Genomic DNA, 57671 nt, shown 5'->3' on the forward strand with positions numbered 1-57671 from the left:
CTTTGACTTTAAGCCTTTGACGTTGACGTTAAGCAGTTGCAGTTGAAGTTGAAGTTGAAGCACCCATCAAAAATGCGCCAAATACCCCCCATCCACCGCCAACACATGCCCCGTAACATAAGAAGCCGCCGGCGAAGCCAAAAACACCGCCGCCCCCGCCACCTCCTCCGGCTGCCCCCACCTCCCCAACGCAGTCCTCTGCCGCAACCACTCCGCAACGCTAGCGTCATCGACCATAGGCTGATTAGGTTCGGTAGCAAAATACCCCGGCGCAATGGCATTGACAGTCACACCATCCCGCCCGAGATCCGCCGCCATCGCCCGGGTAAGCGCATCCAGCCCCCCCTTGGTAGCGGGATAGAGCACGTCATTGGCACGCGCCACCTGCCCCGCGATGGAGCTGACATTGACGATGCGTCCATAGCCGCCGCGCCGCATCAGTTGCGCGGCGTGCCGGCACAAGGCATACGGCGCCACCAGGTTGGTCTCCAGCATCTCGCGCAGATCCGCCGCGTCCAGATGCGCCATATTGCTGCGCTTGCGCGCGCCGGCGTTGTTGACCAGGATATCGAGGCGGCCGTGCACGGCGTCGACGTGGGCAAAGGCAGCGTCGACCGCCGCTTCGTCGGTAATGTCGAGCACCAGTGGCTCGGCGCTGCCGCCGTGCCGGGCGAGTTCGGCCGCGGCGGCATGCACGCGCTCGGCATTGCGCGCCGCAACGATCACGTGCGCGCCGGCTTGAGCAAGGGCGGCGGCGATCGCCAGGCCCAGGCCTTGCGCGCCGCCGGTGACCAGCGCCACGCGGCCTTGCAGGGAAAAAGGTGAGGTAGCCATCCGGCGACTATACCGCAGCGCGCCGTCGGGACGCTGCGGCCGGACCCTTCGCTCAGCGGATCAGCTTGCCCGTCGACGACACGATCGACATCTCCACGAACGACGACCCGGTATGCCGCGTCGGGCTATAGCTGATCAGGATCCCGCCCAGGTCATAGTCGCGCAGGCTCTCCAGCGCGCCGACCAGCCGCTCGCGGGTCAGGTCCGGCCCGGCGCGGCGCAAGCCCTCCACCAGCACCTTGGCCGACATAAAGCCCTCCATGCCGGCATTGCTGGGCTCCACGCCTTGCTGCCGGGCCTGGTTGCGATACTCGCTGGCAATGCTCATCTGGCTGGAATTGGTGCCCGGCACCACCTGCGTGATGATCAGCCCGCGCGCGTCCTCGCCCAGCTCCTTGATGAAGGAATCGGCCGCGTTGTTGGACAGCGTGACGAACTGCGCCTGGCTGCCGCCGCGGCGCAGTTCCTTGATCAGGCGCGCGGCCTCGGAGCCCGAGCCGATCACCAGCACGGCCTGCGGATCAGACTTGTTGATGGCCGTGACGCCAGCCTGGATATCCCCCATCGGCCGGGCAAACGAAGCGCTTGCGGCAGGCTGTACGCCGCGCGCCTGCAGCGCGGTGCTGAAGCCCTCGAACACGTCCTGGCCAAAGCCGTCATTGGCGTAGAAGATGGCGATGCGGGTCATGCCGGTCGTGGCAAGATGGTTGATCGCGCGGGCGACTTCATCCTGGTATTTGGCGCGCACGTTGAATACGTAGCGGCTGACCGGACGATGCAGCGTGATGGCGCCGGTGAGCGGCGCCACCAGCGGCACCTTCTCGGCCTGGATGATGGGCAGGATGCTTTCGTTCTGCGGCGTGCCGCGCACCATGAACAGCGCGAACACCTTGTCTTCCTGGACCAGCTTGCGCACATTGTCGGGGGTGCGCTTGGCATCGAAGCCGTCGTCGTAGGTCACCAGCTCGATCCGGCGGCCTCCCACGCCGCCGTTGGCGTTGACCGTCTTCAGGTAAACCTGCGCCCCGGCGATCTGCTCCTTGACCGAGCCCGCCACCGGCCCTGTCACGCCGGCCGACTGCCCGATCCGGATCGCGGTCTTGCTGACCCCCGGCTCCGCCTGCGCCACCGGCGCGCCCAATCCCAGCGCAGCGGCCAGCAGGCCGCACGCGATCCATTTTGTTTTCATCTCCGACCCCTCGTTCGCTTACGAATCTTTTGCTTTGTCATGCGCGCCACGAATGGGCGCGGCGACAAGCAAATTACCTCAAAGCGGCGCCATTCGGCAAATCGCTGTTGCAAAAGGCATCACAGCGGCATCTGACGGCAGCTCGGGGAGGAGTCAGGTATGGCAGGGAAAGGCAGGGCCGGAGCGCACAAGGGCAGGCGGCCCGCAGGCCGCCATGCCCCCGCATTGGCCGGTCTCCGTTCAGGGGAAGGCGGGTATGGCCGGGTCCATCCCGGCGAAGCGGGCTTCCGGATGGGACTGTTGCAGCAGCGCTTCGATTTCCTCGACGCGGCCACGCGGTACGTCCACCATCAGCAGGATCTTGCCTTCTTCGATGTCCTTCTCGAAGGTCTTGTGCCGGCTATTGGGCGCGGAGCAGCCGATCATGCTGGACGCCCAGGCGCCGAACGCCGCGCCGAGCACGGCCAGCACACCGACCAGGCCCCATTGCGGAGTCTCGCTGACGATGGGGAACAGGGCGACCAGTGCCCCCGCCACGATGCCGATGCCGCCGCCAACCATCAGCCCCATTTCCGCAGCATGCACGATATCGGAAGTCTGGAACAGGTTGGCTTCATGCAGGCCAGTCATATCGGCGCCATCGCGCGCGATGAAGTGGATATGACTGTTCTCGACGCGAGCCAGCAGCAGATCGTCCATGGTGCGGCGGGCGCTCGCCAGATCGGGCAACAACCAGAAGATGCGTTTGCGCATGACTCTCTCCTCGCTTCAGGCCGTTTCGCGGCCATTTCGGGTCATCCCGGCAGCGGTGTGCATGCGGAGTCGCCTTCACGCAGTCACGGAAAACATGGAGGTGGAGGTGCATCCGTATCCGCCCAGGGGACGGGGTAACTCATTTGTACGCCAGTCGCGCGGCAAGCGCAAGGCGATGACGGCGCCATGCCGACCACGCATCACGTTACGTTCAGCCGTCGAACTCGCGCATGTTGCCTGCCCTCAGAATGTGATTGGCAGGCGCACCGTGACCTGCAGATCTGGCGTATCCCGCGTCAGCCCCGCGCCGACCGACACGTTCAGCGTATAGCGGCTGTTGAAGCGATACGAATAGCCCACCAGCAGGGTACCTTGCGTGATGCGCACCGAGCCGGGCACGGTCTGGCCATTCTGCTTGGTCGGCCAGATGATGCTCTGGTCGTAGCCGATACTGAACGACGCGTGCTCGTTGAGCGAGAGGCCCATGCCGAAGTTAAAGCCAAAGATATCGCCCGGCGCGATCTTGCCGAGATTCTCCTGCTGTCCGTTGAGCACGGTGCGGCTGACATTGTCCCGCGCAAAATTGTGCAGGTAGCTGAAGGTACCGAAGAACACCGCGGGATCGGTCGGCAGCAGCCACGTAATGCCTGGCTGTATCGCCTGGAAGCCGGTGCCGGTGGGCAGCCCGAGTGGCAGGCCGGTGCCGGTGGTATTACCCACGCAACGTGTCACGCAGTCGGTCACGACGTCGAAGGGGCTCTTGCCGGTAGCAGACTTGTAGCGCAGCCAGCCGATGAAGTACGGCATTTTCTCGTTGCCATAATTGAGCTGGTAGCGCACGGTGGCTTCCACGTCGCCCAGGCCCTGGCCACTGGCATTAAAGACGTTGTCGACCGCTGTGCCGGTAAAGACTTCGCGGCTGATGGTGGAGCCGGAGGTCTGCACGTAGGGCACCTTGACCTCGAGTTCGAGCCGCTTGGTCACGCCATAGCGCAGCGCAGCCTGCTCGATGTAAGTCGAGGTCTTGACCTCGCGGACATCGATCAGCCCGATCAGGATGGCGGGAATGATCGTGTAGCCGACCAGCGCCACGCGGTTGTTGGACGAATAGCCATACTGGAAGCTGGGCTCGAGCACGAACTTGCCCGCGGGCGTGAGTACGCCAGGCTGGTCGAAGATCGGTGCAATCGCAGGTGGCGCGGTGTCGGCCTCGGGCGGTTTGCCCACCGGCTGCTCGTCGCCGGCTTGAGCGACCTGGGCGTCGCCCGCCTGCTGCGCCGGCGTTGCGCCTTGCTGCGCCTGCGCGGCGCCTTCCTGCGGCACATTGGCGGTATTGGGCAGGGCTTGCGTGCCTGCCGCGCCGGCGGCTGCCGCCGCGGCATTGGTGGCGGTGTCACCGGGTGTCACGCCGCCGGTGCCCGGCGCGCGCTGGCCGCCGCGCTTTCTCGCCAGCACTTCAGGACCCAGCACACTGCGCAACTCGCGGATGGTGGCCTCTTGCTCCGCCATTGCCCGCTTCATCTGCTCCAGGGTGGCGGCCTGCTCGGTCACCTCCCGCTTGAGCGCATCCAGCTTCGCCGCCGTTGGTCCCTCGTCAGGCGGGGTCTGGCCGTGTGCCATCCCGCCCAGCAACAGCAATGTCGAGCACCCTGCCTGCCGGATGCCGCGCAGCGACTTTTTATTCATTTCGCCTTCCTCCCCCGGACGGCGGACTGCTTCGTACAGGAGTCCGCAACCTGCTTAACGCATACTGCCCCTCTCGTTGCACGTACTACCAATCGCCTGCAGGTATTCAGTGCCGGCTCGCGGCACTCTGCAATGCGCTGTTCAATGCTGAATTAGCCACCTGTGCGCGGAATGCCTGCAGGGTGTTAACGCCTGCATTGATGGTCACCAGATTCTGGATCGACTGGTTGTTCAGCGAGTTTTGAATCACCGTGGCAGGTGTGCCTGCCATCATGCTGGAGGCAACGCTATTGCCCGGCCCGTTTTGTATCAGGCTTAGTGCGCCGTTGGTTGTCACCACGGCACCACCCGCCGCTATCGCCGTGGCAGGCAGGCTGGTCACCGACGCGCCCGGACTCCCGGTCGCGCTGGCGCTGGTGCCTGTACTGCTACTGCTGCTTCCCGTGCTGCTGCTGCCATTCGCGCCGTTCGCGGTTACCGGGTTGCCGGCCAGCGCGTTGTTCACGGCTGCGCTGGCCATGGCCGCCGCACCTGCAGCCCCACCGAGCGCCGTGGCCAGGCGGCTGGCCTGGTCGGCGGTGATGCGGCTCACATCGGGAATAGTAAGGCTGGTTGCCACCACCAGGGCACCGTTGATGTACACGGCGCGTTCGATACCGAACGAAACTTGCAAGCCGGCGCCCACGTCGAACCCGCCACGCAAATCGTCAAGCCGCTCTTGCGCGACCGGCTTCCAGCTCGCCATGGTGCTGCGCGCGGCATGTGTGGGCGATGTTCCGGCAGTCGCCAGCGTCACGGCAGGCGTTGCCCGGGCAGCGGCGCCGGCTGCATCCGGCGACTGGCTCGCAGCGGCGAAACCGCCCCGCAGGTCTTCCAGCCGTTCCGGCGCTACCGGCTTCGGCGCGCCCGCGCTGCTGCGTACCGCAAGCCGGCGAGGCGCGCTGGCGGCAGCCGGCAGGCCGGCGGCAGGGAGCGTCTGGCGGGAAGCGGCATCGAAGCCCCCGCTCGACGCTTCGAGGCGATCTGGCGCGGCTGGCGCCAGGTCCGAGGCGGCCAGGACGGGATTGACGGTTTCGGTCTGCCGCTCTACCGGCGGCGCCAGGTCGGCAGCATCGGGGGCATCGGCCGCGCCGAGGGTGGCGCCGCCATCTGCCGGACGGTCAGCCGGCTCCGCCACGGCGAGGGGTTCTTGCGAGACCGGCGTCCGGCCGGCCATGCTGCCAAGTGCCGCAGCCAGGTAAGGGTTGTTGGTTTCCGCCTGCATTGCGGGCGGTGCCGTGAGGCCGGCAGGGTCGGTCGCACCGAGCGTGCCGAGCGCCTCGATCCCCGTGCCTTCGTCGGCCCGCACCGGCCCGGCGCAGGCAAGGCCCGCGCCGAGCAACATGACGGCAGTGGCCGAACCAGCGCCACTGCGGCGATGCTGCGCGGACTTTGAGGATATCTGGAACATGGTACGTTCCTTAGAAGTCGCTACCGCCATGCGAAGGCATGACGGTGAAGAACAGACTATCCCGGTTGATACCCATCGAATAAGGGCCGCTCGGCGCTACACGCCAGTCGGCCGCCAGGTTGAAGCGAGCGGATTCCTCGCGGTTGTGGATGACGAACAGCAGCTGGCTGTCCCAGATCCGCTCAAAGTGCTCACGCGACAGCGCGCGCGTGCCAAGCGCCGGGTCGCCGACCAGCACGCGGTCGCCGTGCACGCCCTTTACCACGACAAAATGGTGATACCCGTTCTCCACCACCAGTACGATGGCGGGGATCTGGGTTTCCTCCAGCTTTGACAAGGGCAATTCATAGCCATCGGCGAGAAAGCCGCGCGACTCCAGGAAGCGCTTCATGTCCAGCAGCGAGAACCCCTCCTGCCGGATCTTGGCCTGGTCGCCGTTGACATACATGTTCTGGAACACCGTCTGCTCACTGACCGGAAAGCCGTACTGGTAAGTGAGCAGGGTAGCTACCGCGGCAGAGCCGCAACTGAAGTCGTATTGCTGGCGGATGGTGGTCTTGTACCGTGCTTCCTTGAGGCTGGTCACCCGCACGTTGTAGTAGTTTCCGCCATCGCCCGGCACGTATATGTAGTCGGCCCACGCCACGGGCACGCCGGCCGAAGCCAGCAAGAGCGTAGCCTGCAGAAGCAGCTTGCGCAGCATCATGGCTTGAACTGGATATTGACGATGGTGGCGTTCTGGATCAGCACGTTGGCGCCCGAGTTCTGGATGACAGTGGGCAAACCCGCGGCGCTGGCGAAAGAGCCTTCGGCAATGCTGTTTGAGCCGCTGATCATGCGGTTCACGCTGTTATCCGCCACGGTGCCGCCGAGGCGCATGTCGTTGACCACCAGTTCGGATCCGCCGCGGATACCTTCGAGCTTGTCGCTGGCGACAGGTTTGCCGAGACCGGCAAAGATGCCGCGCTGAGCGCCACCCGCCACGGCAGCGGGAGTCTGATCCGGCGCCGCCGCGCTGGTGTACATGGCGGTTCCGGTGTTGGCCGCAGGCACTGCGGCTGATGGCCCGGCGGGCTGCGGCCCAGCAAAGGCTTGCAGGCCAGGCCAGACCAGGATTGCTGTCGTGACCAGGGTGACAGCGGAGCGGACCGATCGCATGTTGGTGTCTCCTTCAGCCTCTTGCGTGCCGTCCCCATCCAGACGATCACACCGGAAGCGAGTGGACGCTTCGTCGAATGGGCACCCCGGCAGCGCACGATGCGCCGGGATGCCCTGAGTTGCCGGAGTCAAGCTGTGCCGGCGGGACGTGCGCGCGGGCCATCCACCCGCAGCGCACGCCACCACCACGCACGCGCCTTACTTGCCGACCGCCAGGTTGGCCTGGACGTTGACGCTTTGTTGCACCAGCGAAGCGAAGCCGCTGTTTTGGTTGGCGATCATGATGCCCGCTGCCGACTGACCAACGCTGGTCATGGTGTTGGACATATTGAAGGTGCCCGCATCGACGTAGTTGGTGCCGCCGGCGCCGCCAGCTCCACCCACTGCGCCATTACCCACACCGCCCGTGCCGCCATTGCCCACGCCGCCAGCGCCACCGGCGCCGGAAGCCGCGCCAACCGCGCCAGCGCCTGCCGTTGCGCTGCCGTTGCTGGCCTGGGTGGAAGCACTGCCGTTGGTTGCGCTGCCGCCGCCGCCGCCATTACCGGCCACGCTGGTTTGGGTACCACCCGCGCCACCCGTGCCGGTGCCTGCGCCGCCGGAAGCCGTTGCCGCGCCGCCTGTGCCCGCGCCACCTGCACCGCCAGTCCCGGTACCGCCACCACCGGTCGGGCTGGATGCGCCGGATGTCGCGGCACCGCCTGCGCCGCCGACCGCGGTACCGGTGCCTGCCGTGGTCGTAGTCGCGCCGCCAGAGCCGGCACCGCCAGCCCCTGCCGTGCTGCTACCACCGGCGCCGCCGGCACCGGAGCTGCCGCCGTTGCCGCCGTTCCCGGAAGCCGATCCGCTGCTGCCGCCCTTGCCAGCGCTCAGGCCGCCGGCGCTACCGCCGCCGGCACCTGCACTGCCGCCCTTGCCGGCGCCGGCGAGGCTGGCACCCAGCGCGTCGCCGCCTGAGCCCTTGGCACTGCCGCCGTGCGCACCCACGCCGACGCTGGCGCTAAGCGCGCCACCGCCAGAGCCCTTGGCGTTGCCGCCGTCTCCGGCCCAGCCGATGGCCTTGCCGCCATTGCCGCCGTCGCCGGCATTGGCGCCGCCGTTGCTGGCAGCACCCGCGGTGGCGCTACCGTTGGTAGCCGAACCGCCGCTACCGCCGTTGCCGCCATTGCCACTGTTGCCACCGTTGCCGCCCGTGCCACCGTGGCCGGCGCCGCCATAGCCGGTACCGCCCTTGCCGCCGGAGCCGCCATTGGCGTTACCGTTGTTGGTGGCGACATTGCCAATGTTGCCGACCGAAATGCCGCTCACCGAGCCCGAAAGCTTGCTGATGGCAATCGCCTTGCTGGTATTGAAGGAATTGGTAAAGTTGGCGGTGGCCGTGCTGCCGTTGTTCGCGCCGGCATTGCCATAGCCACCATCGAAAGTGACCTTGCCCTTGTTATCGGCGTTGGTCTTGGTGGTTGTGGTGGTCTTGGTCTTGTTTGAAGTCCAGGTGCTGGTCTTCGTATCCGTAGCAACCTTCGTGCTGGAGTGAGTGCTGTTGTCCTGCGTGGCGTTCGAGTTTTCGTTCGCCGCCGCGCCGCTGCCGGATTGGGTTGAAGTTGCAGTGGCGGTCTGCGTGTTGGCGCCGCTGTCCTTGACGTCGTTGTTGTTGGTCGGATTGGCCATGGCCTGACCGCCTGCCCCAAGGGCTAAAGCAATCGCCGACGCTAGTAAGGTCTTTTTCATACAAAGCTCCCAGGAGGATTTCACAGCGGCTCAGCCTCTCGCCAGCGCTCGGGAGAACGATGGCTGGAGGCCCAGGTCCGGCACTCAGCCAAACCAGCCCCTCCTTCCGCATAATCGGTGCCAGGCGAATGTCTCAAACTTGTAATCCCTTGCAATACAAGGGCTACATAGGCATCGCCTCAACCTTTATCTCGCTTGTAGAGGACGCGCGATGGCGCCGCCGCTGTGAACCGCACACACCATGTCACACGGCTGTGACAAGGCCCGACGCGCTACATGGCGGGTAGTTCCCCAAACCAGCGAAAACTCCCCCTGCTATCAGGCCTTTAGCGCGGTTCCCAAGGAAAACCCTAGGTTGCCCACGGTGTATCAAGAGTGAAACACACGTCCTGCCGGTGCACTGGTCGTCGCTCGTCACCACTCTCCCTGCTTCGGATGAGACGTTGCATGACAGCCCGACGCGTCCGCCCCGGCCCGGTTGAAAGCAGACATTGCGCGGGATTATTGCGACGGATACTGCCCGTGCGCGGCATGCACGCAACGCTCCCGGGCCGTTCGAACGGCGAATAACGCACAACTGGCGACATGACTAGGCTCTATGTCTGATTTAAAGTACATTAAGGCTATTTGAGACTTGTCACCTATTCGCAAGGGAAACCATGAGTGAAGCCGTCGTTCCCCTGTATCACCAGATTTACGTGGTACTACGCCAACAGATTGTGGAAGGCCGTTTCGGTCAAGGCCCCTTGCCGGGCGAAATCGACCTCGCCAAGCAGTTTCACGCATCGCGCGTGACCATGCGCCGCGTCTTCGACCGTCTGGTGCAGGAGGGGCTGGTACGCCGCCATCGCGGCCTTGGCACCTTCGTCAATCCGCACCCGATTAAGCCTGTTACGGTCAGCGACCGCCCCGGCAGCCTGCTCGACAACATCATCGACATGGGGCAGAAAACCTCGGTCAAGGTGATATCGATCGACGACGTCCACGCCACCCCGGAAGTCGCCGAAGCGCTCGGGCTGCAACCGGGCGACCCGGTGGTCAAGGTGGTGCGCGTGCGCCACTATGGCAGCCGCCCGCTATCGCATATCACCACTTATCTTCCGGCCGACCTGGGGCGCGGCCTCAATCGCAAGGATCTCGAAAGCACGCCGATGCTGCGCCTGCTCGAGGGCTCGGGCGTGCAACTCGGGCGCGCCAGCCAGACGCTGTCGGCCCGGCTGGCCGACGTGGTGGTAGCGCCTTTGCTGGACGTGCCCGTGGGCGGCGCGCTGCTGGCGGTGCGCCGCGTGGTGCTGGACAAGGCTGGCCGCCCGGTGCAGTTCCTGCTCGGCCAGTACCGGCCGGACCGCTATGAATACCGCATGGAGCTCTCCCCCGCGGGTGGCGACAGCGCCAATGTCTGGGTGGAAAGCGAAGCGCGAACGGGGCTGCGCGAGTAAGAAAAGCGAGCGATACTGCACGCTCACGATCTTTCCAGAAGGAAACCGCGATGCCTGCTACCAGCACGGGCCGACCTTTCTCCCATGCACTTGCCACCCCCTCGCGCCGCAAGGCGATGTACGGCCTGCTTGGCGCCGCCGTCAGTGTTGCGCTGCTGGCGCAGGCGCCGGTAGCGCGCGCCGAGATCGCCGGCGGCAAACCCATCCGCGTCCTGGTGGGGGCGCCCGCCGGGGGCACCACGGATACGCTGGCGCGCACCATCGCCCAGGAGATGTCACGCGAACTGGATCAGTCCGTGGTGGTGGAGAATCGCCCGGGTGCGGGCGGCAATATCGCCGCCGACCAGGTGGCCAAGAGCGCGCCCGACGGCACCACCCTGCTGATGAGCTTCACCAGCCACACCATCAACGCCTCGCTGTACAAGAAACTGCCCTTCGACCCGATCCAGGATTTCACGCCGATCACGATGGTGGCCACCGTCCCGAGCGTGCTGGTGGCCACGCCCAGCCTGCCTGCCAACAACATCCCGGAACTGATCCAGCTGGCCAGGAGCAAGCCCGGCAAGCTGAACTTTGCGATCGGCTCGGTGGGTTCGTCGGTTCACCTGGCTGGCGACATGTTCAAGATGATGACGGGCACCTATATCGTCAACATTCCTTACAAGGGCACCGCGCCCGCCATCACCGACCTGCTATCTGGCCATGTCGACCTGATGTTCGCAAGTACCTTCAATGTGCTGCCGCACGTCAAGACCGGCAAGCTCAAGGTGCTGGGCGTGACCAGCGCCGCGCCGCTGCCGCAGTTCCCCGGCGTGGCGCCGATCGGTGCCACCGTCAAGGGATTCGAGTCGAGCGCCTGGTTCGGCCTGTTCGGCCCCGCCGGCCTTCCGCCCGACGTGCTGCAGGCGCTTTACCAGGCCGCCCGCAAGGGTCTCGACACACCCGCGGTGCGCAAGCGCCTGGAGACGGACGGGGCGCAGCCGGTCGGCAATCCGCCGGAAGCCTTTGCCGCCTTCGTGCGCAATGACGTGAAGCACTGGGCCAAAGTGGTCAAGTATTCGGGAGCCACGCCGGAATGAAGCCGCTAGCCGGGCCCGCCCACGCACCCGCCACGCTGGCGCAGAAGCTGGTTGCGCGGGCTGCCGGGCTCGATGCGGTCACGCCGGGCACGGTGGTGACATGCCGGGTCGACCTTGCCATGTCGCACGATTCGAGCGGCCCGCGCCGGGTGGCGCCGCTGCTGCGCGAGCTGGGGGCGAAGGTCTGGGATCCGGAGCGCTATGTCATAGTGACCGACCACTACCTGCCCGCGGCCGATCCCGAGGCCGAGGCGATCGTCCGCTTCACCCGCGACTGGGTGCGCGAGGCGCGCCTTCCCCATTTCATTGACGGCGAAGGCATCTGCCACGTGGTGCTGCCTGAGCATGGCCACGTGCTGCCGGGACGCTTCATCGTGGGCGGCGACAGCCATAGCCCCACCGGCGGCGCCTTCGGTGCCTATATGTTCGGCATTGGCGCCACCGAGATGGCGGGCGTAGTGGCCACGGGCGAGATCTGGCTGCGCGTGCCACACACTATCCGCCTGCAATGGGACGGCAAGCTTGGCGACGGCGTCTGCGCCAAGGACATCATGCTGTACCTGTGCGGCCAGCTTGGACTCGACGGCGGCCGCTACGAGGCGATCGAATACACCGGCACGGCCGTGGCGGCGCTGCCCATGCAGGAGCGCATGACACTGGCCAATATGAGTGCGGAACTCGGCGCGCAGACCGGCCTGATCGCACCGGATGCCACCACGATGGCCTGGCTGGCGGAAGCGGGGGTGCCCGCCTCCACGCTCGACGCCATCGCGCTTGCGCACTGGCGCACCGAGCCCGGAGCCGCCGTGCTGGCCAGCCACCGCTTCGACGCGGCCGCGCTGGAGCCGCAGGTGGCCGCGCCGCATTCGCCGGCCAACACCGGCCCTGTCGGCCAGGCTGCCGGACAGCCCGTGGACATCGCCTACCTGGGCGCTTGCACCGGCGCCAAACTGGAAGACATGCGCATGGCCGCCAGCGTGCTGCGTGGCCGGCGCGTGGCGCCCGGCGTGAGCCTGCAACTTGCGCCCGCCTCGCTGCGCGACCAGCGCCAGGCCGAGCGCGAGGGCACGCTGGCCATCCTGCTGGATGCCGGTGCGCAATTGCTGCCCAATGCATGCAACGCGTGCGCAGGCTATGGCCCGTCCCGCTTCCCGGCCAACAGCCGCGCCATTGCCTCCACCGCGCGCAATTTTGCCGGCCGCATGGGCGACAGCGGCAGCGCGGTCTGGCTGGCTTCGCCGCTGACCGTGGCGGCATCCGCCGTCACCGGCAGCATCACCGACCCGCGAGCATTGTTGCCATGAGTCCGGTACCCATCCCGCCCCTGCCCGGTGGCCGCATCTGGCGCTTTGGCGACAACGTCGATACCGACCAGATGGCGCCCGGTATCCATATGAAGGGGGGTGTCGAGGAGATCGCCCGTCATTGCCTGGCCGGGCTGCGTCCCGAGTTTCCGGCCATGGTGCGCCCCGGCGACCTGCTGGTGGCCGGGCGCAATTTCGGCGTGGGTTCCTCGCGCGAGCAGGCGCCGCAGGCGCTGCGCGAGCTTGGCCTGGCCGCGGTGATCGCGCCGTCCTTCGCCGGCCTGTTCTACCGCAATGCCATCAACCTCGGCCTGCCGGTGCTGACCTGCCCCGACACCACGCGGCTGGTGGATGGAGGGCTGGCGCGGCTCGAGCTGGACGGGGCTTGCCTGCTGCTGCCCGACGGCAGCCGCGTGGCGTGCGAACCGATTCCCGATTTCCTGCGCACCCTGCTGCGGGCCGGCGGGCTGGTGCCGCACCTGAAGGCCAGGCTGGCGGCGCAGCGTTGAGCCGCCGGCGGCCCGGGTTCACGCCGGGCGCCCGCAGGCGCACTGGCGCAGCAAGGCCATGACTTCCTCATCCGTGGTCTGGCGGAAATCCAGGTAGAAAGCGCTCACGGCGCCAAAGCTGGCCGGCACGTTCAGGCAGACCACCTGGTCCGCCGCCGCGCGCAGGCTGTCCAGGCCTTCTTCCGAGGCAACCGGCACCGCGGCCACCACCTGCTTCGCGCCCGCGCGGCGCACGCCTTCCAGCGCTGCGCGCATGGTCGCGCCGGTGGCCACGCCATCGTCCACCACGATCACGGTACGGCCGGCCATGGCAGGCACGCTCGCGCCGCCGCGATAGCGTTGCTGCCGGCGCGCGATTTCGTCGAGCTGGCGCCCGCGCTCCGCGTCGAAGGTGCCGCTATCGAGGGCGCGTCGGGTCCAGCGGTCGTCGTTGGCCACGGTATATGGCGCGTTACCGGCGGCGTCGCCCTCCACCACGGCACCCAGTGCCAGTTCCGGGTAGCCGGGCGCGCCTATCTTGCGCACCAGCAGGATATCGAGCCGCCCTTCCAGGATGAGAGCCACCTCGAAGGCGACAGGCACGCCGCCGCGCGGCAGGGCCAGCACCAGCGGCGGCTCGCACTGCGCGGCGGCGCCAAATCCGAGCCCCGCCAGGTGCCGGCCAAGGAAGATCCCGGCTTCGCGGCGATCGGCAAAGCATGGCGGCAACGGCATAACGCTGGACATGGCTGGCTCCTGCAGTGGGTCGGTCGGGCCGGGTCGCGGCAGGCCAGTGCCGTGGCAGCGCTACCCGCGGCGCACGGCTTCAGGGCAGCGCGGCAGTGGCGCGCCCTAGCCAAATATAGACGGAGAAGGCTGGCGAATCGAGGTGTCCGGCGAGGTGTCCGGCGATACCGCGCACGACGCTGACATCGCCCCGGGTGCGGGTTGGCGTCCGCCGGCGGCGAAGGGCGAGGAGCGCACCTTTGCCTCGGCAAACAATCGCAGCAGGGGGAAACGGCGCGTGGGACGGAAAAGGCACCACGGTCACCTCACGGACGCCGCGAAGGCGCGCCACGTGATGCCAGCGTCCCCGCCGGCCCGTGGGAGTGGTGCGATTGGGCGCGATTCCGCAACAGTGTATTTTGCCGGGCCTGGATTTTCTTTCGCGCGCATCTGGATAAGATAGCTCGCACCGATGGCAGCCAGCCGGCTCGCCATTTCACCAGCGCCAGCCATGCCCGTTGTTTACCGCGCGGCGCGACAGTCAGGATCAGCGAGAATGCACATGAGCACGCATCACAAATCCAGTCACGAAACCCAACGCACGGATCACGCCGCCACGGATGCGAGCAGTCTTGGCCTCGACATCCCTTTCGGCTCGCTCGATGCCGCGGCACTGGCCGAACTGCCATATACATTCCGCCCGGCCGGCACCTTCACGCGCTACTACAACGAGTGTTTTAGTTAAGCCTGGCTGTACCCCGGGCCGGGCGGCCTGCCCGGCCCGGCAGGCGCGGGCTCCCGGTATCAGCGGGTACGCCTGGCATCTTCCTTGGCGTCACCGTAAGCGGCCTGCGTCTTGCCGGCTATCTGCTGCGCCTTGCCCCTGACCTCGGTAGTGACGCTGCCCGTCACCTTTCCGGCGACCTCCTTCATCTTGCCCTTGGCTTCCTCGATACGGCCCTTCACTTGATCCTTGTTCATTGTCGGCTCCGGTTAGCGACGATACGGGATTAAGCCGCCCCCAGGCATCGGACTACGGCTGGCTGCCGTGCCCGCGCCGCGTCCACATGCATGGACCGGGGGGCGCTGGTACCAGCTTAGGCAACCGCAGCCCCGTCGCCTGTCAGGCGGTGGCTGTATGCCATGTAGGACGAGCGCCCATCCATCAGGCAATCGCCTGGAAATGAAAAGAGGGGAAGAGAGAAAGAGGAAAAGAGCGCCTCGCGTCGCGACGCGAGGCACTGGCCGGCAAGGGGATTCCGGCAGGGAGTCGCATAGCCCGACGGGGAAGTGAGGCTATGCCCGAATTCTATATCATTTTTATCATTTGTTAATATGCAAAATGTTTCATATTTGCACTAAAAAATAGTCCGCCGGTGCCAGATCACGTGCGTTCCGCCACGCCCGATACCTCGCCACGCGGGCCTGGTGGCGGCGTGACGCGTTCCAGGTGCGCCGGCAGCCAGTCGCGCAGCGCAGCCAGCATCATCGGCCGCGCGAAGTAGTAGCCTTGCCCCAGGCGCACGCCCTTGCCGGCCAGTTGCGCGCGCTGTGCCTCGCACTCGATGCCTTCGGCCACGACCGCAAGGTCAAGCGCATGGGCAAAGTTGAGGGTGACGTCGACAATCTGGCCACTGACCTTGTCGTCCTGATCGGCTTGCACAAAGATGCGGTCGAGCTTGAGGAAGTCCACCTCGAACTGCTTGAAGTACGCCAGGCCGCAGTAGCCGGTGCCGAAGTCGTCCACGGCCAGCTTGATGCCGCGTGCCTTGGCACGCTGGATCGCGCTGCGCTGATGCTCCACCAGCGAAACCGCATCGCGTTCGGTGATTTCCAGCACCGGGGTGATATTGGCGCGCAGCAGCGCGAACAGCGGCGCATCGTCGGCCCAGAAGCCCACATCGTCGAAATGCTCGCTGGTGATGTTGAACGCGAGATGGAAGGCCGGGGGCAACACCAGCGACTCGAGGTCGCGCAGGACGCGGGGAATCAGGTCCAGGGTCAGCGCAACCGCCAGGCGCTGTTGCTCGATCGCCGGGATGAATTGCTCCGGCTCAAGCAGGCCGCGCCGCGGGTGTTCCCAGCGCGCCAATACTTCCACCCCCGTGCACAGCTTGCTTTCGAGATCGACCACGGGCTGGTAGTAGGGGATGAATTCACCGCGGCGCAGCCCGCGCTGCAACTCCGCGGCGAAGGAGCGGCGCGCCGCGCGGCGCGAATGCAGTGCAAACACCGCCAGCGCGGCAAAGCCGGCGGTCAGCGGTAGCAGCACCAGGTATTTGAGGCTCTCGTGCAGCACAAGACTGCGCGGCGCGCTGGCGATCACGGCGATCGGGTGTCCCTCCAGTCGCCGGATATCGACGATACCGCGCGCGGCTGCCTGCGCGGCATCCCGCCTGACCAGCGTTGGCGAGCCGGCTGCCGCGGCCGCCTCACCCGCCGCGAGATCACCGGCGTTGAGCATGAAGCGCGTGCCCGCCACTTCGATCCCGATATCGGGAAACCCCAGCTTGCCGGCCGAATGCACCATGTCGGCCAGGTAGCGTCCTTCCACCCAGACCAGCACGCCGTTGCCGGGAGCAGTACCAAAGAACACCGCCAGGGCCGTGTTGCTGCCGCGATAGGGTCTGGCGAGCCGGTATTGCAGGCCGGGCTGCCAGTTCAGCAGCTCACTCAGCGGCACCGCGATCTCACCCCGCACCGCCGAGCAATAGCGCATGCCGCGCGACACCAGCACGACGTCGCGGACATAGGCGGTATAGGCGCCCTGCTCCTGCAGCTGGCGCGCCACGCTGTGGCAAGGCGCGCCCACCAGCGCACGATCCTGGTAGGCGACGCCAAGCGTATCGGCAAGCGCAAACTCAAGGTTGTCGCGCACCGCCGAGGACACTCCCGCCACGCGTTCGCGGGCATCGTGCGTGGCCAGCAGCGCGATCAGCCATAGCGCCAGGCAGGCGCCCAGCAATGCCGCCAGCAAAGCGGCCCGGCGTCCTGCCGACTGGCCAGGTTCGCCCCACAGCCAGCGCCTCATGTTGCCGCCGGCAGGCTGAGAGTGACAACGGTGCCCTTGCCCAGTTCGCTGCTCAGCGTGATCTGACCCTGATGCACGGCCACGATTTCCCGCACGATCGCCAGGCCGAGGCCGTTCCCCGTTGTATTTCCCTGCCGGTTGGCCCGGTAAAAATTGTCGAACGCCAATCCGGCTTCTTCCTTCGTCATGCCGATACCTCGATCCTCGACCCGAACCGACACCTTGTCCTGCCCTTGCGCCAGCGGTGCGACGGTGACAGTGACTTCTTCTTTGCCGTCAGAATACTTCAGCGCGTTCTCAATGAGGTTACGCACCGCCTGCGTCAATTGCGCGCGGTCCGCCAGTACATGAAGCGGCGCGCTGGCAGCGATCACATGCACCCTGCCCTGCCCGGCGAACTCGGCCGCCACAGTCTCGCGCACAAGCGCCGCCACCTCCACGCGCTCGCGCTCCAGCAAGCCTCTGCTGCGGGCTTCGATGCGGGCCAGGTCGAGCAGGTCGGACAGCAGGGCATTGAGCTGCCTGGCCCGGGCATGGATGGCATGGTAGATGCCGCCGCGCCGATCCGGCGCCACGACACCGGCGCTCAGCAGCTCGGCGTAGCCGGCGATGCCCGCCACCGGCCCCTTGAGTTCGTGCGCCGCCGCCGAGACGAAATGAGATTTCATGCGGTCGTGGCGTAGTTGCGACGTGACGTCGCGCAGCACCAGCACCAGGCCCCCACCGCTGGCGGCATGCACGATGCGCACCTCGTAGGCGGGCGACACCGCCATGTCGAACTCGACAATGCCTGCGAACTCGCCGCCTGGATGGGCCCGGTCCAGTTCAGCCAGGAGTTGTTCGGCATGGCATGCCTGCCCCGCCGGCCGCCGGCCCCGGTAAAGCCAGTGGACGAACTCGCGCTGTGTGGCGCCGCGCAGCTGCGGCAACGACACCCCAAGCAGTTCGCATAGCGCGGTATTGGTCTCGTCGATCACGCGATCGCGGCCAAAGACGGCCACCCCGTCCGGCATGGCCAGGAACAGACCGCGCAGGTGTTGCTTCTTCTCGGCCAGGATGTCGCGTACCACGCTCTCTCGATCGGCCAGCATCGCAAGCTCGTGCAGCGCGGAGAACTGCCTGACCTGGAAGAACATCACGAGTAAGGTGACCACGGCGGCGATCACGATCACCAGGCGCAAACGGTGGTGATAGCTGGCCAGCGCAACCTCGCTGCTCATGCCCACCAGCACCGCCAGGTTGCGGCCTGGCAGGCGCTGGATGGCGTAGATGCGCTGGCTGTCAGCGCGCCCGCCGGCGTCCGTGACGAGGCCGCCGCGCGCACCGGCCAACGCCCGGCGCAAGTCGGACCCGGGCATCAGGATCTGACCAGGCTGGCGACTGTCCTCGCTCCAGCGCGCGCGCACCACGAAGTCGTCGGTGCCCGCCAGCAGCACGACGCCGGATGGCCCCAGCGCCGCCCGCGAGAAAACCTCGGACAAGTAGCCCGGATCGAGCGATATCACTACCGCGCCGGCGAAGTGGCCGGTCATCGGGGCTACGATGCCCCTGGATAGTGGCACGGACCAGCGCCCGGTGACGCGTCCCACCAGGGGCGCGCCGACGTATAGCGCCGGCAGCGCGCGTTTCTCATGCACACGAAAATACTGGCGGTCGCTCAGGTCCAGCGGTTCGAAGCTGGCGTTGCTGGACGAACGCAGCCCGCCCTCGCGGTCAAGCACGGACACTTCCAGGAAGGGTCTGGTGGAGAAATAGCCGCTGCGCATCCATTGCGCCAGCGGCAGCACGGGCCCGCGCTCAACCACCACGCCACCGACCAGCGATGCGATCTGGTCGGCTTCGGCCAGCGTGCGTTCGGCATGTTCGCCAAGCAGCCCGGCCATGCGCGCCAGAGTGGCATGAACGTGCCGCAACTCGGCCGCGCGATCCCACAGCGCCCAGCCAGACAGCGCGCCCCAGATGCCGATCAGGATAACAAGGCTTGACCAGAACGGACTCCCCACGGAGCGATGCGCGCCTGCCAATGCCCGTCGGTAGATTTCCAGCCTCATGGGAAAGCTACCAGAAAACGAATATATTGTTCATCACAGCCGTGAATCGCAGCCTTCCATCTAGTCCGCTGTCCGCGCGTGCGGCCGGCGCCCCCGGCGCCGCTGCCCCGATGGCAGCCTGCCCGCGGCGAAGCTCCACAGTATGATCTATTCGGCTGCGCCAGTCCGCACGTCCTGGCCTATCGTCGCGGTACACCACGCGCTGCCGGCCAGTTGCATCACGCGGCATTCCCTTCGACAGATCAGCGATGCTTTATCATAATTGCGTGTTTTCCTGGCATTAAGTTGCGCTTTGGCAGCTTTACGAAGAATAATGAAAACAATACGATGCGTAACGCCCCGACTGTTCCGGGCGCGCCGCGGCAGTTGACAAGACTCTATGACCGATCTGCGTTTCTATTCCACCAAGACCGCCGCCGAAATGCTTGGCGTGTCCTTGCGCACGGTCCAGCTCTGGGTCGAGAACGGCCGGTTACCCGCGTGGAAGACCGACGGCGGGCATCGCAGGATCCCGGCCGACGCCGTCGACCGCATGGTGGCCGACCAGCGCAACCAGACGGCGGCACCCACGGCGGCTGCCGCAAGACCATTTCGCGTGCTGCTGGTGGAAGATGACGAACACCTGCTGCAGATTTACCGCATGGCGCTGGAAACCCTCAGTCCGCCGGTCGAGATACTCGACGCCACCAACGGCTACGATGGCCTGTTGCTCATCGGCAGCAGCAAACCCGACCTGGTCGTCCTGGATCTGATCATGCCCGGCATCGATGGCTTCCGCCTGTGCCGGACCATCGACGCGCAGCAGGAATTTGCCGCGACCCGGATCGTCGTGGTGACGTCTCTCGACAAGCACGCTATCGCGGACCGCGGCGGCATACCCGCGCACATCCGCGTTTTCTCCAAGCCGATCCCGATGTCGGTACTGCAGTCGCTGGTCATGACGTTGCAGGTCAGCCCCGGCGCGACAGCTTAGGATAGGCGATGGCGGGCTTCAGCCCCGGCATTGTATATCATTTTTTTCACAAAATTTTATGGGGCAGGTTTCACATTTACGCATTCCGCGCCCCGCGAAAACCGTACCGGCAAGCCGCATCGCCCCCGTCCAGGAGTTCCCCAATGTCTATCCACGAGCAATATCTGCGCGAAGCGGTACGCCTTGCCCAGGCCAATCGCGCGCGCGGCGGCAGGCCGTTCGGCGCGGTACTCGCGATGGATGGCGAACTGGTTGCGACAGGCGTCAACGACATCGTGCACAGCTTCGACCCCACCACCCACGCCGAGATGGAGGCCATCCGTGCTGCCTGCCGCAAACTTGGGCGGCCGAACCTGAAGGGTGCGGTGATCTACGCCAGCGGCCATCCTTGCCCGATGTGCCTGGCCGCGCTGACCATGACGGGTGTGGAGGCGGTCTACTACGCGTTCGACAACGCCGACGCGGCCCCTTACGGACTCTCCAGCGAAGCCGTGTACCAGGCGCTGCGGCTACCGTTGACGCCGCCGCCACTGCCGCTCACCCGCCTGCCGGCGGGCATGACGGCGGCCGAACTCTATGGCGCGTAAGGCGGCAACGCGCGGGCATCACCCCGGCCATCACGCAGCGCGAAATCAAAGCGTACCCGTTTCTGCGCGAGTGCCCGGACCCTGCCGCGTACCCGTTTCTGCGTGGATTTTGCGCGCCCTGGAGGCTGAGCGTACCCGTTTCTGCGTGACATTTACCGTGGCCCGGAACCCGGGCGTACCCGTTTCTGCGTGATGGAATCCAGGGCGGCAATCCGGCCCGCAAACCCGCGCGGCAGCGCGCGGGACGAGCGGTGCCGGACTTCCCCGGAGGATCCTCAGTAGGTCTTGTAGGGCAGGAATTTCCCCGACATTTCAATGCGCACGCGGTCGCCGTTGGGGTCGGCCTCGCGTTGCAGGTCCATGCGGAAATCGATGGCGCTCATGATGCCGTCGCCGAACTCTTCGTGGATCAGTGCCTTGAAGGTGCTGCCATAAATGCTGACCAGTTCGTAGAAGCGGTAGATCAGCGGATCGGTCGGCACCGGGGTCGGCAGCGAACCCTTGTAAGGCACTGTGCGCAGCCACGGTTCGGCCTCCGGCGGCAAGCCGAAGATCTCCATAACGGCCCGCGCGCCTGCCGCGTCGAAGGCCATCTGGCCCAGGCAGGCGGCAGTCGTCCACTCTTTGCTCTTGCCGACCTTCCCGGCTACGTCGGCCCACCGGATGCCCTTGGTGACCTTGGCTTCGATGATCAGGTCGGTTACGTCGCTACGGTTCATTTGCTGTCCTTTCGGTTGAATGTGTCGGGTGTCGCTGGCACGGACGCTTCCCGCTGCGCAAAGTCAGGGAAGCCCGTCCGGACCGGTACAGGCGGCGGCGCGCGCGCTGTCGTATCGCGCCAGCGCGGAGAACGAGGTGGCGCCCGGCACAAAGGCCTGCAGCGCCAGCACAACAAGGACAATCGGCATCATCACGCCTCCGGCGCTTTCGTGCGCACGACCTCGAAACCCGGTGCGGCCGCGCGCGAATCCGCGTCACCGTGCGCACCCCCGATGCAAAAACCGCAGGCAATGTGGCGATCGCAGCGTCATGCCGGAAGCGGACCAGCATGGGGACTCTCCCGCCCCCGGCGCAAGGTTCGTGCCACTGCGCAAGATGGTGCGCACGGCCGCTTGCGCCGTGCACCGCTCCGTCCCCGGCACTATCGGGCGCGCACTGCCACAGGGAATATCGGCGTGGATATGCACCCGCGGCCAGCCGCCGCGCCCCCATGCGGTGCAGTGCCGGGCACGGCCTCCCACCGCGCGCGCCGCGGTCTACGTGGCACAGCCATTGCTTGCATACAAGACCGCATACAAGCAAGAGCGCAACATGCCGCGCGCGTGGATGCATCGCCTTTCACGGCAATCTCCGTGCCGCATGGACTTCGGATCCCAGCCTCCGCGCGCCTCTTCAGTCCCCGGCCTGGGAACGGCGAAACCCTGGAGAAATGCCATGACCAAGCTTTGCGACGAGACGCTGGCGCATTACGCCCGCAGTGCGCTCAGGCTGCACGGCCTGGACCTGCCGGCAGACGCCGAGGCCCGCGTGATCGAACAGTTCCTGCGCGTCGCCGCGGTGGCCGGGCCGATGCTGGCGCGCCCGTTCGATGCGCATGACGCGCCGGCCCCGGTATACAGACCATGAGCGTCCATGATTCCCGCTTCGAGTCCGCGCTGACGATTCGCAGCGACATCGATACCAGCGCGCGCAGCGCACTGGATGTGGCCGTCGCCACGCTCGCGCGCATCGAGGCCTGCAATCCGCTGCTGCATGCCTTCACGGCCGTCACGCGCGAACGCGCGCTGGCCGAAGCGCGCCGCATCGACACGATGCGTGCCCGGGGCACGCGGCTGCCGCCGCTGGCGGGCGTGCCCTACGCCGTGAAAAACCTGTTCGATGTGGCGAACGTCACCACGCTGGCGGGCTCGCGCGTGCTGGCGGGCAGCGCTCCCGCACGGCATGACGCGGCGCTGGTGGCCCGCATGCGCGAGGCAGGCGCGGTGCTGGTGGGCACGCTCAACATGGATGAATTCGCCTACGGCTTCACCACCGAGAACGCGCATCGCGGCACCTGCCGCAATCCGCACGATCTCGCCCGCGTGGCGGGCGGCTCCTCGGGCGGCAGCGCGGCCGCGGTTGCCGCGGGCCTGGTGCCGCTGTCGCTCGGCTCGGACACCAATGGCTCGATCCGCGTGCCGGCCGCGCTCACCGGCATCTTCGGCCTGAAGCCCACCTATGGACGGCTGTCGCGGCGCGGTAGCTACCCCTTCGTGCACAGCCTGGACCACGTCGGTCCCTTTGCGCGCTCGGTGGCGGACCTGGCTGCGGCCTACGATGTGCTGCAGTATGCCGACAGCCGCGACCCCGCCTGCGCGCGCCGTCCCATCGAAGCCGTGAGCGGGCAGGCGCCGCTGCGCGTGCGCGCCGCGCGCCTTGACGGCTACTTCGATGACATGGCCGGTCCCGCCGCCCGTGCCGCCGCACGGCGCGTGGCCGAGGCGCTTGCGACAGCGGATGTCGTCAGCCTGCCTGGCGCTGCGGCCGCACGCGCGGCGGCCTTCATCATCACCGGCACCGAGGGCGGGCACCTGCACCGCGAGCACCTCAGGCACAGGTACGCAGAGATGGAGCCGCTCTCGCGCGACCGGCTGGCGGCCGGGCTGGTCCTGCCGGCTGCGTGGTACGTGCGCGCGCAGCAGGTTCGCGCAGCGTTCCGCCAGGAGATGCTCGGCGTCGTCGCGCGCACTGACCTGCTGATCGCGCCGGCCACGCCGGTGGCGGCACCGCTGGCCGGGCAGGAGAGCATCGAAATCAATGGCCAGGTGCTTCCCGCGCGCGCCTGCCTTGGGCTACTCACGCAGCCCGTCTCCTGCGTCGGGCTGCCGGTGCTCACGGTGCCGCTGGCGGGACCGGATGGCCTGCCACTCGGCGTGCAACTGATTGCGCCGCCATGGCGGGAAGACCTTGCCTTCGCCGCTGCCCATGCGCTCGAAGCCATGGGCGTCGCGGCCTGCCCGCGGCCGTCGGCGTTGCTGGCGCTGGCTGCCGCATGAGCAGCGTGGAAATCCGCGCGTCCTCGCGCGCCGAAGCCGTCTATGCGCAGTTGCGCGACGATATCTTCGAGTTCCGCATGCTGCCCGGCGACCGTTTCACCGAAGGCGAGATCGCCTTGCGGCTCGGCGTGTCCCGCACGCCCGTGCGCGAGGCACTGCAGCGGCTGCAATCCGAGGCGCTGGTGCAGGTGTATTTCCGCAGCGGCTGGGAAGTGGTGCCGCTGGACTTCACGCGCTTTGACGAACTGTACGAGCTGCGCAAGCTGATCGAGGTCAACGCCGTGCGCATGCTGTGCACGCACGCCACGCCGGCGGTGGATCGCGGCGCGCTGGCGCGGCTCGCGCAGTTCTGGCGCGCGCCGCAAGAAGAGCGTCTGGAAGACGGCCGCCTGATGGCGCAGCAGGATGAAGCCTTCCATGCCGCGCTGGTCGCCGCGGCCGGCAACCGCGAGATCGCCACGGTGCACCGGCAGCTGACAGAGCGCATCCGTATCATCCGCCGGCTCGATTTCACCTGCGCCGCGCGCGTGACCGCCACCTATGACGAGCACGCCGCCATCCTGGGCGAGATCCAGCACCAGCGCGCGGAGCGGGCCGTGCTGCTGCTGTCCGGCCATATCGAGGAAAGCCGCGCCGAAGTGCGCAAGATCACGCTGCACCGCTTGCAGACGATACGCACCGGCGGCGGTAGCCCGCATCCATAGCGCAAGCCATCACGGGCACCCGGCGAAGCCCGCCTCCCTCAAAGCGTACCCATTTCTGCGTGGGTCCGGAGACCACCGCAGCACGCCGGCCGCCCCGTGGCCAAGAGAGTCGACTGCGACCTGAGACGGCTCCCCCGCTCAGGCTGAACGCCAGGGTTCCGCCGCAAAGACGCCACCGCGCGGGCAAAATCTTTGCGCGAGTTATTTCCGATGTAACGCCACATTACGGGACCGGCCACGGTCCCGTTTAATTTTCAGCCTGCGACGGGCCGCTCGGCAAAATCCGCGCAACCAATGCAGGCAAGGGCTGGCGGGCGCGTGCAAGGGCAGCCGAAGGCATGCGGCGCAGGATGCGGCGCCTTGCGCAAGTGTGAGCAAGCCTTACAAGTGCAAGCACAACGGCGCCGGCCCGATGGCTACAGTGAGGCCATGTTCAACGCGAAGCCGGTTACGGAGTCCCCGACATGAAACGCGCCATCGCCCTGGTTGTCTTGCTCTCATCCGCAGCGGCCCTGCTGTCCGCCTGCATCGTGGTGCCGCCGCGCGGCGGCCCGCCGCCGTACCGCTACCACGACCGCTATTAAGCGGCCCCCGGTAACCCACACGAAAGCGCCGACCGTACCCAATGCATCGTTCGCATCCCTGGAGCTGAATCTTGAAACGCCAACTGCTGCTCGCCCTCACCACCCTCGCCGCCGGCGCCGCGCTTGGCCTGATCTCGCCGGCCCAGGCCCAGGCATATCCGTCGGGCTATCACGGCGGCCCGTACATGCACCCGGCCCCGCCGCCTCCGCGCTATGAGCCACGTCCGGCCGCTCGCCCCGGCCAGGCCTGGGTCCCGGGGCACTGGACGGCCAACGGCGGCCGCTATGACTGGCGCGGCGGCTACTGGCAGCACGCGCGGCCGGGCCAGCGCTATGTGCCCGAGCGCTGGGTGCAAAGCCCGCGCGGCGGCTGGGTGATGCGCCCCGGCTACTGGGTACGCTAACGCGGATCCCGCGCCATCGCGAAATCGTCCCCGCCTCGGCGGGGACGATTTCATTTCAGGGCGCGCGGTCTGCGCGCCCGCCCGGCCGCCGCATGCGCCAGCCCCCGCCGCCAAGTGTGTGCTAGGGAACAGTCCCTCCCGGGACCGGGCATTACAGTCACCTCACTACCCGTCACTCGGCTCGCCGCGAGGGCGAGCCAGGCCTCGTGCCGTGTGAAGGAGACGTGCCATGCCAGACGACATGCAGATCGTACCGCTCATCCTTTGCGGCGGCACGGGCGCTGCGGCACGCCGCGATGCGTTCGGCAAGCTGGCAGCCTTCCAGGCCCGCCACCATCATGCGTGAAGCCGACACCATAGTGCCGCCGGACGCACCACCATCGCCGCCGCCGCGGCGGCCACGCGTTTTCGTGGCGGGACATCGTGGCATGGCCGGCTCGGCCATCGTGCGCGCGCTCGACGCGCGCGGACAGGCGGAGACGATCACGCGCAGCCACGCCGAACTCGACCTGGCCGACCAGCACCAGGTACGCCACTTCTTTGCCACGGAAGCCGTCGACACCGTCTACCTGGCCGCCGCCCGCGTCGGCGGCATCCACGCCAACAACACCTATCCCGCCGAGTTCATCCATCAGAACCTGATGATCGCGGCCAACGTCGTGCACGAAGCGTGGCGCGCTGGCGTACAGCGCCTGTTGTTCCTCGGTTCGAGTTGCATCTATCCGAAGCTCGCACCCCAGCCCATCGGGGAAGCGGCGCTGCTGACGGGCCCGCTTGAGCCCGCCAACGCGCCCTACGCCCTGGCCAAGATCACCGGCATCGCGCTGTGCGAGAGCTACAACCGCCAGTACGGCACCGACTACCGCAGCGTGATGCCGACCAATCTCTACGGTCCCGGCGACAACTACCACCTCGATAACAGCCACGTGATACCCGCGCTGCTGCGGCGTTTCCACGAAGCCGGCATGGCGCACGCGCAGCAGGCGCCTGTGTGGGGCAGCGGAGCGCCGCTGCGTGAGTTTCTCTACGCCGACGACCTGGCCGCGGCGTGCCTGCATGTGATGGAATTATCGGAGGACACCTACCGGAAAACCGCGCCGGCCGGCTTCCTGAACGTAGGCAGCGGCGAGGAAGTCAGCATCCGGGAGTTGGCGGGACTAGTGGCACAGACGGTGAGCTTTCGCGGCGAGGTCGTCTTTGACAGCGGCAAGCCAGACGGCACCCCGCGCAAGCGGCTCGACTGCACGGCGCTCACGACGACAGGCTGGCAGCCAGCCGTGTCGCTGCGCGACGGCCTCCGGCTGGCCTACCTCGATGCATTGCAAAGCGGCACGCTGGCCCACGGCACGGCACCGGCGCAACCTGGGGAGGCCTGACATGAAGCCACTGCTTCGCCATTTCGCAAAACGTGACCGGTCCCCGCTCGCCGCGGCGGACGGCCCGACAGCAAGCACTGGCACGCTATGGCCGGGCCAGGTGGTCTTTCCCACCGGCAGCGCGGATGCCGGAGCCTGGCAGCGGCGCCTGCAACTGGTGCGTGCCATCACACTCAGTCCCGGCGCGCTGGTGGTACTGGCCGGTCAGAGCCGGCTGGACAACTGGGCCATGTTGCTGGCCAGCATGGTACTGGGACGGCGGCGCGCTGCCTTCTTCCACGGCGCTGCCTTTGCCAGCATGCCCGGCCGTTTCGGCGCGCTGGCCGACGCGGTGCTGCTGCGCCATTGCCATGGCGTCTTCGTCGGCAGCGAGCGCGGGTGCGCGCGCGCCATCGCCGCCGATGTGCCGCCGCGCAGGATCTTCGCCTGCCGCCCGCCCGCGGTACTGCCGGACCGGTTCGATGCCGGCACCGCGCTGCGCGAGCGCATCGAGCATGCGCCAGCGCCACATGCGCCAAATTTCCTGCACATCGGCACGCTCACGCACGCACCGGCCCTGCTGCTGCTGCTACGCGCCTTCGCCGCCGCGCGACAAACGTGGCCGGCCGCCACGCTGTCGCTGGTCGGCACCGGCCCGGGCTACGGGCGGCTGCGCGCCACGGCCAACGCGCTCGGGCTGGGCTCGTCGGTACGCTTCCTGGGCACGATGGCGCAACCGGATTTCGCGACTGAATATCGCAAGGCGAGCTGCCTGGTACTGCCCGATGCGGCCCAGCGCTGGCATCCGCTGGTGCGCGAAGCATTGAGCTACGGCTGCCCGGTGGTGGTCAGCGTCAACAACGACGATGCCGGCGAACTGGTCCGCGATGGCGTTACCGGCCTGTACTTCAAGGCCGGCGATACCGCCGCGCTGGCGGGAAGCCTTGCGCAAGTGCCCAGGCAATTCGGCGATGCCGCCGCTACCGCCGCCCGTTGCCAGGCGATCGCGCTGGAAGACACCCCCGCATCGGCGGGCAGGGCCATCGCCGCCGGCTGCATGCGGATCATGGCTGCCAAGGAATAAGTGCGCACCGAACCCGAGCACCGAGGCAACCCGATACCATGAAGATACTGCTGTACTGCCTCAACTACGCGCCGGAACTGACCGGCATCGGCAAGTACACCTGCGAGCAGGCCGAATGGCTGGCCGCACGCGGGCATGAAGTGCGCGTCGTCACCGCGCCGCCGTACTATCCGGCCTGGCGCGTCGGAGAGGGTTATCGCGCCTGGCAGTACCGCCGCGAGCAACGCGGCCCGGTGGAGGTGTTTCGCGCGCCGGTCTGGGTGCCGCGGCGGCCCGGCGGGATCGCGCGGCTGCTGCACCTGGCGAGCTTTGCCTTGTCCAGCCTGCCCAGCGTGATGTGGCAGTTACGCTGGCGCCCGGACGTGCTGTTTGTGGTGGAACCACCCCTGATGTGCGCGCCGGGCGCGTTGCTCTTCGCACGCTTGAGCGGCTGCAAGACCTGGTTGCATGTGCAGGACTACGAAGTGGACGCGGCCTTCGCGCTGGGGCTGCTGCGCCGGCCCTGGCTGCGCCGCCTGGCACTGCGCGTGGAGCATCAACTGATGTCGCGCTTCGACCGGGTCTCGTCGATCTCGCAGGCCATGGTCTCGCTGGCGCGCGGCAAGGGCACGCAAGCAGTGCGTACGGCACTGCTGCCCAACTGGATCAACCTGCAGGAAATCGGCGCTGGCAACGCCGCGATGGCCCGGCGTGCGCTGCAAATCCCTGGCGAGGCCGTAGTGGCACTGTATTCCGGCAACATGGGGGCCAAGCAGGGCCTGGGCGTCATGGCCGAAGCGGCACGCCTGCTGGCGGGCCACAAGCGGTTGCTCTTCATCTTCTGCGGCGACGGTGCCGGGCGGGCAGGGCTCGAAGCCGCCTGCGCGGGACTGCCACGGGTGCGCTTCCTGCCCTTGCAACCGGCCGCCATGTTCGCTTCGCTGCTGGCCGCCGCCGATATCCACCTGCTGCCGCAGCGCGCCGGCGCCGCCGATCTGGTCATGCCGTCGAAGCTGACCGGCATGTTGGCGAGCGCTCGCCCGGTCGTCGCCACTGCGGAGCCGGAAACCGAACTTGGCCGCGCGGTCGCCCAATGCGGCGTGCTGGTGCCACCCGGCGACGCCGCCGCGCTCGCCGACGCCATCGACTCGCTGGCCGCGCAACCCGCTTTGCGCGCGCATCTGGGTGGCGCCGGCCGCCGCTGGGCCGAGCAGCACCTGGATCGCGACATGGTGCTGGGTGAACTGGAGCGCGCACTGTTCGCGCTGGTCAGCCACGACCCCGCGGGCGCGGCCAAGGCGATCGGGCCGGGCGGAGAATAGCGCGCCGCTCCGCAGTCCGCAGCCCTCCACGGAAAGTGACCTGCCGGCACGCCGGGACAAGTGCGTGTCCGTACGGCTCGGCGGCGCCGCGCTTCACCTCGCCACGCCACGCCGGGCCGGGTCACCGGGGCCTCCGAACCACATTTGCCAGACCAGCCCCGGGCGTTCACCCCTGGAAGTCGGTAGCAATTCCGCCGGCCAGCCATCGGACCACCGCAACTCGTCCAGAGGTGGGAAGCCGGGCTCATCCTTTTGCATTAGTCCTAATTGGCCATCCTCCCAGCCATCGGCGCAAGGGCCCGAAAAATGCGCCCGCAAGCCAAGTTTCAATAGTGGTGCAAAGTGGTATCAGGCGATATTCAACCAACCCCCGAAAGGGTGAAACAAAGTCGAAAATAAACCTCTCCGCGAGAGTATTCGTTTCACCGCTGAAACTTTCACAAAACGATTTGTTTCACCTCTGAAACTCGGCCCGGAGCTATTTGAATGGCGCTTGGATAACACCGCCAAGCCAGTGCCATCAACGATTTCCGTATTGTAAAAATTCCCTCAATCATCCTTTTGACAGGCTGAGAAAGGAGCGCTTGCATTCCCTCCAACCAGCCCATAAGATGATTTTAAGCCTGTTATGGGGCGAGATTTCTCGGGGTAGGGTTCGGGTCCTTCTTCTGGCTGCGCTGACGTAGTTCCACCCAAAACGGAGCACATTGCAGCACGGAAGCACGGGGTTACAGCGTACTTTGCAGGCGCCGCCAACATGCGCCATGCAGGCTGGCATTCCGTAACGCAAAAGCGTCCCGCACTCCCTGCTCCGATTAACGGGGAGTCATAAAAGCATGAACGCGTTGCTGATAGAGGAGCATCCTTTGCTCAGTCTCGGGCTGTTTCAAATGCTCGAGAACATCCACGGTACCGGGCACGTCGTCAACCTCTCGCCCACTGACATCGCCCACCTTGATGGTAGTCATCGCAACGCCGACCTGATGGTGTTCGGCATGCCCGCCGATACCGTTTCCGGCTGGCAGCAACTGGACCGCGTACGCGAACTGATCGCGCCCAAGCGCATCCTGGTGCTGGCCGACGCACTCCCGCTGTGGGTACCTTCCGCCGACAGTGCGCGCAATATCTGCGGCTGCCTGCCCAAGTCGGCAGCGTTGCCGGTAATCGAAGCCGCCATCCGGATGGCGGTCTCGGGTAGCCATGGCCTGCTGCTCGCAACCGAGCCGGGCGTGGGAGCGGCCCCTGCCGCATCGCGCTCAGCCCTGCCGGCAACGGCTTCGCTCGCATCGGCAGCGCCCTTGCCGCTGGCTGTCGCCGTGCAGGCCGATCCGCACGCGGTCGCCGCATGCGCCGCGACACCGCGCTCGGCACTGCGCAGCGCGCTGGCCAGCGCGCAATCGCTGTCGTCCCGCACCGACGACGCGGAGCCCAGTTACGACGAAGCGGAAATGCTCAAGATCACGCCACGCCAGTATGAGGTACTGGTACTGCTCGCACGCGGCCATCCGATCAAGACGGTCAGCCGCATGCTCAATATCTCGGTGGCGACAGTCAAGAGCCACGCCTGCACGCTGTACCAGCGGCTCAAGGTCCGCAACAAGGGCGAGGCCGTCTACGCCGCCCTGCAGCGCGGCGCGACGCTGGACTGGGTCAGTGGCGACGAGCGCGTGACCACCATGGCGTCGGCAAGCACCCGGCGCAGCGAGGCGCACAGTGCCGGCAGCGCCGCGCTCTGACGACGCCAATGGTACGGCGGCCGCGCCGGCCGTCGCGGCGCCCGGCGCCGCGACGGCGGAGACAGCACGCCGCCTCTGAGAACCGCTCGGCGAGGAAATCGGCAAACGCAACCTGTCCATGGCAAACCTGCACCGGCCATGGCGCGTGCGTTGCCGCGAATCGATCGGCCCGCCAAGTACCTGCCATGGAGGGCATCATGCCAGCCAGCACATCCGTGCCGAGCTTCTCGCTCTGCATCTGCACCCGCAATCATCCCGCCGGTCTGCGTCGCGCGCTGCATTCCGCGTTTGCATCGTCGGTGCCGCCGCACCAGTTGCTGGTATCCGACGACAGCACGAACTATGACACGCGCCAGATGATGCGCGCCGAGTTTCCCGCGGTGAGATACCTGGAAGGGCCGCGGCGCGGGAATGCCGCCAACCGCAATCGCATGCTCCCGGTCATCACGGGCTCCCACGTGCTGTTCATGGACGACGAGACGGTGCTTTGCCAGACGTTCCTGCAGCAGGTGGCCGAACGGATCGCGGATGACAATGTCTATCGCCGCGTCGGCACCGGCGGCGCCACACCACTGATCGTCACCGGCCCCAGCCTGAGCGACGGGCAGAAGTGCAAGCCGAAGAAGAGTTCGTTCCTGGGGTACCCGTCGCTGAACTACTGCCACGGCGAGCGCCTTTGCTCGGTGGTGCTGCACAGCACGGTGTTTCCATCCGAACTGTTCCGGCACGTCGCATTCGACGAGAGGCTGGCCGGTGGCTATGACGTGATCGACCTGGCCAGCCATGTCGTGCTCGACGGCGGGTGCCGTATCGAGTGGCTCCCGAGCGCCGCCAACCAGCATATCCCCGGCGCCGAACCCCTCGACGCCGGCCATCTGGCCGAAGCCTCCCGCATCTATGCGACGCTCCACCGCTACAGCCACTACCAGCACCGCCGGGTAAAAGCCGGGATCTTCCTGCTGCTGGCACTGGCGCACAGTCTGGCATCCAACCTGCATCGATCCGGATTGCGTGGAGCGACCGCGTTTTGCGCCACAGCCCGGTCGTTGTGGGCCCATCTGCGCAGTCCCGCCCGCGCTGGTATTGCCACCACATCGGGCGACATCGGCGCAAACCTGACGCAAGGCTGAGGCCGCTGGCCGCTGCGGCCCTTGCGTACCCGTTTCTGCGCACGCCGCAGCATGCAGTTCCCGTACCGGCCAAATGCGGCACCGCACTATGTGTGCTAGCAAACGGTTATCCGTGCACACCGGCAGTACAGTCCAAAAACCGGCCCTTGTCCGCATTGCACGCGGAGCGGCAGGTCGCCCTGGCATCGTGCCGCGATCCGGCTCGCCGCCCGGCGCGCTTTGGGTTGCCTGGCAAGAATCACACTCATCGGACATCGGAACGCTATGGGCGCAAACGAAGTGGAACCTCTCGGTCATGTGGCAGCAAGCAGCCAGGACATAGCACAGGGCTCGCCACGGGATGCGCGCCGGCGGCGCGCGCTGATTACCGGTATCACCGGCCAGGATGGCTCGTATCTGTGCGAATTCCTGCTCAACAAGGGTTACGAAGTGCACGGCATCAAGCGGCGCAGTTCGCTGTTCAACACCGACCGCATCGATCACCTCTATGAGCATCCGCAGGCAGAAGACCGCCGTCTGGTACTGCATCACGGCGATATGACCGACACGGCCAGCCTGGTCCGCGTGGTGCAGCAGTCGCAACCGGACGAGATCTATAACCTGGCGGCGCAAAGCCATGTGCAGGTCTCGTTCGAGGAACCGGAGTACACCGCCAACACGGACGCGCTTGGCACGCTGCGTCTGCTCGAAGCCGTTCGGATCCTGGGGCTGGAAAAACAGACTCGCTTCTACCAGGCGTCCACCTCCGAACTCTACGGCCTGGTGCAGGAGATTCCGCAGAAGGAGACCACGCCCTTCTATCCACGCAGCCCCTACGCGGCGGCCAAGCTGTACGCCTACTGGATCACCGTCAACTATCGCGAGGCGTATGGCATGTATGCCTGCAACGGCATCCTGTTCAATCATGAGAGCCCGGTACGCGGAGAAACCTTCGTGACCCGCAAGATCACGCGCGCGATCGCCCGCATTGCGCTCGGCCTGCAGGACACGCTGTACCTGGGGAATCTCTCGGCGCTTCGTGACTGGGGCCACGCGCGCGACTATGTGGAAATGCAGTGGCTGATGCTGCAGCAAGCCGTGGCGGAGGACTTTGTGATTGCCAGCGGCGAGCAGCATAGCGTACGCGAATTCGTCGAGCGCTCCGCGGCCGGACTCGGCATTACCGTGCGTTTCGAAGGCGAAGGCGTAGACGAAGTCGGCGTGATCGCGCATGTCGACAAGAGCCGTCCGGAGCTGTCCTCGCATTGCAAGGCCGGAGACGTGATCGTCCGCGTGGACCCACGCTACTTCCGCCCGACGGAAGTGGAAACCCTTCTGGGCGACGCCACCCGCGCGCGCGAACGGCTGGGCTGGTCGCCGCGCATCGGCTTCGAAGAGCTGGTGCGCGAGATGACCGAGTCAGACTTCTCCGCGGCGCGCCGCGATGCCCTGGTCAGGATGGCCGGCTTCCGTGCCTACAATCATCATGAATAGGAACACACGGCGTATCTTCGTGGCGGGCCACCGCGGCATGGTGGGATCCGCCATCGTCCGGGCCCTGCGCGCTGCCGGCGAAACCGACATCGTCACCCGCTCCCACGCGGAACTCGACCTGACCGACCAGCAACAGGTGCGCGAGTTCTTTGCCACCGAAGGCATCGGGCAGGTCTACCTCGGCGCGGCACGGGTCGGCGGTATCCACGCCAACAACACCTACCCGGCGGAGTTCATCCAGCAAAACCTGATGATCGCGGCCAACGTCATTCACGAGGCCTGGCGCAGCCATGTCGAGCGTTTGCTGTTCCTCGGCTCGAGCTGCATCTACCCCAGGCTGGCCACCCAGCCGATCAGGGAGACCGAACTGATGACAGGCGCGCTGGAGCCCACCAACGCGCCTTACGCCATTGCCAAGATCGCCGGCATTGCCATGTGCGACAGCTATAACCGGCAATATGGCACCGACTATCGCTGCGTCATGCCCACCAACCTGTATGGCCCCGGCGACAACTACCATGCCGAAAACAGCCACGTGATACCGGGCTTGATCCGGCGGTTTCATGAGGCGCGGATCGCCGGCGCCGCCACGGTGGCAGTCTGGGGCAGCGGCACGCCAATGCGGGAGTTTCTCCACGCTGACGACCTGGCCGAAGGCTGCCGCCACGTGATGGCAATGTCCAGGGACGCCTATCAGGCCTGCGCCGCGCCCACGGGCATCCTCAATATCGGCAGCGGCGATGAACTCACGATCCGCGAACTCGCGATGGAGGTGGCCCGGGCGACCGGCTACCGCGGTGAAATCCGTTTTGACGCGACCAAGCCGGATGGCACGCCGCGCAAGCGGCTTGACTGGAATGCACTGGCGCAAACCGGATGGAATCCGCGCGTCGACCTGGCAACCGGCCTGCGCCTGGCCTACGAGGACGCGTTAGCCAGCGGCCTGCTGGGCGCCGCGCAGACCGAGGCAGTTCCCATAACGTAAGAGGCCAGCGGTGCGACCTGTTGCCAGGCGATGGCCCAAGGAGACCGACATGATGCAAGATCTGTCATCGTTCAAAATGCCAGAGGACTTCCGGGGACGCTCAGTGTTTATCGTACAGCTGTGGTGGATCGTCGAAGCGACGCTGTTCCGCCACTCGCTCCGCCGTGCCGACGGCTTCCGGCGATGGTTGCTAAGGCTCTTCGGCGCACGGGTGGGCAAGAAGGTCATCATCCGTTCCACCGTGCGCATCACCTATCCGTGGAAGATAACGATCGGCGACCATTCCTGGATCGGTGACGATGTGGAGCTCTATTCCCTGGGCGAGATCATCATCGGAAGCAACACCGTGATCTCTCAGCACAGCTACCTCTGCGGGGGCGACCACGACTACCGCTTGCCGGACTTCCCGATTCGCTCCCGCACGATCCGGGTGGAAGACGAGGCGTGGGTTGCCTGCCACGTGTACATCGCGCCCGGTGTCACCATCGGCCACGGAGCTGTCATCGGTGCCCGCAGCGCGGTGTTTGAAGACATGCCGGCAAAGATGGTCTGCGTGGGCAGCCCGTGCCGTCCGATCAAGCCACGACTGCCGGAACCGGTCCTGAAGTTCGTGGAAAACGCGGCTTAGCCCGCGCCTTTTGCCGTCATTCCCATGCGGTGCCGCGCGGCAGGCAATCTCGTTGCCGAGCCAATGGGATGCCGCGGCCAGCCGTCGTCGCCTGCGATCCGCATGGGCGGCCCCCCGGACGCGCGAACCGGTTCAATCCAATCCATCTGTGCGCTCCCACACAGTATCGGCAAGACATAGTTCTTGCCTGAAGAAATGCTGCACTGCTACATTCTTTACTGGCCGGGATAATTCCAGAGCCGCTACAAAAGCCAGCAAATCAATCGTCGCCTGACATTCCGCGATAGCCAAGCGCAAGCTTGCGCCGTTGCAACACAATGCCATGCCGACTCAGCTGATATTGGTCCGCAATGGCATCGGGGTGAACGGCGTAAGCCGCGAACCCAGACCGGGGATGCCGACTTTCATCTGTTTTCTCGGCAACCACAGGCAACCAGGCCTGTGGCGGACTTCCTTTGCGCGTATCTCGCCGTGGGACAGGTATCTGAAAATCGCAATTTTCATGGACTCGATCCCGACGATGAATACGCTATCCTCTCCGAATATCGCCCACCCGACGGACAGCAGCACACTGGCAAAAAGGGAGTCGTCCGAATTCAATTGGCCGCCAGGCCATCGCGATGACGAAGATGCTGGCACCGCCGTCAAACCCTATTTCGAGCAACTCCGCCCCTACCTCGCCGCCAACACCATGCTGCGCGGCACAATGATCCCCGCGGTGGATATTCCGCACGCAAGCGATGGCATGAAGGCGAACGCGCACTACTTCAGCCATCCCCGGTGGATGGAGGACTGGCTTGCCGCCGTACACCGCTACCCGGAACTGCGCGAGCGCTGGCATGCCGCCGTGGGTACGTTGGACGGGAAGGTGCTGATCGATATCGGTTGCGGTCCGGGGAATCTACTCGCCACGCTAGGAGGTCGGCCACGCATCGCAATTGGCGTCGATATCGCGCACGGAAGCCTTGTGCACGCTGCCAGGGTCGGCTACGTGCCGCTGCTGGCGGACGCGCACCATCTGCCGTTAAAGTCGGGGGTAGCGGATATCGTTGCCATCAATGGGTCGCTGCACCATTGCGATGACATGCCAACGGTACTCAGGGAGGCGGCACGCCTCGTGCGGCCCGGCGGCACGCTGATCATAGACCATGATCCCCAGCAGTCCGCCTGGGACTTTCGCGGCCTGGCATTGATCCTCTGGAACCTGCGCCTGCCAATCTACCGCTGGCTCAAGCGCGGGGGTCATTGCGCCGCGGACGATGAGCAGTCCTGGGCGCAGGCAACGGAGTTGCATCACAGGCCGGGCGACGGCATTTCCGAGCAACTACTCCACTCCACGCTGGAAGGCCTCCGGTTCCGCATTGACATCTATCCGCACAACCACTATGTGGGCAAGGAAAGCCTGGACGGTGTCATGGGCCGCCAGCCGCTGAAAATCAGGGTGGCGCAAAGACTATCCGGCATCGACCCCAAATCCCGAGCCGCTGCACTGAGCCTGCTCTGCGTGGCCAGGCGTGAGTTCGCAGACCGCGCCGCGCCGGGGTAAGGCGACGCGCCCGCCCGCCAAATGATGGCTGGTGTGTCCTGCCGAACATACGCCCTCCCACACCAAAGGCAACACTTGGGACCATTGCGAAGGCCAGGGGCGCGGCGCCCCGGGCGCTTCATCGGGAGAACGCCCGCAGGCCAGGGGACGCGGCGCGGTGCCTGCGGCCCGCCGGACAACATGCCGGCCTTGTCCCTCCCATGCGCGAGCAGGCTGCCCCGTGGTCTGCCTTGAAATACTGAGAGGAGCCAGCACATGCGTATCCCGCTCAACGCGGTGTGGGACATGGTAATGATCGGGCTGATCGTCTCGCTGGTCAGCATCTGCCACTCCATGTCGCACGTCAGCACGCCCACGTTGCTGGCTTCGTCGCTCATGCTGGCGGCCGTCATCGCCGCACACTGGGTGATGCATAACAATGAGCGGCTCCCGTCGATGGCGGACGCGGCGGTGCTGCTTTTCGAGTTGATGTTTCTGCTCCTTGCGCCGAATGTCCAACTGGCCTTGCTAGAGGAGAACCTTGTCAACACCTCGGTACTCAACGAGACGTACGCCGTCATCACGAACCTGCTTTGCATGACCTTCGTGCTGAGCTACCTGCTGGCCAGGCGTTACATCCTCGCCCGCACAAGGCGACGTTCCGTTCGTCCGCCGACTCGCCATCCCTCCACCCGGCTATCGGTGCGTCGAGCGCTTTTTCTGGTACCGGTTGGCCTTATTACCGTCTACCTGTCAACGCGGTCCATCGAACTGGTCACGCTGGGGACGTTCGAATCATCGCCCGCCTACCTCCTCGAGCAAAAGTTCTTCTGTTTCATCCCGGTGCCGATGTTGTTCATGATTGTCGCGGCAAAGCGAACCCGCTTTCTGAAGGAACCGGTCTGGATTCTTTTTTTCCTCTTCTTCCTCGCCTGTGTACTGGTGAACCTGAACCCCGCAATCGAGAAACGCAATACGCTCGGTCCGGTCTATCTGGGGCTGCTGTTCCTGCTGGTTCCCGGCCTGGCCCGCACGTCACGCGTCCAGATCACCGTGCTCCTGCTTCTGATGGGAGTGTTCTTCCCCTTGTCTTCGGCTTTCACGCACAATCAAGTGGAGTCCTGGGATCTCAAGGCGATACTCGATCCCGATCTCTACTTCTCCCACTTTGTGCAGTTGCACTATGATGCCTGGGCGAATCTCCATACCATGGTGGAACTCGTCGACCACCAGGGAATTCAATTGGGCAGGCAGCTGCTTGGCACGTTCCTGTTCTTTGTTCCGCACACCCTCTGGGAAACCAAGCCGCTGGCCACGGGCATCGTAATCGGACAGTACCTGTCAGCAAACTACCAGATGGATTTCGACAACTTGTCGGCACCTCTGGTCGCGGAAGCCTATGTCGACTTCTCCGTGTTTGGCATCGTCATCGCAGCGGTGGCGCTTGCATGGCTAACGCGTTTGCTTGATAAGTTCTGCTACTCGGATAATCCTCTGGCGCAGGCTGCGGGAGTCTATTTTTCCCTCTATCTGATCTTCCTGCTGCGCGGCGCGCTGATGGTCGCCGTCGCCTACGGCTCGGGCGCGGCGCTGGCCTTCGTTGCGGTAGACCGTGTGATGCGTTACCGCCAAAAGCGCGCGCAAGCGCGCATTGACTCGCTGCCGGCACACCCGGTCACATCCTGAGCAGCGTCGGTCTCGCTGATCGACTCCCGAACGCCGCCGTGGCCCCTGGACCGCGGCGGCGGCACCGCGCTACCGCCATCGCCAACGTCGAGCGGTGACTCGCCAAGCGAGTCCGTCCGGCGTCATGCCGCGGCTGGCGCGCGCCACTCCGCCGCCGTCGCCGATGCAGATGCTCGGCACGCGTTCCGCCCCGAAGCCGCGTCGAATCTGTGTGCTAGCAAACGGTGCCGACGGCATGGCAGCCGTACATTGGCGTCAAACCGCCATTCCGGAGTTGGCGCCACTCGCGTTGCAAGTGGATATCCGAGGCTGAGGGAACTGAGAGGCAGGGCAGGATGATCGACATCTATCACAACATGCTATGGCCCAAATACAAGGGCGCGGTCTTCAGCGAGGCGTTCTCGCATGCACGCCAGCTTGGCCGGAGCGTGCGCTTTTCTCACGTCGTACCGACTGACGGCGGTCGCACGGCAATGAGTAACGTCGACGCGAGCTATCACAAGTATCCGCATCGAGTGCTGTTCGACCTCCCCTATGAAGCGATTCCCCGCTGGAAGCTTTGCCTGCGGCTGGTGCAGGAGGTCTGGTGCTCGCCAGCCGACATCGTGGTGATGCCCGGCTATCACCTGATCGAGTACTGGGCCATGCTGCTTGCTTGCATGATGCGCAGAAAACGGCGCGCCGTCTTCTGCGACGCCACGGCCATGGATCAGCCTAGCAATCCGATCAAGCATCGCCTGAAGGTATTCTTCTTCCGACACTGCGACGGCGTATTCGTCTACGGACAGCGCGGCTACGCCTACGCCGTGTCGCTCGGGGCCGAGCCGTCGCGGGTATTCGACCGTTGCCAGGCGGCGGCCCTGCCACATGGCTACCGCCCGGAACACGCAGAGAAACGTCGCCTGGAACTGGCGCCATCGCCTTCGTCGCCCAGGTTCCTCTTTGTCGGACGAATCTCGGAAAAAAAGGGGGTCAAGGACCTGCTGCGCGCCTTTGCCCTGGTCCTGCGCGAGCATCCGCTCGCCACCCTGGTCCTGGCCGGCCCGTGTGATGACAGGCAATCGCTGGACCGCCTCGCCGGCGAACTCGGCGTGACAGCCGCAACGGAGTTTCCCGGCCCGATGGCCATCGACAAACTGGCCGCCGAGTATTGCCGTGCCACGTGCCTCGTGCTGCCAAGCCATAGCGAGGCGTGGGGCCTGGTGGTCAACGAGGCGTTGAGCTATGGCTGCCCCGCGGTGGTCAGCGATCATTGCGGCTGTATTCCGGAGCTGGTGCTGGAAGGAGAGACCGGCCTGACGTTTCCGGTTCACGACATCCAGGCACTTGCCGGCACCCTTGGGCGGGCGGTGCGGATCTTTAGCGATGTCGAAGCCACGGCCCGCAGGTGCCTGGAAGTCATTGGAGAGTTCACGCCGGCGGTGGCTGGACGCACCATCGTGGACGGGTGCATCACGATCCTTGAGGAGGCACGATGCTGAAGGTTGCCGCGCAACGCACCGGCCGGCTACGCCGCGTGGTGCCGCGGCCCGAGCAGGCGCACCTCGGCAAAAGCCGCGACAGCGGCGCCAGGCACGCCACGGAAACACAAGGCAATCGATGCTGAGGAACAGCATGTCCAATCGAGTTATCTTCCTGGGTCCACTGCCACCGCCCGTGCATGGCTATTCCGCAGCCTGCCTGCGCATGCTGGAACACTTGCGCAAGCAGGCCAGCGTCATCACGCTGGACACTGCCTGGGCGGGCACCGGCAAGCTCGCGCTGGCAGGCAGCCTGTGCCGGCGGTTCATGCTCTGGCTCCGGCTCCTGTACGCCTGCCTGTCGCAGCGGCCCCGCTCTTTCTACATGGGCATATCAGGCGGGCTCGGGCAAATGCTCGATATCCCCTTCGCACTCACGGCGCATCTCTTTGGCTTGAGGATCTTCATCCATCACCACAGCTTTGCCTACATCAGCAGGGCGCGCTGGTACACGCGTGCGCTGCTATGGTGCGCGCCGGGGGCCACGCATCTTTCGCTGTGCGACGGCATGGGCGAGAAGCTGATGCAGATATACGGCCTGCCCGCCACGCAGGTACGCGTTCTGCCCAATTCGAGCCTGGTTGACTTCGAGCAGGAGGATGTCCCCCAGCCATTGCTGCGCCACAAGCTCACGATCGGCTTTCTTTCGAATATCACCACGGCCAAGGGCATCTTCACCTTCTTTGCCCTGGTGCAACGCGCCCAGGAACTGAACCTGGACATCGATGCGCGCATCGCGGGGCCTGTCGCGCAGGAAATCCTTGCCGATTTCAACGCGGAGCTCGCCCGGACACCCGCCGCCCGCTACGTCGGCGCGGTACATGGCGAAGCCAAGCATCGGTTCTTTTGCGGCATCGACGTGCTGGTGTTCCCCAGTACCTATGCGAACGAAGCCTCTCCGCTTACCGTGCTTGAAGCCCATAGCTATGGCATTCCGGTCATCGCCAACGACCGCGGCTGCATTGCCTCGATGATTCGCGGCGACGGCGGCCTCGTAGTCGCCCAGGGAGCCGACTTCGTAGCTGACGCGCTTGCGTTCCTGCGCAAGCAACAACCCCAGCGCACGCAAGTCACGCAGTTGCAGGCATCACTGCGCGACCAGTTCCGGATCGATCGCGAGCACGCGGGAGAAGCCCTGGGTCAGATCGTCCAGATGATATGTCACTCTTGACAAGCACGCTAACCAGCTTCCCATCAGGTGGTTAATTACCAGAGGCCAGACGCGATGAATGATCTCAGTATTCTTAAATTGAACCATTCAGACATCTTCGGTGGAGCGGCCCGTGCTGCCTATAGAATTCAAGGCGCATTGCAAGCGGCCGGTGTCGACGTTCGCATGCAAGTCGTGAAGAAGCACTCCGACGATTGGGTTGTCAGTTCCAGCCCGGGCATCCTGCCCAGGATAAGGGGGATAGCAGGGGGCGCTGTGGGAGAACTTACCTCGCGCCTTCTGGGCCCCAAGGACAGCACACTCAGATCACCGGCCATATTGCCATCGGGGATAGTAAGGTCTATCAACAGGTCCTCTGTTGACATCGTCCACCTGCATTGGATATGCGGTGAAATGCTATCAATCGAGGAACTGGGCCGTATCAACAAACCTGTCGTCTGGACTATTCACGATATGTGGGCCTTCTGTGGCGCAGAGCACTACACAAGTGAATTGCGCTGGCAGAACGGATATGCAAAGGTCCCCCGACAGGCTGGCGGGTCGGCGATCGATTGGGACCGCTGGGTCTGGCAACGCAAGCGCAGGGCGTGGAAAGCACCGTTTCATATTGTGAGCCCAAGCCATTGGCTGGCCACCTGTGTCCGGGATAGCACGTTGATGGGCGAGTGGCCGGTGACCGTGATTCCGAATGCGCTGGACCTGGAGACCTGGCAGCCCGTAGACCAGCGTGTGGCACGCGGCCTGCTGAAGCTGCCGCTTGAAAAGAAAATTGTCGTGTTCGGCGCAATCGGTGGGGGCCGGGACGAGCGCAAGGGTATCGATCTCCTTCTCCAGGCCCTGAACATCCTCGATGTCGGCACAGACGAGATAGAGTTGGTCGTGTTTGGCCAGAGCCAGCCGAAAGAGCCAGTGAAATTGAAATATAAAACTCACTACCTGGGCCATGTTCATGACGATTTGACATTGCGCTGCATTTACAGCGCGGGCGATGCGATGGTAATTCCGTCGAGACAGGAAAATCTTCCTAATACCGGCCTCGAATCCATGGCATGCGGTACGCCGGTAGTTTCGTTCAATATCGGTGGGCTTCCGGATATTGTCTGTCACCAGCGCAATGGCTGGCTTGCCAAGCCCTTCGACGTCGATGATCTCGCGAGGGGCATAAAATGGGTAATCGAAGACGAAGCCAGGTCAAATGTTCTGAGAATGGCCGCAGAAGAAAAGGCGAAAGAATATTCGTATTCAAATATAGCGCAACGCTACGGTGCGTTGTATCGTTCCATCCTTAACCAGGGCACGCAAGAATCCAACACGCTTCAAGGCGACCTGATGGCGCCTGCCAGCTAGCCTGTCTCTTCCGACACGGGAAAGCCCGGCACACGCCGCCCGCTTCGGTCGTGGAGAGTGGCCGTGGTAGAGGGTGAAAGACGCTGACCAAGAAGCGCAGGTAATATGGAAGCACGAGCTCGCTCGCTCGGAGCACCTGCGGTGCATCAACGGTCCGTCCCGCTACCGGAACTTGCGCAGCGCCGCGCCGCCAAGGGCGCGCAGCGTCGCCAGCGGGCCGAGCCTGGTCAGCAGTATTCCGAATTTCTCCAGCCGCTTACGGTGCGGGTGCGCTGCGCTCATTCCGCTTTCCTCTGTCGACGACAGCGTCACGCCGAGATAGTAGAACGCTTGTTTGGAGAAGCGGAGGTAGTACTGCAGCACGAAGTCCAGGTCGGCGTAGATCGGCCAGCGCTCGTCATACCGCAGATCGCAGATCCAGAATGCCATCGCTTGGTGGCAGGCATGGATGATCCCGGCCTTCAGCACATCGACGACATCCGCGGACTCGTGCCCACGCACGGTGATATTGTCGCCATACACAAGACGGCATTCCGGCTTTTCCCTGACCGCCTCTGCGATTCTCTTCAGGGCGAACTCATCCGCGAAACAGTCGCCCGAGTTCATGAAGTTGACCCAGTCCCCGGTGGCATGGCGCAGGCCCTTGTTCATGGCGTCGTAGATGCCGCCGTCCGGCTCGCTGATCAACACATCGATTTCCCGCCGTCGCGCCTGCATGAGTTCGACCGACCCATCCTTCGAGCCGCCATCGATCACAAGGTACTCCAGGTCAAACCCAACGCGTTGCTGACTGGCCACGCTGTCCATGGTGCGCGCCAGGCCATCGCGATTGTTGTAGTTCACGGATATGACGGAAATTCTTGTCATCTCGAACCCTGAAAAAAAGCGGCAAAAAAAAGAATCGCTGCCATCAGGGAAGGGCGGCCCGGGTTGCGGGACGTCTCCCGACAGACAACGACATGCTCTCCCGGTTTCCCGCCGGCGTCAGGGTTTCGTCTGCGCACGACCCGGCCGCGGCCGAGCGCGGTACAGTTACCTCGGCTGACGAAGAATCCGTAGCGCGCCCCGTGGCAGCATCCATAGCGTGGTGACTGAATTGGCGACAATAAGCGCGATCACAACGTACTGGAAATTGATGTTGCCCGTGAGCAGAAGCAGCGCACCCAGCACGCCAGCAACCATCAGCTCGGACATGCCCATCTTACTCAGACTTGCGAACGCCTTAGCCCCCATTAACACCGGAATGCCCGCCTGCGTTGACACGATGATTGCAAAATATAGCGCGCATAGCGATGCCGTGGCATTTGAGATCACAAACTCGGACGACGTCCAGAACGTAATGACATAACCACCGAGAACCGCTGCCCCGGCAATCACCAGAACGCCGTAGGCGGTATAGAGCAGGCTCAGCTTCTTGTAGAGCGCAAGGAGCCACTGGGTATTCCCGTCGAGAAGATGGCGATGGGCAATCGGCCAGAGCGGCTGGTTGATCATCCATACCGCGCTGCTCAGCAGCATGTTGGCCCTGAACATCAATGCAAGCAGGGCCGCGTCCTGCGCGCGTCCGGACTCATAGCACAGAAGCACCGCGCCCTGCTGCAAGCAGGCGCCAGAGAGTTGCGCCAGCAGGAAGGCCCTGGAATTCACAATCAGTTCCCTGGCCAGGCCCGGCGCACGAACCCCATGCGGCAAGCCAACCCGTCTCAGCACACTGGCGAAGCAGCCGAATTTCGCCAGGATGAAACCCAGTTGGCTGGCGACGAACAGGGACACCACGTCCGCCGTGGCGTCCGACTGGGACGCCACATAGATGAAGAGGACATTCAGGATGTTGGACGCGGCACCAATGAGGTTGTTGACATGCTGACGGCTTTGTCCCTGGTTGACCGACTCTCCGAGCGAGAATACGAAGATCAGCGCATTGCAGCACAATGCGGCAATCAGCAGATTGAAATACTCCGCCGAGAACAGCTTGGCGCCGCTGCCCTCCAGCACCGGCCGGAACGCCAGCGCCAACACGATCACCGCACCAAGCAGTGCGCTGAGCCATAGCGCCGACTCAAGCACCACGGCCGGCAGTGTGCCTTGTTTGCGTTTGTCCGCGGCATGCGCCGACACCGTCGGCCATACGCCGATCGCCACCAGGGTCAGCCAGGTCGTGATGCCGTAGTAGACCATGATCGCGCTGAAATCCTCAGGATTGAGCACGCTCGCGAACAGCGGGATGCTGATCACCTGATAGGCAACGCTGGACCCCTTCGAGACAAAGGAGCTCATCACGGCGAGCCGGATCGACCTCATATCCTGTTTCTCTTCCGCGTTCGCCATGCCATCGCCGAACTCAGCGGCCGTAGCGGATCGGGCGTCCGTGGCTCCCTTTCCTTGCATCGTTCATTTCCTCGTGATCGGCTCGCCTGCCGCGCATCACTGACGCTGATTCCGCCATCGTGCGGGATGCAGTTGAAACCAAGAATGTGCGCCAGCAAACAATGCGCGCGGTGGGCCCCATGGCGCAGCGGCATGCCACACGAGCTCTGTTGGCATGGCGATCAATTCGGGCGCGGGCGATGTCCTATAAGTCTCCATAGCGCCGCAGCGCGATGCCGGCGCTCTTGAGCTTCGCAGCCAGTTCGGCGGGCTCGAGCAACGGCGCGGACTCGTCCCGCCGCCAGGGTTCGGTGAAGCCGGGATGAACCGACATCTCTGTCACGCCATCGCGCAGGATTGCCGGCAACCGCAATGCCCAGCCGGGCTCGCGCGGGTCCGCCGCGATGTAGTAATCGGTATGCCGAAGGCCGGAAAAGTGATGCAGCAACCATACATTCAAGGCGCCGCGTATCGCATTCTTCTGGAAATAGCAGTTCTGGGGCCGGCGGGCCCATTTGATGCCAGCCTGCAACATCTCCTGTTTGATCGCGCGGATGACCGCGGGGTACTTGTGCAGATGCCCATGCCCGTCGACATGCGTGACCTGCACGCCGTGATCACGCAATTCGGTAAGCTGCTGGCGAAACGCCTCTCTTATATCCTTCTCCGCAAGCAGGCCTGCCATGGCGCGTACCCGCTGTGCCTTGCACGGCCGAAGCATGCCGTCGCCGCCGCTAAGGGACGACTTCCCAGCCTGTGCTGCAAGCCGCCCTTCGACGATATTGAAATGCAGGCCGAATGACAGCTGCTTGCGATGCTGCCTGGCGTAGTCATAGGCCAGCCTGGACGCGGGACACCCGGCCAGGATGGTCGCGCTGGTGAGAAGACCGCCTTCGAAGCAGGAAATGGTCGCCTTGACGGTGTCTTCGTCATACCCGAAATCGTCGGCGTTGATGATCAAGCTTCGCATCGTCTTCTCCAGCGCTAGCCGGGTTGCAGGAAGGGAGAAGGCGCGGCCCGAGGGCAACCCCGAGCCATGACACGCCCCTGCACGCAGGCTACCCAACGCCACTGCCCCAATCCGTGCGGCCGCCCACACTCGATCCCGATTCCGGCCACGCGGTGCAACCCCGCGACCAGTGTGCGACAGCGCACCGAATCGGAACGAGCGGCTTCCTAAGATGCGATCATCCGTGGACATGGCATGCCTTGCGATGTCCGTTTGGAACAAGCATGGAGAATACCGTGAACGCATGCAATGATGAGCCAGAATTCCGCACCGGCGCTTCGCTTCGCAATACGTTTCTCTCGCGCCTGACCTTGCTCGGCGCCTGCGCTTTGCTGGCAGCCTGCGTTGCCGCCTCGCCCGGGATGACGATGAGTTCCCGGGCCTCCACCACCGCGATGGGGTCGGACGCCGAGGTCGACGTGACACCGATCACCCTGGACCTGGTTCGTGAACTGAAGGGCAAGAGCAGGCCGACCAATCAAAGTGTGGAAGAACTCTACGCGACACCGCAGCCTTACCGGATCGGTCCCGGAGACATTATCTCGGTGGTGGTCTGGGATCACCCTGAACTGGTGTTTCCGACGCAGACTTACAGCATCGGCGCCGCGTTCGAGATTCCGACCTCCAGCGGCGGCTCCAATGTGCCCGGCTATGTGGTCAGCGCCCAGGGCGATATCCAGTTCCCGTATGCGGGCGTGCTGAAGGTGGCCGGGAAGACCGCCAACGATGTGCGCGACCAGATGGCGCGCATCCTGTCGCGGGTGGTGAAGGATCCCCAGATGACGGTCCGCGTGCTGGGCTTCCGCAGCCAGCGCATCTATGTCGACGGCGAGGTGAAGACGCCGGGCATGCAAGCCATCGACGACGCGCCGATGACCCTGGTGGAGGCGCTCAACCGCGCCGGGGGCGTACTGAACCTGACCGGCGACAACAGCCGCGTGCGCGTCACGCGCGGGGAGCAGAGCTGGTACGTCAACATCCCTGCCCTGCTCGCCAAGGGAGTGGATCCCGCACGCATCATGCTGCGCTCCGGCGACATCGTGCGCGTCGAGCAACGCGAGGACAGCAAGGTCTTCGTCACCGGTGAAGTGGTGCGGCCGGTTTCCCTGCTGATGCGCAACGGGCGCATGTCGCTTAACGAGGCGCTGGGAGACGCGGGCGGTGTCAACCCCGGATCCGCCAACGCCGAGCAGATCTTTGTGATTCGCAAGACGGCCACTGATGAACCGAAGGTGTTCCACCTGGACGGGACCTCGCCGGTTGCGCTGGCCATTGCCGAGGGCTTCGAGCTCGAACCCAAGGACGTGGTCTATGTCGACGCAAAAGCGGTGGTGCGCTGGAGCCGGGTCATGAGCCTGCTGATCCAGCCGGTCGTGGGCACGGCAAGCATCGCTCGTCCGTAGTGGAGACAGCGATGATCCGCTCGATCCTGGTCGTTTGCCTGGGCAACCGGTGCCGCAGCCCGATGGCGGAGAGCCTGCTGCGGCGCGCCTTGCCCAACTGCCGCGTGCGCTCGGCGGGACTCGACCCGCCAGTGGGCGCTACCGCCGATCCGCGCGCCGCCAGCCTGCTGGCGATGGAGGGCTGCACCCTGGAGTCCCATCGCGCCGTTACCGTCGACGAATCACTGATCGCCGTCTCCGACCTGGTGCTGGTGATGGACAACGAGCAACGCGACGAGCTGGAGCGGCTCTACCCGCAGGCACGCGGAAGAACATACAGGCTGTGCGAGTTCTCACATGTCGATGTGCCAGACCCTTACGGTGGCTCACAAGGCATGTTCGTGCTCGTGTTGGGGTTGATCAAGCAAGGGGTTGAATCGTGGTCGGCTCACATACAAGCGATCACGCCGGCAAACAGCTACGGGGAAGCGTCATGAATATAGTCAATTCGCGGAATCAGGCTCCGGAGACGTGGGACGATGGCGGCAAGCCGATCGACTTTACGTCCTATGTCGATGTGCTGGTCCGCTATCGCCGCACATTCCTCGTCGTGGCCGGGGGGGTGATCTGCGCCGGGCTGGTCTATGCCATGCTAGCCAAGCCGGTCTATCGCGCGGACATCGTCGTGCAGGTCGAGGACAGCAATGCCGGCGCTGGCGCTGCCGGCAAGCAGACGGCAAACGTCACGCCCGTGTTTGACGTCAAGCCGGCTGCCTCCGCGGAGATCGAGCTGCTGCGCTCACGCATGGTGGTGGGCAAGGCGATCGACAGTTTGCGTCTCGACATCAAGGCCTCGCCCCGTTATTTCCCCGTCGTTGGGCAAGCCATCGCCAGTTACAACAAGGAGTTGTCGGCGCCCGGGCTGTTCGGCTGGGGCGGCTTTGCCTGGGGCCAGGAAAGCATCAGCGTGCCGAGCCTCGAAGTCCCGCCCAAGCTGGCCGACAGGACGATCCAGCTGACCGCGCTGGGCGGCAAGCAGTACCGCGTGAGCTTCGCCAGCAATGATGTCAAGTCGACCGGCACCGTGGGACAGCCGCTAACCATCGACACACCGCAAGGCAAGGTCAGCATGTTGGTCAGCGAGCTTGATGGCCGGCCTGGCAGCGTCTTTTACGTGCAGCAAATACCCCGCGCCGCGGCCATCGAGGAGTTGCAGGAGAGCCTCATGATCCTGGAGCGCGGCAAGCAGAGCGGCGTGATTGGCATGACGCTCGAAGGCAACTCCGCCGAGAAGACGGCCGCCATCCTGAATGAAATCGGCGCGGAGTACGTCGAGCAGAACGTGCGCCGCAAGGCTGCGGAAGCCGAAAAATCCCTGGCTTTCCTCGATCGTCAACTGCCCCAGCTGAAGCAACAGGTGGAAGCCGCGGAGTCGCGCTACAACGCGATGCGCAATCAGCGCGGTACCATCGATCTAAGCGAAGAGTCGAAGCTCATCCTTGGCCAATCCGTGCAAATCCAGACGCGCCTGCAGGATCTCAAGCAAAAGCGCCAGGAGCTGATTGCGCGTTTCACGAGCAATCACCCGACCATCGAGATCATGGACTCCCAGATCGCCAGCCTGAATGCACAACTGAATGGCGTGACCGGGAAAATCCAGAAACTGCCGGATGTCGAGCAGAACGTGTTGCGCCTCATGCGTGATGTCAAGGTCAGTACCGAGCTCTACCAGTCGCTGCTGAACGACACCCAGCAACTCAGGCTGGTGAAGGCAAGCAAGGTCGGCACGGCACGCCTGGTGGATGCCGCCGAGGTACCGCTCAAGCCCGTGCGGCCCAACCGCAGCATGATTGCCGGCGTGGCGCTGGTGCTGGGCTTGCTGCTGGGCCTGCTGGCGGTTGTCGTGCGGCGCTTGCTCGACGGCGGCGTCAGCGATGCCGACGAGGTGGAAAAGGCGACAGGACTGACGGTGTACTCCACCATCCCCTTCAGTGCGCAACAAGCACGCCCGGAAGCCGCCAGGAAGGCGAGCGGCAAGGACGGCGGGCGCTGCGATGTGCTGGCTCACCTGGAACCCGGCGACCCGGCCATCGAGAGCTTGCGGAGCCTGCGCACCGCCCTGCAGTTCGCCCTGGCCGGCAGCCGCTCGCGTGTCGTGGTGGTCACCGGTCCGGCGCCGGGCGTCGGCAAATCGTTCGTCTGCGCGAACTTCGCGGCGGTGCTGGCCTCCGGCGGCAAGCGCGTCGTGCTGGTCGACGCCGACCTGCGCCGGGGCAGTCTCAATCATCGCTTCGGCGTGGCGCGTAGCCCGGGCCTGTCGGAGGTGTTGACCGGCATGCCGCTGAACCAGGCGATCCGCCGTCAGGTCATGCCTGGGCTGGACGTCATCCCGACCGGCACCGAGCCGCCGCACCCGGCGGACCTGCTGCTCGGCGAGGAACTGGATACCCTGCTCGATACCTTGAAGGCACAGTACGACGTTGTGCTGATCGACACGCCCCCGGTGCTTGCCGCTTCCGACGCGGGCATCCTGGCCGCCAAGGCGGGCGCGGTCTTCATGGTGACCCGCGCCGACCAGACCACTGTCGGCGAGATCACGGCGGCGGACAGGGCCATCCAGCAAGCCGGCGGTGAGATCAAGGGGGTGCTGTTCAACGGCCTGCGTATCGATGGCCGCTGGTACAGGGCGCACTACCACTTCGGCAAATATCGCTATCTCAACCAGTACGGCACCTCACGCATCAAGCGCGCCTGAACCGCCGCCACGCGCAAAGGGCCGATGCCGTGAGGGCATCGGCCCTTTTCCTTTGGTGGCCGTCCGCAAGACAAGCCTCGCAATGGCAGTCGAAAACAATGACTGGGGGACAGGGCTTCCGGCGCTCCCGGCTGGACGAAATCCAGCCCTCGCGGCAGCCCTATGGATTCGCGGAGTTGAACAGCCCCACGGTGCGGTAGGCGGGCTCGGACGCGAGAGGTGGCGCTTGTGGCGATTCATCCGTCGCCGCGGTGTCGGCCGCCAGTTCGGCTTCGTGCCGCATGACGTGCCGGACCAGGAACTCCGCGAATGCCTGGCGGCTCTCGGGCAGGAACAGCGAATGGTCCAGGCACGGCAGCGTGTGCAGCTTCACCCGCTCCAGCTCGCCGAGGGCCTTCATGTCGCCCCCGAAGCAAAACGCCGCTTCCTCCAGGCCGAGATCGCCCGTGCCATAGAGAAAATCGGTGTACACGCCACGCCGGTTCAGCTCGCCCATGGCATGGCAGGCGAAGCCGCTGACCGTGGCGATGTCGGCCGCGCCGCGCAGCCGTGCCATCAACCTGGCGTGGCGCTCGGCGGCACGGCGCGCGACCCGGCCAGCCAGGCTCGACACAATCGGCCATGCGCGAATCTCGCCGCTCAGCAGGCGCTGCCAGTTTTCCGGCTTGCGTGCCGCCACGAGGTAGCCTCGCATCGATTGCAGCTTGCTCCCGGCCGAGGCGTCGTCGGCAAGATCCCAGCGGAACTTGACGAGATTCGCCATGACCAGCCCATTGACACCCGCGTTGGCAAGCGCCGCGTGCAAGCTGAGATAGGCGCCCGAGCAGACGCCCGCAAGCACGATGCGCCTGAAGCCCCGGGCTCGCATCCACTCGACCGCGGCGCATACGTCCGCGCACGGCTGCGGCGAATAGATGGAAGGAATGCTCATCTGCCTTGCCGCTGCCGGGCTATCGCCAAGCGCGGCTACGTCGAGCCGCAAGGCAGCCACGCCCAGGCTGGCGAGCTGGCGCGACAGCGTGACGAAGATCCTGCCATCGCCGACATGATGGTTGCCACCCGTATTCGGGAAAATCACCGCGGTGCCGGCCGGCAGGCGCTCGCGTGGCGCGCAAAGGATGCCGAACAGGCGCCCCCCGCCCAGCCAGACCGGCTGTTCGAAGCCGCCATCCACTTGCAAACGCTGTGTCTGCCTGACGCGCGGCTCGCCGCGGTGCGGCCGCGGCCGCGCGGGCGCGGCGCCAGGCCGCAGCCAGTCGAGCAGTCTCCGCCAGGCCCGCTCGGGCACCGTGGCATACTCGGCCGACTGCATCATGGCGGGGTATTCGTCAAACCCGCCAAGTTCGACTTGCACTCCCGCCGCTTGGTAGCTCGCCGCCAGCGACGCCACCGCCGAGGCCGCGCCAGGCCAGGCATCCAGCAGCAACACGCGCGGCGCCGGGCAAGCCTGCCGGTGCGCCAGGTTCAACGCGCCAATCCGGGCCACGGTTTCCGGTACAAGGCGGAATGCCAGGACTTGCTGGGCGCCGTCCTGCGCAGGCGCCGCGGCGAGATCGGGAATCGCCCTGCTCAGCCAGTTGCCGTGGAGTGCCCGCAACTCGCGCAGGTAGGTACGGCCATTGGTCGCGGGCGCCAGCAGGATCAGGCCGGCGGCAGCCGTGCTGCGGTGGGTAGCCATGGCTTCAGCCGCAAGCACCGCGAGTGTCGCCCCGAGGCGCAGGCCGCAAAGCACTATCCGTTCGACGCCGGCCAGTTCGCGCAGCCGTGCCGCGGCCGCGACAATGCTCGCCACGGCCTGCTCGACGAACCTGGGGTCATCGTCGCCGCCGCCCGAGTCGCCGCTGCCTGGATAGTCAAAGCGCAACACTGGCAGGCCCGCGGCGGCAATATCATCAGCCAGGTGGCGCCAGGCACGATGCGACCACATGGCTTCGTGCCCGCCCGGCGCGCAGAGGACCACGCCGGTTCTCCCGGTCTCGCCGTGAAGCCAGCCGGCACAGCCATGCAATATGACGCGCTTCATGCCGACTCTCCGCTCGCGCCCGCCCGGGCGCTGCTTTCGCCTCCGATTGCGGCGCTGGCAAAGTCCACGCAGAAACGGGTACGCTCGCCAGCGCCAGGCACTATGCCATCCGCTCCACGCCGGCTGCGCACTCCAGCTTTGGCACGCTGGGCGCGGGCTCGGGCATGCCCAGATAGGGATTGATGCTGTTGAACTCGGCACGGTTGCTGCGGCGCGCCGTCACGCCGTTCAGAATGCCGCCCAGAAGCCGCGCATGCGAACGGGCCAGGCGCTTGAGCGTCTCCTCGACCTGATCCGGCGGTGTCTGGTCCGCGCGCACCACAACCAGTGTCGAGCCGGCAATATTCGCCACCAGCGTGGCGTCGGCCACGGCCATCACCGGCGGCGTATCGACAATCACAAGGTCAAAACGGCTAGCGCACAGGCGCAGGCATTCCGCCAGGGCGGGACGCATCAGCAGTTCGGAGGGATTGTGAGGCGTCGCCCCCGTAGTCAGGATCGACAAGCCGCTGACGACAGTGGGACGCACGGCGGCAGCCAGCGTGAGCTGGCCCGCCAGTATCTCCGCCAGACCGCCTTCAGCCCCCTGGTCGAACCAGCTCGCCACCTTGCCCCGGCGCATGTCGGCGTCGATCAGCAGCACACGCTGGCCGGCTTCGGCAAACAGCACCGCCAGGTTGATGGCGGCGAAGGTCTTGCCCGCGCCCGGTGCGGGGCTGGTCACGGCCACCACGCCATCGGCCGCGCTTCGCAAGCCGAAATGCAGCGCGGCGCGCACGCTGCGCAGGCCCTCCACGGCCAGGGAATGCGGGGCGCTTCGCGCCAGCAGATAGCGGTCGTGCAGACCCTGGCGCAGCAAATGCTTGATGAAATCGGGATAGGATTCGTCGAGCGCCTCCAGTGCCTGCCCCGGCTCGGGCCCCTCCAGCCGCGCCGCGCCCGGCGCCGCGAAGCCAGCGGCAATACCCAGGCGGACCTTGGCCTCGATGAGACGCTCCAGCTCTTGCTGCTCGCGGCTGTACGCAATGTCCCCGAGCATGGGCATGCCGAGCAGGGCTTCCGCTTCGTTGGCGCTGGCGACGGTCTGCTTCGTGCGCTGGCGCACGCTCACGCAGGCAATGCCAAGGCACAGGCCAAGCAGGCCACCGCCGGCGGTCAGCGGCCAGGGCCCGGGGCCCACCGGCGACATCGGCACCACCGCATTGTCGACGACGCGGACCTGACTACTGTGGTCAGAGACAATCAGCGACAGCTCCTGGACCTTGTTGCGCAAGGTCATGTACATGTCCTCCGCCACTTTGACGTCACGCGTGAGCGACACCGACTCACGCTCCGACATCGAAAGATTCTGCATGCGCGCATCCAGCTCTTTGCGCTCACGCATCATCTGGGTAATCTTGTTGTCAACGGTGCGCACCTCGTTGGATTCCGTGGTGAAGCGCTGCAGCAGTCCGGTACGTTCCATCTTCAGCGCGGCGATCTGCTTCTGGTAGTCGATGCTGCCATTGAGGTAGGACTGCGCGTCCTGCGAGGGCTGCATGGACCCGGAGCGAGAACGGTAACGCGTCAGCGCGGCTTCGGCGCGCTCAAGCTCGCCCTGTACGCGCGGCAGTTGGCTGGAGAGGAATGCCAGCGTGCTGGCCGCGTCATCGCTGCGCTGCGCGGTCTGCCCCGAAATATAGGAATTGGCAACACCATTGACCAGCGCCGCGGCCAGTTTCGGGTCGGGATTCTGCCAGGTGATTCGCGCCGTGCCGGCTTCGCCCTCCTCGCTGCTGACCTTGAGCTCCCCGGCGATCGTGCTGACCATGGCCGCCAGGTCGTGGCGCGTCATGGTGAAGCGCGTGCCGGGCAGCGCATCGACGCGCGTCACCAGCAATTCCACGCCGTTGCCGGCGGCAGGCTCGCCGACCCTGCCCTCAAGCAGAACCGCATCCGCCGAGCGCAGCACGAAGCGTTGCTCCGGCAAGACCTCGAACAGCAGCGGCACGTTGAACAGGCCCTCCGGCACGGTCATCTTGTCCACCACGAGCCGCTGCGCGCCCCACGCGTAGCCAAGGTTCGCCGGCCAGGGCGCGCCAAACCTGCCCGGCGTCGCAAAGCGGGCCGCCACGCTGCCCAGCAGCGGCGCCCGTAACGGCTCGGCGGAGATATCGAGATGCAGGTTTTCCACCACCGGGCCGACCATCGCCCGGCTCTTCAGCAAGCCGATATCGAAGGCGGCGGGCTTCGCGCCGCGCGCAACCCCCTGTGTGGCGGCATCCCTGGCGCCAATCTGCACCAGCGCCTCGGCGCGGAACTGCTGCGGTGTCGACAGCGCCAGCAGCGCCGCAACCGCGGCACCCGTCAGGCCAGCGGCAAGGATCCAGCCGATATGGTCGAGCATCGCGCCCGCGGGCACGATGCGATCCGGCGCGACGCCGGCAAATGACATTTTGCTCACAGCAAATTCCCCCGCTAGGTTCGTCCCCGCCGTGCCCGCGCAGCGGGCAAGCGAGGCCTGCTCCCGTACCGCAGTGCTAACCGCGCCCGTAGTTATCTTCGAACCGGACGATGTCATCCTCGCCCAGATAGGCACCGGACTGGACTTCGATGATTTCCAGCGGTGTCTTGCCCGGGTTCTCCAGCCTGTGCAGCGAGCCGATCGGGATATAGGTGGACTGGTTCTCGGACAGGATGCTGACCGTGTCGCCGCAAGTCACGCGTGCGGTACCGCGTACCACCACCCAGTGCTCGGCACGGTGGTAATGCATCTGCAATGAGAGGCTGGCTCCCGGATCCACGACGATGCGCTTGACCTGGAAACGCTCGCCGTGATCGATGGAGTCGTAGCAGCCCCAGGGGCGCTGGACCTTGCGATGGTTCACCACCTCGCATCCGTGATCGGAGCGAATGCGCTGGACCACGTTCTTGACGTCCTGCACATGCGCCTTGTCCACAACCAGCACGGCATCCGCCGTCTCCACCACCACCACGCCCTGTACCCCGACGCACGCGATCAGGCGTCCCTCGGAATGCGCCAGGCAAGACGAAGCGCCATCGAACAGCACGCGTCCCCGCCCCACATTTCCTGCTGCGTCCTTGGAAGCGATATCCCAGATCGCGGCCCACGAGCCAACGTCGGACCAGCCAGCGTCCAGCGGCACCAGCATGCCGCTCACGCCGGGCAAGGCCTCCAGCTTCTCCATCACCGCGTAGTCGATGGAATCCGACATACAGTCGCCAAAGGCTTCCTTGCCAATGCGGAACGTATCGCCGCTGCGCTCACCGGTCTCATATGCAGCCCGGCACTGCAGGTACATTTCCGGCTGCAGCTGGCTGAGTGCCTTGAGCCAGACCGACGCCCGCACGACAAAAATGCCGGCGTTCCACCAGTAGTCGCCCGATGCCACATAGTGCTCGGCCAGTTCCAGATGGGGCTTCTCCACGAAGCGCTCGAGCGGGAAGGCCCCGCAATGCTCGTTCACGCCGGCGCGGATGTACCCGTAGCCGGTTTCCGGTGCAAGCGGGCGCACGCCCAGCGTCACGATGGCGCCACGGTCGGCATGCTGTATCGCCGTCGCCAGTGCCTGGCGAAATGCTTCCGGGTCCGCCACGCTGTGGTCCGCCGGGGTCACGACCAGGACGGCATCCTCGGTCTCCCCCAGGCCGCCGGCCGCGTGCAGCGCGGCCATCGTCAGCGCGGGCGCCGTATTGCGGCCGCAAGGTTCGGAGAGGATCCGCGCGGGCTTGCCGGCTCGCTTCATCATCTCCGCGATCATGAAACGGTGGTCCTCGCCGCAGACCACCATCGGCGCCACTTCCTTGCCGGCCGCACGGCCGGCCAGTTCCGCCAGGCCGTCGAAGCGGCGCGCGGTGGCTTCCAGCAGCGTGTCATCGGCAACCAGGTTCAGCAACTGCTTGGGATGCTGCTCGCGCGACAGCGGCCACAGCCTGGTGCCGGCGCCGCCGGCCAGGATGACTGGCTGGATCGCGGTTATCGGCATGGACTGCACGCCTGCATCGGCGGACACTGCGATTGCCGCGCCGTCCGGCTGGTACGCGTCCCGAGTCGTTGCGTTCATCTTGCCTCCTTGCCTGCCGCAGCCCGGAAAGGCTGTGGATACTCGCCACGTGCGCGGAACACGGACGGTGCATTCCTCATCCGGGGGATCACCGGCGCGCATGCACTCGCGCCGCACGGCGCTCGGGGTAACGCTTCCGGACGTGAGGCCCGCCTGGGCCGGACGGTCCGGCGCATACTGACAGCCAGTGTAGGGAGCGGGAGCGGGGGTATCTGTTCGCTGCCGCACACGCCAGCCGCCCGGCTGTCCCCGCGCAAATGCCCTTGCCATTGTCGTGCCCTCTGTTGGGCAACGAACGGATGGCACGCGCCAATACAGTTGCAATGGCAGCAAAGGCGCCTATCGGTTTTCGACGGACCGGGCAGCGCCGCAACAGACGCAGGAGACGGAAGATGAAACCGGACGCTGTACTCATAAGCGACGGCGGAGCGGACAATATGGCGCGGGCAAGGCCGCGTGCCGCCCGCCCGGCGGAGCTTGCCACCAGTACAGCCGCTACCGTAAGCCATCCGCACGCGCTGCATGGCGCGGACGCGATCTGGCAGGAGACCAACTGCTATATGGACCTGTGGATCGAGCTGTTGCATGGCCGGGGACTCGATCCCCGCGCCGCGCTGCCATTCACGGTGACGCAGGATTTCGAAGGGGACCATTTCACGTTCTTCAAGTATCCGCAGATGGACCTGGAATTGCTGTACGGCACCGTGGTGCAGGAAATGCCGGTCTATGACACGCTCGAGGCCCACGTCGTCGCACAGGTCAGCCGCGGCCATACCGTGCTGGTGGAACTCGACAGCTACTACCTGCCGGACGCACGCGCGACCGCCTATCGGCACGAGCACGTCAAGACCACGGTGGCGATCGACCGCATCACGCCGGCGGCGCAGGAGCTTGGCTACTACCACGGCCTCGGCTATCACACGCTGGCCGCAGAGGACTACCGCGGCGCCATGCGGCTTACGCCCGAACTGAGCGGCAACGGCAACATACTGTTCCCCTATGCCGAGTTTGCCCGGCAGGCGAGAGCGCCGCTGCGCGCCCGTGCGCTGGTCAGTGCTTCGGTGTCGCTGATGCGCCACCACCTGACCCGGCGCCCCGCAGCCAATCCGGTCAGCCAGTGGCGCACGGTTTTCGGTGGGCAGATGGAAGTCCTGCTGGCGCGCGGAGATGCTTACTTCCACCAATACAGTTTCAACCTGCCGCGGCAGCTCGGTGCCGGTTTCGAGTTGCTTCATCATTATCTTGGCTGGTTGGCCGAGCACGATTACAGGATCCCGGCGGCGGCGGCACTTGCGGCCCGAGCCGTTGCCACCGAATGCAAGGTGCTGCAATTCCGGCTGGCGCGGGCCGTGGCGCGCCGGCGGCATGACGACTGCGCGGACTGCCTGGAAACGCTCGAGGCGTCCTATGAGCGCGCCATGGCCGGGCTGGTCTCGGCGTTTGGCTGTGCGACTCGCCTTCACGCCTGAGGCCAGCGTCGGCCTGCCGGCCCCGGTGCGCCGGGGTCCGCTCTGTTCAGGCGTGCGCCAGGGCAGGCAGCAACCGGTCGTACTCGCGTTTGACGAGCTTGTAGCATTCGCAGGATTGCTTCTCGAGCCCGCAGCGGTCCAGCACGGTGATATGCCCGCGGCTGTGGTGGATGAGTCCGAGGTCCTCCAGCTTTCCGGCTGCCTCTGTCACGCCTTCGCGCCGGACACCGAGCATGTTCGCAATCACCTGCTGCGTGATCACAAGCTCGTTGGAACTCATCCGGTCGATCGCCAGCAGGAGCCAGCGGCACAATTGCTTGTTGAGGGAGTGGTGGCGGTTGCAGGCCGCCGTCTGCGCGATCTGCGTCAGTACCGCCTGCACGTAGAGCAGCGTCACGCGCTGCAGCACCGGCGTGCGCATCAGCTCATTGCGCAGATCGCGGGCCGCGATGCGATAG

General features: G+C 65.6%; 50 protein-coding genes (1 of these 50 running past the window's edge). 29 read left to right on the forward strand and 21 right to left on the reverse strand.

Features of this window, described 5'->3' with window-relative positions:
- Positions 1-66: 66 nt before the first annotated feature.
- From CF70_RS31355 to CF70_RS31395, 8 genes are all read right to left on the reverse strand, one after another.
- Positions 67-834: an SDR family oxidoreductase gene (locus CF70_RS31355; RefSeq protein ID WP_035875056.1), complete on the reverse strand. Its 768-nt coding sequence runs from the start codon at positions 832-834 to the stop codon at positions 67-69.
- Between the two features lie 52 nt (positions 835-886).
- Positions 887-2023: an ABC transporter substrate-binding protein gene (locus CF70_RS31360; RefSeq protein ID WP_035875060.1), complete on the reverse strand. Its 1137-nt coding sequence runs from the start codon at positions 2021-2023 to the stop codon at positions 887-889.
- A gap of 240 nt (positions 2024-2263) precedes the next feature.
- A complete protein-coding gene (locus CF70_RS31365) occupies positions 2264-2776 on the reverse strand; it encodes a hypothetical protein (RefSeq protein ID WP_035875063.1) in 513 nt (170 codons plus the stop codon).
- A gap of 243 nt (positions 2777-3019) precedes the next feature.
- Positions 3020-4462, reverse strand: a complete 1443-nt coding sequence (locus CF70_RS31370; protein ID WP_035875065.1) for an acetate kinase — start codon at positions 4460-4462, stop codon at positions 3020-3022.
- A 106-nt stretch (positions 4463-4568) separates the two neighbouring features.
- A complete protein-coding gene (locus tag CF70_RS38505; RefSeq protein WP_051649292.1) occupies positions 4569-5912 on the reverse strand; it encodes a hypothetical protein in 1344 nt (447 codons plus the stop codon).
- A 10-nt stretch (positions 5913-5922) separates the two neighbouring features.
- On the reverse strand, positions 5923-6618 hold the full coding sequence (locus CF70_RS31385) for a C39 family peptidase (protein WP_035875069.1): 696 nt from the start codon (positions 6616-6618) through the stop codon (positions 5923-5925).
- The gene (locus tag CF70_RS31390) at positions 6615-7070 is read right to left on the reverse strand and encodes a periplasmic protein (protein ID WP_035875073.1); all 456 of its coding nucleotides are present in this window, start codon (positions 7068-7070) and stop codon (positions 6615-6617) included. Before CF70_RS31390 ends, CF70_RS31385 begins: the two co-directional genes overlap by 4 nt.
- Positions 7071-7268: 198 nt before the next feature.
- Positions 7269-8798, reverse strand: a complete 1530-nt coding sequence (locus tag CF70_RS31395) for a hypothetical protein (protein ID WP_035875076.1) — start codon at positions 8796-8798, stop codon at positions 7269-7271.
- Positions 8799-9457: 659 nt separating this feature from the next.
- Here CF70_RS31395 and CF70_RS31400 point away from each other — a divergent pair.
- The 4 genes from CF70_RS31400 to CF70_RS31415 are packed head-to-tail and all read left to right on the forward strand — an operon-like array spanning position 9458 to position 13129.
- Positions 9458-10237 carry a GntR family transcriptional regulator gene (locus CF70_RS31400; RefSeq protein WP_035875078.1) on the forward strand — a complete coding sequence of 260 codons (780 nt, stop codon included), beginning with the start codon at positions 9458-9460 and terminating at the stop codon, positions 10235-10237.
- Between the two features lie 50 nt (positions 10238-10287).
- The gene (locus tag CF70_RS31405) at positions 10288-11316 is read left to right on the forward strand and encodes a tripartite tricarboxylate transporter substrate binding protein (RefSeq protein ID WP_035875082.1); all 1029 of its coding nucleotides are present in this window, start codon (positions 10288-10290) and stop codon (positions 11314-11316) included.
- Positions 11313-12620 carry a 3-isopropylmalate dehydratase large subunit gene (locus tag CF70_RS31410; protein WP_035875085.1) on the forward strand — a complete coding sequence of 436 codons (1308 nt, stop codon included), beginning with the start codon at positions 11313-11315 and terminating at the stop codon, positions 12618-12620. Before CF70_RS31405 ends, CF70_RS31410 begins: the two co-directional genes overlap by 4 nt.
- Positions 12617-13129, forward strand: a complete 513-nt coding sequence (locus CF70_RS31415) for a 3-isopropylmalate dehydratase (protein WP_035875087.1) — start codon at positions 12617-12619, stop codon at positions 13127-13129. Before CF70_RS31410 ends, CF70_RS31415 begins: the two co-directional genes overlap by 4 nt.
- An 18-nt stretch (positions 13130-13147) precedes the next feature.
- Here the strand turns inward: CF70_RS31415 and CF70_RS31420 are convergent, their stop codons facing one another.
- Complete coding sequence (locus tag CF70_RS31420; protein WP_035875247.1) at positions 13148-13843, reverse strand: phosphoribosyltransferase; 696 nt, start codon at positions 13841-13843, stop codon at positions 13148-13150.
- Positions 13844-14396: 553 nt separating this feature from the next.
- Here CF70_RS31420 and CF70_RS31425 point away from each other — a divergent pair.
- Positions 14397-14579: a hypothetical protein gene (locus CF70_RS31425; protein WP_035875250.1), complete on the forward strand. Its 183-nt coding sequence runs from the start codon at positions 14397-14399 to the stop codon at positions 14577-14579.
- A 59-nt stretch (positions 14580-14638) separates the two neighbouring features.
- On the opposite strand, the gene CF70_RS31430 is transcribed toward CF70_RS31425, so the two are convergent.
- The 3 genes from CF70_RS31430 to CF70_RS31440 all read right to left on the reverse strand — a co-directional run bounded on the left by CF70_RS31430 (position 14639) and on the right by CF70_RS31440 (position 18916).
- Positions 14639-14815, reverse strand: a complete 177-nt coding sequence (locus CF70_RS31430; RefSeq protein WP_035875090.1) for a CsbD family protein — start codon at positions 14813-14815, stop codon at positions 14639-14641.
- A gap of 403 nt (positions 14816-15218) precedes the next feature.
- Positions 15219-16865, reverse strand: a complete 1647-nt coding sequence (locus CF70_RS31435; protein ID WP_051649294.1) for an EAL domain-containing protein — start codon at positions 16863-16865, stop codon at positions 15219-15221.
- Positions 16862-18916, reverse strand: a complete 2055-nt coding sequence (locus CF70_RS31440; protein ID WP_235185285.1) for an ATP-binding protein — start codon at positions 18914-18916, stop codon at positions 16862-16864. Before CF70_RS31440 ends, CF70_RS31435 begins: the two co-directional genes overlap by 4 nt.
- Before the next feature lie 379 nt (positions 18917-19295).
- Here CF70_RS31440 and CF70_RS31445 point away from each other — a divergent pair, with 379 nt between their 5' ends.
- Both CF70_RS31445 and CF70_RS31450 read left to right on the forward strand, forming a co-directional pair.
- On the forward strand, positions 19296-19889 hold the full coding sequence (locus CF70_RS31445; protein ID WP_035875093.1) for a response regulator: 594 nt from the start codon (positions 19296-19298) through the stop codon (positions 19887-19889).
- A gap of 143 nt (positions 19890-20032) precedes the next feature.
- On the forward strand, positions 20033-20476 hold the full coding sequence (locus tag CF70_RS31450; RefSeq protein WP_081862450.1) for a nucleoside deaminase: 444 nt from the start codon (positions 20033-20035) through the stop codon (positions 20474-20476).
- Positions 20477-20751: 275 nt separating this feature from the next.
- On the opposite strand, the gene cynS is transcribed toward CF70_RS31450, so the two are convergent.
- Positions 20752-21195 (reverse strand): cyanase, encoded by a 444-nt coding sequence (gene cynS, locus CF70_RS31455; protein WP_035875095.1) that lies wholly within the window; start codon positions 21193-21195, stop codon positions 20752-20754.
- Between the two features lie 63 nt (positions 21196-21258).
- Complete coding sequence (locus CF70_RS38645) at positions 21259-21387, reverse strand: hypothetical protein (RefSeq protein ID WP_255350710.1); 129 nt, start codon at positions 21385-21387, stop codon at positions 21259-21261.
- Between the two features lie 523 nt (positions 21388-21910).
- Between CF70_RS38645 and CF70_RS31460 the strand changes: the two genes are divergently transcribed.
- The 18 genes from CF70_RS31460 to CF70_RS31545 all read left to right on the forward strand — a co-directional run bounded on the left by CF70_RS31460 (position 21911) and on the right by CF70_RS31545 (position 42144).
- On the forward strand, positions 21911-22102 hold the full coding sequence (locus CF70_RS31460) for an AtzG-like protein (protein WP_035875098.1): 192 nt from the start codon (positions 21911-21913) through the stop codon (positions 22100-22102).
- A complete protein-coding gene (locus tag CF70_RS31465) occupies positions 22099-23511 on the forward strand; it encodes an AtzE family amidohydrolase (protein ID WP_035875100.1) in 1413 nt (470 codons plus the stop codon). Before CF70_RS31460 ends, CF70_RS31465 begins: the two co-directional genes overlap by 4 nt.
- Complete coding sequence (locus tag CF70_RS31470) at positions 23508-24215, forward strand: GntR family transcriptional regulator (protein ID WP_035875103.1); 708 nt, start codon at positions 23508-23510, stop codon at positions 24213-24215. Before CF70_RS31465 ends, CF70_RS31470 begins: the two co-directional genes overlap by 4 nt.
- 655 nt (positions 24216-24870) lie before the next feature.
- Positions 24871-25203: a YXWGXW repeat-containing protein gene (locus CF70_RS31480; RefSeq protein WP_035875107.1), complete on the forward strand. Its 333-nt coding sequence runs from the start codon at positions 24871-24873 to the stop codon at positions 25201-25203.
- Between the two features lie 338 nt (positions 25204-25541).
- Complete coding sequence (locus CF70_RS31485) at positions 25542-26579, forward strand: GDP-L-fucose synthase family protein (RefSeq protein WP_081862451.1); 1038 nt, start codon at positions 25542-25544, stop codon at positions 26577-26579.
- 1 nt (position 26580) lies between these two features.
- Entirely contained in the window at positions 26581-27642 is a 1062-nt protein-coding gene (locus CF70_RS31490; protein ID WP_035875115.1) for a glycosyltransferase, read from the forward strand.
- A 38-nt stretch (positions 27643-27680) separates the two neighbouring features.
- Complete coding sequence (locus CF70_RS31495; RefSeq protein WP_035875118.1) at positions 27681-28943, forward strand: glycosyltransferase WbuB; 1263 nt, start codon at positions 27681-27683, stop codon at positions 28941-28943.
- Positions 28944-29779: 836 nt separating this feature from the next.
- Positions 29780-30679 carry a response regulator transcription factor gene (locus CF70_RS31500; protein WP_035875120.1) on the forward strand — a complete coding sequence of 300 codons (900 nt, stop codon included), beginning with the start codon at positions 29780-29782 and terminating at the stop codon, positions 30677-30679.
- A gap of 197 nt (positions 30680-30876) precedes the next feature.
- The gene (locus tag CF70_RS31505; RefSeq protein WP_035875258.1) at positions 30877-31809 is read left to right on the forward strand and encodes a glycosyltransferase family A protein; all 933 of its coding nucleotides are present in this window, start codon (positions 30877-30879) and stop codon (positions 31807-31809) included.
- Between the two features lie 264 nt (positions 31810-32073).
- Positions 32074-33282 (forward strand): GDP-mannose 4,6-dehydratase, encoded by a 1209-nt coding sequence (gmd, locus tag CF70_RS31510; protein WP_081862452.1) that lies wholly within the window; start codon positions 32074-32076, stop codon positions 33280-33282.
- The gene (locus tag CF70_RS31515; RefSeq protein ID WP_035875124.1) at positions 33275-34267 is read left to right on the forward strand and encodes a GDP-L-fucose synthase family protein; all 993 of its coding nucleotides are present in this window, start codon (positions 33275-33277) and stop codon (positions 34265-34267) included. Before gmd ends, CF70_RS31515 begins: the two co-directional genes overlap by 8 nt.
- Positions 34268-34316: 49 nt before the next feature.
- The gene (locus CF70_RS31520; RefSeq protein ID WP_035875127.1) at positions 34317-34895 is read left to right on the forward strand and encodes a putative colanic acid biosynthesis acetyltransferase; all 579 of its coding nucleotides are present in this window, start codon (positions 34317-34319) and stop codon (positions 34893-34895) included.
- Positions 34896-35217: 322 nt separating this feature from the next.
- Complete coding sequence (locus CF70_RS31525) at positions 35218-36441, forward strand: class I SAM-dependent methyltransferase (RefSeq protein WP_235185286.1); 1224 nt, start codon at positions 35218-35220, stop codon at positions 36439-36441.
- A gap of 255 nt (positions 36442-36696) precedes the next feature.
- On the forward strand, positions 36697-38106 hold the full coding sequence (locus CF70_RS31530; RefSeq protein ID WP_051649296.1) for an O-antigen polysaccharide polymerase Wzy: 1410 nt from the start codon (positions 36697-36699) through the stop codon (positions 38104-38106).
- A 335-nt stretch (positions 38107-38441) separates the two neighbouring features.
- Entirely contained in the window at positions 38442-39587 is a 1146-nt protein-coding gene (locus CF70_RS31535) for a glycosyltransferase (RefSeq protein WP_035875132.1), read from the forward strand.
- Positions 39581-39712 carry a hypothetical protein gene (locus CF70_RS38650; protein WP_255350711.1) on the forward strand — a complete coding sequence of 44 codons (132 nt, stop codon included), beginning with the start codon at positions 39581-39583 and terminating at the stop codon, positions 39710-39712. Before CF70_RS31535 ends, CF70_RS38650 begins: the two co-directional genes overlap by 7 nt.
- A gap of 8 nt (positions 39713-39720) precedes the next feature.
- A complete protein-coding gene (locus tag CF70_RS31540) occupies positions 39721-40797 on the forward strand; it encodes a glycosyltransferase family 4 protein (RefSeq protein ID WP_160172316.1) in 1077 nt (358 codons plus the stop codon).
- Positions 40798-40851: 54 nt separating this feature from the next.
- Positions 40852-42144, forward strand: a complete 1293-nt coding sequence (locus CF70_RS31545) for a glycosyltransferase family 4 protein (RefSeq protein WP_051649299.1) — start codon at positions 40852-40854, stop codon at positions 42142-42144.
- Between the two features lie 162 nt (positions 42145-42306).
- Here the strand turns inward: CF70_RS31545 and CF70_RS34130 are convergent, their stop codons facing one another.
- The 3 genes from CF70_RS34130 to CF70_RS31560 all read right to left on the reverse strand — a co-directional run bounded on the left by CF70_RS34130 (position 42307) and on the right by CF70_RS31560 (position 45712).
- A complete protein-coding gene (locus CF70_RS34130) occupies positions 42307-43011 on the reverse strand; it encodes a glycosyltransferase family 2 protein (protein ID WP_081862454.1) in 705 nt (234 codons plus the stop codon).
- A gap of 165 nt (positions 43012-43176) precedes the next feature.
- Positions 43177-44532, reverse strand: coding sequence for a lipopolysaccharide biosynthesis protein (locus CF70_RS31555; RefSeq protein ID WP_035875135.1), 1356 nt, complete (start codon positions 44530-44532; stop codon positions 43177-43179).
- Between the two features lie 184 nt (positions 44533-44716).
- Entirely contained in the window at positions 44717-45712 is a 996-nt protein-coding gene (locus CF70_RS31560; protein WP_235185288.1) for a ChbG/HpnK family deacetylase, read from the reverse strand.
- Positions 45713-45744: 32 nt separating this feature from the next.
- Here CF70_RS31560 and CF70_RS31565 point away from each other — a divergent pair, with 32 nt between their 5' ends.
- From CF70_RS31565 to CF70_RS31575, 3 genes are read left to right on the forward strand one after another with little or no spacing between them, the layout of a single operon-like run.
- A complete protein-coding gene (locus CF70_RS31565) occupies positions 45745-46923 on the forward strand; it encodes a polysaccharide biosynthesis/export family protein (RefSeq protein WP_081862455.1) in 1179 nt (392 codons plus the stop codon).
- A gap of 11 nt (positions 46924-46934) precedes the next feature.
- On the forward strand, positions 46935-47399 hold the full coding sequence (locus tag CF70_RS31570; protein ID WP_035875141.1) for a low molecular weight protein-tyrosine-phosphatase: 465 nt from the start codon (positions 46935-46937) through the stop codon (positions 47397-47399).
- Positions 47396-49657 carry a polysaccharide biosynthesis tyrosine autokinase gene (locus CF70_RS31575; protein WP_035875142.1) on the forward strand — a complete coding sequence of 754 codons (2262 nt, stop codon included), beginning with the start codon at positions 47396-47398 and terminating at the stop codon, positions 49655-49657. The genes CF70_RS31570 and CF70_RS31575 overlap by 4 nt, the downstream gene beginning before the upstream one ends.
- 160 nt (positions 49658-49817) lie before the next feature.
- Here CF70_RS31575 and CF70_RS31580 read toward each other — a convergent pair whose 3' ends face one another.
- From CF70_RS31580 to CF70_RS31590, 3 genes are all read right to left on the reverse strand, one after another.
- Positions 49818-51680 carry an alpha/beta fold hydrolase gene (locus tag CF70_RS31580; protein WP_035875147.1) on the reverse strand — a complete coding sequence of 621 codons (1863 nt, stop codon included), beginning with the start codon at positions 51678-51680 and terminating at the stop codon, positions 49818-49820.
- A gap of 100 nt (positions 51681-51780) precedes the next feature.
- Entirely contained in the window at positions 51781-54114 is a 2334-nt protein-coding gene (locus CF70_RS31585) for a polysaccharide biosynthesis tyrosine autokinase (protein ID WP_035875150.1), read from the reverse strand.
- Between the two features lie 85 nt (positions 54115-54199).
- Positions 54200-55666, reverse strand: a complete 1467-nt coding sequence (locus CF70_RS31590; protein WP_035875278.1) for a mannose-1-phosphate guanylyltransferase/mannose-6-phosphate isomerase — start codon at positions 55664-55666, stop codon at positions 54200-54202.
- A 470-nt stretch (positions 55667-56136) separates the two neighbouring features.
- Here CF70_RS31590 and CF70_RS31595 point away from each other — a divergent pair, with 470 nt between their 5' ends.
- Positions 56137-57213: a DUF1839 family protein gene (locus CF70_RS31595; protein ID WP_235185289.1), complete on the forward strand. Its 1077-nt coding sequence runs from the start codon at positions 56137-56139 to the stop codon at positions 57211-57213.
- 46 nt (positions 57214-57259) lie between these two features.
- Here CF70_RS31595 and CF70_RS31600 read toward each other — a convergent pair whose 3' ends face one another.
- Positions 57260-57671: the 3' portion of a Crp/Fnr family transcriptional regulator gene (locus tag CF70_RS31600; RefSeq protein ID WP_035875153.1), read on the reverse strand. It continues 311 nt past the right edge of the window; only the last 412 of its 723 coding nucleotides appear in the window; its start codon lies off the right edge, out of view; the stop codon is at positions 57260-57262.

Source organism: Cupriavidus sp. SK-3, assembly GCF_000611145.1.
Lineage (GTDB): Bacteria > Pseudomonadota > Gammaproteobacteria > Burkholderiales > Burkholderiaceae > Cupriavidus.

Bases quoted from the DNA above. Each gene is read 5' to 3' on its own strand.
- CF70_RS31425 (WP_035875250.1), top strand. From the start codon at position 14,397: ATGAGCACGCATCACAAATCCAGTCACGAAACCCAACGCACGGATCAC.
- CF70_RS31555 (WP_035875135.1), bottom strand. From the start codon at position 44,532: ATGCAAGGAAAGGGAGCCACGGACGCCCGATCCGCTACGGCCGCTGAG.
- CF70_RS31450 (WP_081862450.1), top strand. From the start codon at position 20,033: ATGTCTATCCACGAGCAATATCTGCGCGAAGCGGTACGCCTTGCCCAG.
- CF70_RS38645 (WP_255350710.1), bottom strand. From the start codon at position 21,387: ATGATGCCGATTGTCCTTGTTGTGCTGGCGCTGCAGGCCTTTGTGCCG.
- CF70_RS31580 (WP_035875147.1), bottom strand. From the start codon at position 51,680: ATGAAGCGCGTCATATTGCATGGCTGTGCCGGCTGGCTTCACGGCGAG.
- CF70_RS31575 (WP_035875142.1), top strand. From the start codon at position 47,396: ATGAATATAGTCAATTCGCGGAATCAGGCTCCGGAGACGTGGGACGAT.
- CF70_RS31470 (WP_035875103.1), top strand. From the start codon at position 23,508: ATGAGCAGCGTGGAAATCCGCGCGTCCTCGCGCGCCGAAGCCGTCTAT.
- CF70_RS31530 (WP_051649296.1), top strand. From the start codon at position 36,697: ATGCGTATCCCGCTCAACGCGGTGTGGGACATGGTAATGATCGGGCTG.
- CF70_RS31535 (WP_035875132.1), top strand. From the start codon at position 38,442: ATGATCGACATCTATCACAACATGCTATGGCCCAAATACAAGGGCGCG.
- CF70_RS31520 (WP_035875127.1), top strand. From the start codon at position 34,317: ATGATGCAAGATCTGTCATCGTTCAAAATGCCAGAGGACTTCCGGGGA.
- CF70_RS31430 (WP_035875090.1), bottom strand. From the start codon at position 14,815: ATGAACAAGGATCAAGTGAAGGGCCGTATCGAGGAAGCCAAGGGCAAG.
- CF70_RS31565 (WP_081862455.1), top strand. From the start codon at position 45,745: ATGGAGAATACCGTGAACGCATGCAATGATGAGCCAGAATTCCGCACC.
- CF70_RS31585 (WP_035875150.1), bottom strand. From the start codon at position 54,114: ATGTCATTTGCCGGCGTCGCGCCGGATCGCATCGTGCCCGCGGGCGCG.
- CF70_RS31465 (WP_035875100.1), top strand. From the start codon at position 22,099: ATGAGCGTCCATGATTCCCGCTTCGAGTCCGCGCTGACGATTCGCAGC.
- CF70_RS31415 (WP_035875087.1), top strand. From the start codon at position 12,617: ATGAGTCCGGTACCCATCCCGCCCCTGCCCGGTGGCCGCATCTGGCGC.
- CF70_RS31515 (WP_035875124.1), top strand. From the start codon at position 33,275: ATGAATAGGAACACACGGCGTATCTTCGTGGCGGGCCACCGCGGCATG.
- CF70_RS31390 (WP_035875073.1), bottom strand. From the start codon at position 7,070: ATGCGATCGGTCCGCTCCGCTGTCACCCTGGTCACGACAGCAATCCTG.
- CF70_RS31570 (WP_035875141.1), top strand. From the start codon at position 46,935: ATGATCCGCTCGATCCTGGTCGTTTGCCTGGGCAACCGGTGCCGCAGC.
- CF70_RS31505 (WP_035875258.1), top strand. From the start codon at position 30,877: ATGCCAGCCAGCACATCCGTGCCGAGCTTCTCGCTCTGCATCTGCACC.
- CF70_RS31370 (WP_035875065.1), bottom strand. From the start codon at position 4,462: ATGAATAAAAAGTCGCTGCGCGGCATCCGGCAGGCAGGGTGCTCGACA.
- CF70_RS38650 (WP_255350711.1), top strand. From the start codon at position 39,581: ATGCTGAAGGTTGCCGCGCAACGCACCGGCCGGCTACGCCGCGTGGTG.
- CF70_RS31355 (WP_035875056.1), bottom strand. From the start codon at position 834: ATGGCTACCTCACCTTTTTCCCTGCAAGGCCGCGTGGCGCTGGTCACC.
- CF70_RS31500 (WP_035875120.1), top strand. From the start codon at position 29,780: ATGAACGCGTTGCTGATAGAGGAGCATCCTTTGCTCAGTCTCGGGCTG.
- CF70_RS31525 (WP_235185286.1), top strand. From the start codon at position 35,218: ATGCCGACTCAGCTGATATTGGTCCGCAATGGCATCGGGGTGAACGGC.
- CF70_RS31545 (WP_051649299.1), top strand. From the start codon at position 40,852: ATGAATGATCTCAGTATTCTTAAATTGAACCATTCAGACATCTTCGGT.
- CF70_RS31435 (WP_051649294.1), bottom strand. From the start codon at position 16,865: ATGAGGCGCTGGCTGTGGGGCGAACCTGGCCAGTCGGCAGGACGCCGG.
- CF70_RS31360 (WP_035875060.1), bottom strand. From the start codon at position 2,023: ATGAAAACAAAATGGATCGCGTGCGGCCTGCTGGCCGCTGCGCTGGGA.
- CF70_RS38505 (WP_051649292.1), bottom strand. From the start codon at position 5,912: ATGTTCCAGATATCCTCAAAGTCCGCGCAGCATCGCCGCAGTGGCGCT.
- CF70_RS31395 (WP_035875076.1), bottom strand. From the start codon at position 8,798: ATGAAAAAGACCTTACTAGCGTCGGCGATTGCTTTAGCCCTTGGGGCA.
- CF70_RS31560 (WP_235185288.1), bottom strand. From the start codon at position 45,712: ATGTCCACGGATGATCGCATCTTAGGAAGCCGCTCGTTCCGATTCGGT.
- CF70_RS31595 (WP_235185289.1), top strand. From the start codon at position 56,137: ATGAAACCGGACGCTGTACTCATAAGCGACGGCGGAGCGGACAATATG.
- gmd (WP_081862452.1), top strand. From the start codon at position 32,074: ATGGGCGCAAACGAAGTGGAACCTCTCGGTCATGTGGCAGCAAGCAGC.
- CF70_RS31495 (WP_035875118.1), top strand. From the start codon at position 27,681: ATGAAGATACTGCTGTACTGCCTCAACTACGCGCCGGAACTGACCGGC.
- CF70_RS31490 (WP_035875115.1), top strand. From the start codon at position 26,581: ATGAAGCCACTGCTTCGCCATTTCGCAAAACGTGACCGGTCCCCGCTC.
- CF70_RS31405 (WP_035875082.1), top strand. From the start codon at position 10,288: ATGCCTGCTACCAGCACGGGCCGACCTTTCTCCCATGCACTTGCCACC.
- CF70_RS31540 (WP_160172316.1), top strand. From the start codon at position 39,721: ATGTCCAATCGAGTTATCTTCCTGGGTCCACTGCCACCGCCCGTGCAT.
- CF70_RS34130 (WP_081862454.1), bottom strand. From the start codon at position 43,011: ATGACAAGAATTTCCGTCATATCCGTGAACTACAACAATCGCGATGGC.
- CF70_RS31485 (WP_081862451.1), top strand. From the start codon at position 25,542: ATGCGTGAAGCCGACACCATAGTGCCGCCGGACGCACCACCATCGCCG.
- CF70_RS31420 (WP_035875247.1), bottom strand. From the start codon at position 13,843: ATGCCGTTGCCGCCATGCTTTGCCGATCGCCGCGAAGCCGGGATCTTC.
- CF70_RS31445 (WP_035875093.1), top strand. From the start codon at position 19,296: ATGACCGATCTGCGTTTCTATTCCACCAAGACCGCCGCCGAAATGCTT.
- CF70_RS31410 (WP_035875085.1), top strand. From the start codon at position 11,313: ATGAAGCCGCTAGCCGGGCCCGCCCACGCACCCGCCACGCTGGCGCAG.
- CF70_RS31385 (WP_035875069.1), bottom strand. From the start codon at position 6,618: ATGATGCTGCGCAAGCTGCTTCTGCAGGCTACGCTCTTGCTGGCTTCG.
- CF70_RS31590 (WP_035875278.1), bottom strand. From the start codon at position 55,666: ATGCCGATAACCGCGATCCAGCCAGTCATCCTGGCCGGCGGCGCCGGC.
- CF70_RS31400 (WP_035875078.1), top strand. From the start codon at position 9,458: ATGAGTGAAGCCGTCGTTCCCCTGTATCACCAGATTTACGTGGTACTA.
- CF70_RS31365 (WP_035875063.1), bottom strand. From the start codon at position 2,776: ATGCGCAAACGCATCTTCTGGTTGTTGCCCGATCTGGCGAGCGCCCGC.
- CF70_RS31460 (WP_035875098.1), top strand. From the start codon at position 21,911: ATGACCAAGCTTTGCGACGAGACGCTGGCGCATTACGCCCGCAGTGCG.
- cynS (WP_035875095.1), bottom strand. From the start codon at position 21,195: ATGAACCGTAGCGACGTAACCGACCTGATCATCGAAGCCAAGGTCACC.
- CF70_RS31440 (WP_235185285.1), bottom strand. From the start codon at position 18,916: ATGAGGCTGGAAATCTACCGACGGGCATTGGCAGGCGCGCATCGCTCC.